Annotated in this window: 51 protein-coding genes, 3 tRNA genes, 1 pseudogene and 1 other annotated feature (2 of these 56 cut by a window edge); of the genes and pseudogenes, 18 read left to right on the top strand and 37 right to left on the bottom strand. The window is 55.9% G+C overall.

Going from position 1 to position 57,671, the window contains the following annotated elements; genetic code table 11:
* From thrA to yjjY, 4 genes and pseudogenes are all read right to left on the bottom strand, one after another.
* Positions 1-2,172 carry the 5' portion of a bifunctional aspartate kinase/homoserine dehydrogenase I gene (thrA, locus tag ACUW6V_RS13020; protein WP_454038453.1) on the bottom strand. Its footprint begins 291 nt before the window's first position, so the window shows 2,172 of its 2,463 coding nt (coding positions 1-2,172); its start codon is at positions 2,170-2,172; its stop codon lies off the left edge, out of view.
* Positions 2,173-2,197: 25 nt separating this feature from the next.
* Positions 2,198-2,315 (bottom strand) — a sequence feature (Thr leader region).
* Entirely contained in the window at positions 2,254-2,322 is a 69-nt protein-coding gene (gene thrL / locus ACUW6V_RS13015; RefSeq protein WP_071601047.1) for a thr operon leader peptide, read from the bottom strand. (Overlaps the previous feature by 62 nt.)
* A 211-nt stretch (positions 2,323-2,533) precedes the next feature.
* Positions 2,534-3,220 (bottom strand): tRNA/rRNA methyltransferase, encoded by a 687-nt coding sequence (locus tag ACUW6V_RS13010; protein WP_088277048.1) that lies wholly within the window; start codon positions 3,218-3,220, stop codon positions 2,534-2,536.
* A gap of 394 nt (positions 3,221-3,614) precedes the next feature.
* Positions 3,615-3,756, bottom strand: a pseudogene (gene yjjY, locus ACUW6V_RS13005) (YjjY family protein).
* 97 nt (positions 3,757-3,853) lie between these two features.
* Between yjjY and arcA the strand changes: the two are divergent.
* Positions 3,854-4,570, top strand: coding sequence for a two-component system response regulator ArcA (gene arcA / locus ACUW6V_RS13000; protein WP_007675752.1), 717 nt, complete (start codon positions 3,854-3,856; stop codon positions 4,568-4,570).
* Positions 4,571-4,628: 58 nt separating this feature from the next.
* Here the strand turns inward: arcA and creD are convergent, their stop codons facing one another.
* The 4 genes from creD to creA all read right to left on the bottom strand — a co-directional run bounded on the left by creD (position 4,629) and on the right by creA (position 8,681).
* On the bottom strand, positions 4,629-5,987 hold the full coding sequence (creD, locus tag ACUW6V_RS12995; RefSeq protein ID WP_454038452.1) for a cell envelope integrity protein CreD: 1,359 nt from the start codon (positions 5,985-5,987) through the stop codon (positions 4,629-4,631).
* A 79-nt stretch (positions 5,988-6,066) separates the two neighbouring features.
* Entirely contained in the window at positions 6,067-7,491 is a 1,425-nt protein-coding gene (gene creC / locus ACUW6V_RS12990; RefSeq protein WP_014729638.1) for a two-component system sensor histidine kinase CreC, read from the bottom strand.
* Positions 7,491-8,183 carry a two-component system response regulator CreB gene (gene creB / locus ACUW6V_RS12985; RefSeq protein WP_012125818.1) on the bottom strand — a complete coding sequence of 231 codons (693 nt, stop codon included), beginning with the start codon at positions 8,181-8,183 and terminating at the stop codon, positions 7,491-7,493. The genes creC and creB overlap by 1 nt, the downstream gene beginning before the upstream one ends.
* A gap of 18 nt (positions 8,184-8,201) precedes the next feature.
* Positions 8,202-8,681, bottom strand: coding sequence for a protein CreA (gene creA, locus ACUW6V_RS12980; RefSeq protein ID WP_007889171.1), 480 nt, complete (start codon positions 8,679-8,681; stop codon positions 8,202-8,204).
* 210 nt (positions 8,682-8,891) lie between these two features.
* Here creA and robA point away from each other — a divergent pair, with 210 nt between their 5' ends.
* Positions 8,892-9,761: an MDR efflux pump AcrAB transcriptional activator RobA gene (gene robA / locus ACUW6V_RS12975; RefSeq protein ID WP_004386284.1), complete on the top strand. Its 870-nt coding sequence runs from the start codon at positions 8,892-8,894 to the stop codon at positions 9,759-9,761.
* Here the strand turns inward: robA and gpmB are convergent.
* Positions 9,758-10,405 (bottom strand): 2,3-diphosphoglycerate-dependent phosphoglycerate mutase GpmB, encoded by a 648-nt coding sequence (gene gpmB, locus ACUW6V_RS12970; protein WP_004386285.1) that lies wholly within the window; start codon positions 10,403-10,405, stop codon positions 9,758-9,760. The two genes, robA and gpmB, sit on opposite strands and share 4 nt — an antisense overlap.
* A 56-nt stretch (positions 10,406-10,461) precedes the next feature.
* Between gpmB and yjjX the strand changes: the two genes are divergently transcribed.
* Positions 10,462-10,980, top strand: coding sequence for an inosine/xanthosine triphosphatase (gene yjjX / locus ACUW6V_RS12965; RefSeq protein ID WP_104658502.1), 519 nt, complete (start codon positions 10,462-10,464; stop codon positions 10,978-10,980).
* On the opposite strand, the gene trpR is transcribed toward yjjX, so the two are convergent.
* Together trpR and sltY are read right to left on the bottom strand one after the other, a co-directional pair.
* Positions 10,971-11,300 (bottom strand): trp operon repressor, encoded by a 330-nt coding sequence (trpR, locus tag ACUW6V_RS12960; protein WP_004386287.1) that lies wholly within the window; start codon positions 11,298-11,300, stop codon positions 10,971-10,973. The two genes, yjjX and trpR, sit on opposite strands and share 10 nt — an antisense overlap.
* 54 nt (positions 11,301-11,354) lie before the next feature.
* A complete protein-coding gene (gene sltY, locus ACUW6V_RS12955; protein WP_142969474.1) occupies positions 11,355-13,289 on the bottom strand; it encodes a murein transglycosylase in 1,935 nt (644 codons plus the stop codon).
* 234 nt (positions 13,290-13,523) lie between these two features.
* Here sltY and ettA point away from each other — a divergent pair, with 234 nt between their 5' ends.
* The 5 genes from ettA (at position 13,524) to ACUW6V_RS12930 (ending at position 21,767) form a co-directional block, all read left to right on the top strand.
* Entirely contained in the window at positions 13,524-15,191 is a 1,668-nt protein-coding gene (gene ettA, locus ACUW6V_RS12950) for an energy-dependent translational throttle protein EttA (RefSeq protein WP_004386289.1), read from the top strand.
* A 491-nt stretch (positions 15,192-15,682) separates the two neighbouring features.
* A complete protein-coding gene (locus ACUW6V_RS12945) occupies positions 15,683-16,831 on the top strand; it encodes a capsule biosynthesis protein (RefSeq protein WP_319704446.1) in 1,149 nt (382 codons plus the stop codon).
* A gap of 28 nt (positions 16,832-16,859) precedes the next feature.
* Positions 16,860-18,524, top strand: a complete 1,665-nt coding sequence (locus tag ACUW6V_RS12940; protein WP_007889189.1) for a polysaccharide biosynthesis/export family protein — start codon at positions 16,860-16,862, stop codon at positions 18,522-18,524.
* A 4-nt stretch (positions 18,525-18,528) separates the two neighbouring features.
* Entirely contained in the window at positions 18,529-20,565 is a 2,037-nt protein-coding gene (locus ACUW6V_RS12935) for a capsular polysaccharide biosynthesis protein (protein WP_454038451.1), read from the top strand.
* Positions 20,566-20,570: 5 nt separating this feature from the next.
* Positions 20,571-21,767: a capsule biosynthesis protein gene (locus tag ACUW6V_RS12930; RefSeq protein WP_454038450.1), complete on the top strand. Its 1,197-nt coding sequence runs from the start codon at positions 20,571-20,573 to the stop codon at positions 21,765-21,767.
* Here ACUW6V_RS12930 and ACUW6V_RS12925 read toward each other — a convergent pair.
* The 6 genes from ACUW6V_RS12925 to ACUW6V_RS12900 all read right to left on the bottom strand — a co-directional run bounded on the left by ACUW6V_RS12925 (position 21,762) and on the right by ACUW6V_RS12900 (position 30,634).
* Positions 21,762-22,991 carry an alpha/beta hydrolase gene (locus ACUW6V_RS12925; RefSeq protein ID WP_104671421.1) on the bottom strand — a complete coding sequence of 410 codons (1,230 nt, stop codon included), beginning with the start codon at positions 22,989-22,991 and terminating at the stop codon, positions 21,762-21,764. The genes ACUW6V_RS12930 and ACUW6V_RS12925 overlap by 6 nt on opposite strands.
* A gap of 65 nt (positions 22,992-23,056) precedes the next feature.
* Positions 23,057-26,839, bottom strand: coding sequence for a CDP-glycerol glycerophosphotransferase family protein (locus ACUW6V_RS12920; protein ID WP_454038449.1), 3,783 nt, complete (start codon positions 26,837-26,839; stop codon positions 23,057-23,059).
* On the bottom strand, positions 26,832-27,944 hold the full coding sequence (locus ACUW6V_RS12915; protein WP_012125828.1) for a Stealth CR1 domain-containing protein: 1,113 nt from the start codon (positions 27,942-27,944) through the stop codon (positions 26,832-26,834). Before ACUW6V_RS12915 ends, ACUW6V_RS12920 begins: the two co-directional genes overlap by 8 nt.
* A gap of 2 nt (positions 27,945-27,946) precedes the next feature.
* Complete coding sequence (locus ACUW6V_RS12910; protein WP_012125829.1) at positions 27,947-28,612, bottom strand: ABC transporter ATP-binding protein; 666 nt, start codon at positions 28,610-28,612, stop codon at positions 27,947-27,949.
* Entirely contained in the window at positions 28,609-29,385 is a 777-nt protein-coding gene (locus ACUW6V_RS12905) for an ABC transporter permease (RefSeq protein WP_012125830.1), read from the bottom strand. The genes ACUW6V_RS12910 and ACUW6V_RS12905 overlap by 4 nt, the downstream gene beginning before the upstream one ends.
* Before the next feature lie 331 nt (positions 29,386-29,716).
* Positions 29,717-30,634 carry a LysR family transcriptional regulator gene (locus tag ACUW6V_RS12900; protein WP_088277022.1) on the bottom strand — a complete coding sequence of 306 codons (918 nt, stop codon included), beginning with the start codon at positions 30,632-30,634 and terminating at the stop codon, positions 29,717-29,719.
* 115 nt (positions 30,635-30,749) lie between these two features.
* Between ACUW6V_RS12900 and ACUW6V_RS12895 the strand changes: the two genes are divergently transcribed.
* The gene (locus tag ACUW6V_RS12895; RefSeq protein ID WP_454038448.1) at positions 30,750-31,751 is read left to right on the top strand and encodes a zinc-binding alcohol dehydrogenase family protein; all 1,002 of its coding nucleotides are present in this window, start codon (positions 30,750-30,752) and stop codon (positions 31,749-31,751) included.
* A gap of 120 nt (positions 31,752-31,871) precedes the next feature.
* Here ACUW6V_RS12895 and nadR read toward each other — a convergent pair whose 3' ends face one another.
* From nadR to serB, 3 genes are all read right to left on the bottom strand, one after another.
* Positions 31,872-33,104 (bottom strand): multifunctional transcriptional regulator/nicotinamide-nucleotide adenylyltransferase/ribosylnicotinamide kinase NadR, encoded by a 1,233-nt coding sequence (nadR, locus tag ACUW6V_RS12890; protein ID WP_004385876.1) that lies wholly within the window; start codon positions 33,102-33,104, stop codon positions 31,872-31,874.
* Positions 33,105-33,196: 92 nt separating this feature from the next.
* Positions 33,197-34,579 carry a DNA repair protein RadA gene (radA, locus tag ACUW6V_RS12885; protein ID WP_004385877.1) on the bottom strand — a complete coding sequence of 461 codons (1,383 nt, stop codon included), beginning with the start codon at positions 34,577-34,579 and terminating at the stop codon, positions 33,197-33,199.
* Between the two features lie 11 nt (positions 34,580-34,590).
* Positions 34,591-35,562 (bottom strand): phosphoserine phosphatase, encoded by a 972-nt coding sequence (gene serB, locus ACUW6V_RS12880; RefSeq protein WP_325775545.1) that lies wholly within the window; start codon positions 35,560-35,562, stop codon positions 34,591-34,593.
* A gap of 106 nt (positions 35,563-35,668) precedes the next feature.
* Between serB and ACUW6V_RS12875 the strand changes: the two genes are divergently transcribed.
* Both ACUW6V_RS12875 and lplA read left to right on the top strand, forming a co-directional pair.
* A complete protein-coding gene (locus ACUW6V_RS12875; protein ID WP_004385879.1) occupies positions 35,669-36,331 on the top strand; it encodes a YtjB family periplasmic protein in 663 nt (220 codons plus the stop codon).
* A gap of 48 nt (positions 36,332-36,379) precedes the next feature.
* A complete protein-coding gene (gene lplA, locus ACUW6V_RS12870; RefSeq protein WP_012125836.1) occupies positions 36,380-37,396 on the top strand; it encodes a lipoate--protein ligase LplA in 1,017 nt (338 codons plus the stop codon).
* A 238-nt stretch (positions 37,397-37,634) separates the two neighbouring features.
* On the opposite strand, the gene deoD is transcribed toward lplA, so the two are convergent.
* From deoD to ACUW6V_RS12805, 13 genes are all read right to left on the bottom strand, one after another.
* Positions 37,635-38,354 (bottom strand): purine-nucleoside phosphorylase, encoded by a 720-nt coding sequence (gene deoD / locus ACUW6V_RS12865; RefSeq protein WP_004386471.1) that lies wholly within the window; start codon positions 38,352-38,354, stop codon positions 37,635-37,637.
* A gap of 73 nt (positions 38,355-38,427) precedes the next feature.
* Positions 38,428-39,651: a phosphopentomutase gene (gene deoB / locus ACUW6V_RS12860; protein WP_454038447.1), complete on the bottom strand. Its 1,224-nt coding sequence runs from the start codon at positions 39,649-39,651 to the stop codon at positions 38,428-38,430.
* A gap of 52 nt (positions 39,652-39,703) precedes the next feature.
* Positions 39,704-41,026, bottom strand: coding sequence for a thymidine phosphorylase (gene deoA, locus ACUW6V_RS12855; protein ID WP_454038446.1), 1,323 nt, complete (start codon positions 41,024-41,026; stop codon positions 39,704-39,706).
* Between the two features lie 103 nt (positions 41,027-41,129).
* Entirely contained in the window at positions 41,130-41,909 is a 780-nt protein-coding gene (deoC, locus tag ACUW6V_RS12850) for a deoxyribose-phosphate aldolase (protein ID WP_007767250.1), read from the bottom strand.
* A gap of 337 nt (positions 41,910-42,246) precedes the next feature.
* Positions 42,247-43,524, bottom strand: a complete 1,278-nt coding sequence (locus ACUW6V_RS12845) for a NupC/NupG family nucleoside CNT transporter (protein WP_007847044.1) — start codon at positions 43,522-43,524, stop codon at positions 42,247-42,249.
* A gap of 123 nt (positions 43,525-43,647) precedes the next feature.
* A complete protein-coding gene (locus tag ACUW6V_RS12840) occupies positions 43,648-44,433 on the bottom strand; it encodes a metal-dependent hydrolase (RefSeq protein ID WP_004386474.1) in 786 nt (261 codons plus the stop codon).
* Positions 44,430-45,563: a patatin-like phospholipase family protein gene (locus tag ACUW6V_RS12835; protein ID WP_012125839.1), complete on the bottom strand. Its 1,134-nt coding sequence runs from the start codon at positions 45,561-45,563 to the stop codon at positions 44,430-44,432. Before ACUW6V_RS12835 ends, ACUW6V_RS12840 begins: the two co-directional genes overlap by 4 nt.
* Before the next feature lie 115 nt (positions 45,564-45,678).
* Positions 45,679-45,840 carry a DUF1328 domain-containing protein gene (locus ACUW6V_RS12830; RefSeq protein WP_002437547.1) on the bottom strand — a complete coding sequence of 54 codons (162 nt, stop codon included), beginning with the start codon at positions 45,838-45,840 and terminating at the stop codon, positions 45,679-45,681.
* A 127-nt stretch (positions 45,841-45,967) separates the two neighbouring features.
* Positions 45,968-46,582 (bottom strand): molecular chaperone OsmY, encoded by a 615-nt coding sequence (gene osmY / locus ACUW6V_RS12825; protein ID WP_004386476.1) that lies wholly within the window; start codon positions 46,580-46,582, stop codon positions 45,968-45,970.
* Between the two features lie 407 nt (positions 46,583-46,989).
* Positions 46,990-48,579, bottom strand: coding sequence for a peptide chain release factor 3 (prfC, locus tag ACUW6V_RS12820; RefSeq protein ID WP_004386477.1), 1,590 nt, complete (start codon positions 48,577-48,579; stop codon positions 46,990-46,992).
* Between the two features lie 91 nt (positions 48,580-48,670).
* Positions 48,671-49,348 (bottom strand): pyrimidine 5'-nucleotidase, encoded by a 678-nt coding sequence (gene yjjG / locus ACUW6V_RS12815; protein WP_007866037.1) that lies wholly within the window; start codon positions 49,346-49,348, stop codon positions 48,671-48,673.
* A gap of 20 nt (positions 49,349-49,368) precedes the next feature.
* On the bottom strand, positions 49,369-49,806 hold the full coding sequence (gene rimI, locus ACUW6V_RS12810; protein WP_454038445.1) for a ribosomal protein S18-alanine N-acetyltransferase: 438 nt from the start codon (positions 49,804-49,806) through the stop codon (positions 49,369-49,371).
* On the bottom strand, positions 49,781-50,191 hold the full coding sequence (locus tag ACUW6V_RS12805; RefSeq protein WP_007866050.1) for a DNA polymerase III subunit psi: 411 nt from the start codon (positions 50,189-50,191) through the stop codon (positions 49,781-49,783). The genes rimI and ACUW6V_RS12805 overlap by 26 nt, the downstream gene beginning before the upstream one ends.
* Before the next feature lie 105 nt (positions 50,192-50,296).
* On the opposite strand from ACUW6V_RS12805, the gene rsmC reads away from it, so the two are divergent.
* The 4 genes from rsmC to ACUW6V_RS12785 all read left to right on the top strand — a co-directional run bounded on the left by rsmC (position 50,297) and on the right by ACUW6V_RS12785 (position 51,775).
* The gene (rsmC, locus tag ACUW6V_RS12800) at positions 50,297-51,325 is read left to right on the top strand and encodes a 16S rRNA (guanine(1207)-N(2))-methyltransferase RsmC (RefSeq protein ID WP_007866053.1); all 1,029 of its coding nucleotides are present in this window, start codon (positions 50,297-50,299) and stop codon (positions 51,323-51,325) included.
* Between the two features lie 130 nt (positions 51,326-51,455).
* Positions 51,456-51,541, top strand: a tRNA-Leu gene (locus tag ACUW6V_RS12795).
* Between the two features lie 32 nt (positions 51,542-51,573).
* Positions 51,574-51,659: transfer RNA gene (locus tag ACUW6V_RS12790), tRNA-Leu, on the top strand.
* Positions 51,660-51,689: 30 nt separating this feature from the next.
* Positions 51,690-51,775, top strand: a tRNA-Leu gene (locus ACUW6V_RS12785).
* A gap of 79 nt (positions 51,776-51,854) precedes the next feature.
* Here ACUW6V_RS12785 and ACUW6V_RS12780 read toward each other — a convergent pair.
* Positions 51,855-52,136: a DUF1435 domain-containing protein gene (locus ACUW6V_RS12780; RefSeq protein WP_454038444.1), complete on the bottom strand. Its 282-nt coding sequence runs from the start codon at positions 52,134-52,136 to the stop codon at positions 51,855-51,857.
* Positions 52,137-52,332: 196 nt separating this feature from the next.
* On the opposite strand from ACUW6V_RS12780, the gene ACUW6V_RS12775 reads away from it, so the two are divergent.
* Both ACUW6V_RS12775 and fhuF read left to right on the top strand, forming a co-directional pair.
* Positions 52,333-53,400, top strand: coding sequence for a diguanylate cyclase (locus ACUW6V_RS12775; protein WP_105571545.1), 1,068 nt, complete (start codon positions 52,333-52,335; stop codon positions 53,398-53,400).
* 114 nt (positions 53,401-53,514) lie between these two features.
* Positions 53,515-54,303 carry a siderophore-iron reductase FhuF gene (gene fhuF / locus ACUW6V_RS12770; protein ID WP_454038443.1) on the top strand — a complete coding sequence of 263 codons (789 nt, stop codon included), beginning with the start codon at positions 53,515-53,517 and terminating at the stop codon, positions 54,301-54,303.
* 29 nt (positions 54,304-54,332) lie between these two features.
* On the opposite strand, the gene ACUW6V_RS12765 is transcribed toward fhuF, so the two are convergent.
* On the bottom strand, positions 54,333-55,679 hold the full coding sequence (locus ACUW6V_RS12765; RefSeq protein ID WP_007866062.1) for a PTS sugar transporter subunit IIC: 1,347 nt from the start codon (positions 55,677-55,679) through the stop codon (positions 54,333-54,335).
* Between the two features lie 395 nt (positions 55,680-56,074).
* Between ACUW6V_RS12765 and ACUW6V_RS12760 the strand changes: the two genes are divergently transcribed.
* Positions 56,075-56,533 (top strand): YbaK/EbsC family protein, encoded by a 459-nt coding sequence (locus ACUW6V_RS12760; RefSeq protein WP_007866066.1) that lies wholly within the window; start codon positions 56,075-56,077, stop codon positions 56,531-56,533.
* A 36-nt stretch (positions 56,534-56,569) separates the two neighbouring features.
* On the opposite strand, the gene bglJ is transcribed toward ACUW6V_RS12760, so the two are convergent.
* Together bglJ and ACUW6V_RS12750 are read right to left on the bottom strand one after the other, a co-directional pair.
* Positions 56,570-57,223, bottom strand: a complete 654-nt coding sequence (gene bglJ, locus ACUW6V_RS12755) for a DNA-binding transcriptional activator BglJ (RefSeq protein WP_004386486.1) — start codon at positions 57,221-57,223, stop codon at positions 56,570-56,572.
* Positions 57,187-57,671, bottom strand: the 3' portion of a protein-coding gene (locus ACUW6V_RS12750) for a LuxR C-terminal-related transcriptional regulator (RefSeq protein ID WP_454038442.1). The gene runs 232 nt beyond the window's last position; 485 of the gene's 717 nt are visible here — the last part of the coding sequence; its start codon lies beyond the right edge, outside the window; its stop codon occupies positions 57,187-57,189. Before ACUW6V_RS12750 ends, bglJ begins: the two co-directional genes overlap by 37 nt.

Below are 57,671 nucleotides of genomic sequence, written 5' to 3'. Positions count from 1 at the left end.
TTGCGGCAGGCGCTCCATAAAGCTTTCGGTATCGCCGCTGTCGTCAAAGCTTTCCGGCAGTACCGGCTCAATAACGATATCGCTAAGCTCAAGATGGCGGCCTGTTTCACGCGCCAGGATCAGCAGTTTACGCGCCACATCCATGCCGGAGAGATCGTCGCGCGGATCCGGCTCGGTATAGCCCATTTTGCGCGCGGTGGTGGTTGCTTCAGAGAGGCTCATGCCCTCATCCAGCTTACCGAAGATAAAAGAGAGCGAACCGGAGAGAATGCCCGCGAAGCGTTGCAGCTCATCGCCCGCATTCAACAGGTTTTGCAGGTTTTCGATAACCGGCAGCCCCGCGCCAACGTTGGTGTCGTAGAGGAATTTACGGCGCGACGCGGCGGCGGCGTGGCGCAACTGGTGGTAGTACGCCATCGACGAGGTGTTGGCCTTTTTGTTCGGCGTCACCACGTGGAAGCCTTCGCGCAGGAAGTCGGCGTATTGATCCGCCACCGCCTGGTTGGAGGTACAGTCGACAATCACCGGGTTCAGCAGGTGATACTCTTTCACGAGACGGATCAGGCGCCCAAGGTTAAACGGCTCGTTGGCCTCCTCCAGCGCCGCGCGCCAGTTCTCAAGATCGAGACCGTGAACGTTGGTCAGCAAGGCGCGAGAATTCGCAACACCGCAAACGCGCAGATCGATATGCTTCTGCTTGAGCCACGCCTGCTGGCGCTTAAGCTGCTCCAGCAGCGCGCCGCCAACGCCGCCAACGCCGATGACAAACACTTCGATTACCTGATCGGTGTTAAAGAGCATCTGATGCGTGACGCGCACGCCGGTCGTCGCGTCGTCATTACTCACCACCACAGAGATAGAGCGTTCAGACGAGCCCTGCGCAATCGCCACGATGTTAATGTTGGCGCGGGCGAGCGCCGCGAAGAATTTGGCGGAGATGCCGCGCAGCGTGCGCATGCCGTCGCCCACCACCGAGATAATCGCCAGGCGCTCCATGATGGAGAGCGGCTCCAGCAGCCCTTCTTTCAGCTCCAGATAGAATTCCTCTTCCATTGCCCGCTGCGCGCGGGCGCAGTCGCTTTGCGGCACGCAGAAGCTGATGCTGTACTCGGATGACGACTGGGTGATCAGCACCACCGAGATCCCGGCGCGGGACATGGTCGCGAACACGCGCGCCGCCATCCCCACCATGCCTTTCATGCCGGGGCCGGAGACGTTAAACATCGCCATATTGTTCAGGTTGCTGATGCCTTTCACCGGCAGGCCGTCTTCATCGCTGGACGCGCCAATCAGCGTGCCTGGCGCCTGCGGGTTACCGGTATTTTTAATCAGACAAGGGATCTGGAACTGGGCGATGGGGGTGATAGTGCGGGGGTGAAGAACTTTAGCGCCGAAGTAGGAGAGCTCCATGGCCTCCTGATACGACATCGACTTCAGGAGCCTGGCGTCCGGCACCTGGCGCGGGTCACAGGTATAAACGCCGTCGACGTCGGTCCAGATCTCACAACAGTCGGCGCGCAGACACGCCGCCAGCACCGCGGCGGAGTAATCAGAGCCGTTGCGCCCGAGCACGACCAGCTCTCCTTTGTCGTTCCCGGCGGTAAAACCGGCCATCAGGATCATGTGATCCGCCGGAATTTTGCTGGCCGCGATGCGGCGGGTGGATTCGGTGATATCGACCGTGGATTCAAGGTAATGGCCGACCGCCAGCAGTTTCTCCACCGGATCGATGACCGTCACTTTATGGCCGCGCGCCTCAAGCAGCGCCGACATAATAGCGATCGAAAGCTTTTCGCCGCGGCAGATCAGCGCCGCGTTGATGCTGTCCGGGCACTGGCCGAGCAGGCTGATGCCGTGCAGCACATGTTTAATTTGGGCAAATTCCTGATCCACCAGCGCTTTCATCTGCGCATACGGGAATTCAGGCTGGGCGTCGCTGAGGCCTTTCAGGAGTTCGGCAAAAATACGTTCGGCATCGCTGATATTCGGCAGGGCATCCTGGCCACTGATGGTTTTTTCAATCATCGCCACCAGATGGTTGGTGATTTTTGCGGGGGCAGAAAGAACGGTCGCTACCTGCCCCTGCCTGGCATTGCTCTCCAGAATGTCGGCGACACGCATAAAGCGTTCTGCGTTCGCGACCGATGTACCGCCGAATTTCAACACTCGCATTGTTGTTACCCCTTGATTTTATGCCGAAAAAAAAGCCCGCACTGTTCAGGTGCGGGCTTTTTTCAGTTTTTCCTGTACGCGTCAGCCCGCCCCGTTACCTGTGGTAATGGTGGTGGTAGTAATAATGGTAGTCAGGCTGATGCGAATCATGGATGTTGTGTGCTCTGTACTTTTCTGTTTTCTGTCCTGTATCTCTATTGGTTAAAGTAATCGTCAGGTTAAGTCAACGAATATTTCATTTACGCACCGGCCGAAACTTTCCCCACGGATACCGATAAAAGCCGCACTCACGGCCCGAAAAACCGGCAAACGCCCTGCCTCTTTAGCATTTAATGCTATTCAATGGAGACATGTCAGCATTTCAGCCCACCACTTTTTTTTCGATATCATGCAGCAAACGATGCAGCATTGCGGTGTCGCGCTGCTCAAGCAGCCCGAGACGCTGCTGTAACCAGTCGGCCATTTTGAGGTCGTCTGCCACCCCGAGCGTCGCCAGCAAGGCATCAATACGCAGACGTAACGCTTTCAGCTGTTGCTCATCGGCGGCGGGTGCGACGGCAGGCGCGTTTTGCATCAGTGACGTTAACTGATAGCAGTACACCATCACCGCCTGCCCCAGATTCAGCGACGGATAATCCGCCACCATCGGTACGCCGGTCAGCACATCGGCCAGCGCCAGTTCGTCGTTGGTCAGCCCCGAATCCTCACGGCCAAACACCAGCGCCGTGACCGGCAGCCAGGCCGCTTTCTCTTCAAGCAGCGGCAATAACTGTTGCGGCGTCGCGTAATAATGAAATTTGGCGCGGCTACGCGCCGTGGTGGCGACAGTGAAATCCACATCTTCCAGCGCGGCGGCGAGCGTGTCGTAATGCCTTGTATTATCGAGAATATCGCCCGCGCCGTGGGCAACGCGACGGGCAGCCGGGTCAAGATGAGCTTCACTGGCGACGATCCGCAGTTCGGTAAATCCCATGGTTTTCATCGCGCGCGCGGCGGCACCGACGTTTTCAGGTCTGGCGGGAGACACAAGAATAATGGGCAAACGCATAAGGCTTTTAGTGATCCTGTTGTGGAGGTAAATATCAGCGCGCTAATTAATACGCGTCGCGAATTTACATTTTATATACAATTACAGCATGAAAGTGACGGTAAAAACGATAAATAATAGTTATGAATAATTCCGAAAATCGCGGCTTAATTATGCTTTAAAAGCTGTCTTATGCGGCTGTTTAGCATCAAAAAAAGCCATATAAATTCCGCTTGCTTATCGGATTCACCTTGTTTATTAATTAGGATATGAAATTATCCGTATTGTTATTCAAATGTAACCAAAGTTAGTTCTTCGCTGCGACGATCTCATCAAACTGTTAACGTGCTACAATTGAACTTGATATATGTCAACGAAGAGTAGTTTTATTGGGTGTTGGTATCGTATCATCCTGTTATGTTGCTGTTAAAATGGTTAGGATGACTGCCGTTTTTGACACCGTCGGGTCCAGAGGGAAAAGTACCCACGACCGAGCTAATGATGTTGTTGACGTTGATGGAAAGTGCATCAAGAACGCAATTACGTACTTTAGTCATGTTACGCCGGGCATGTTAATTTATGGCATGCAGAAGGCAGGTCAGGGACTTTTGTACTTCCTGTTTCGATTTAGTTGGCAATTTTTAGGTAGCAAACATGCAGACCCCGCACATTCTTATCGTTGAAGACGAGTTGGTTACACGCAACACGTTAAAAAGTATTTTCGAAGCAGAAGGCTATGATGTCTCTGAAGCCACCGATGGCGCCGAGATGCATCAGATCCTGTCTGATAATGATATCAACCTGGTTATCATGGATATCAACCTGCCGGGTAAAAACGGTCTGCTGCTGGCGCGTGAACTGCGCGAGCAGGCGAACGTCGCGCTGATGTTCCTGACCGGCCGTGATAACGAGGTGGATAAAATCTTAGGCCTTGAAATTGGTGCCGACGATTATATCACCAAGCCGTTTAACCCCCGCGAGCTGACTATTCGCGCCCGCAATCTGCTCTCCCGCACCATGAATCTCGGTACGGTGAGCGAAGAGCGCCGCAGCGTGGAAAGCTACAAGTTCAACGGCTGGGAGCTTGATATCAACAGCCGTTCGCTGATTAGCCCTAACGGTGAGCAGTACAAACTGCCGCGCAGCGAATTCCGCGCGATGCTGCATTTCTGCGAAAACCCGGGCAAGATCCAGACCCGTGCGGAACTGCTGAAGAAAATGACCGGTCGCGAGCTCAAGCCGCATGACCGTACCGTTGATGTGACCATCCGTCGCATTCGTAAACATTTCGAGTCCACGCCGGACACCCCGGAAATCATCGCCACCATTCATGGCGAAGGTTACCGTTTCTGCGGCGATCTGCAGGAATAAGGCGTTTCGGCGCCACGCAAAAAGGGCGGAATTTCCGCCCTTTTTTATTGCCCGCGTTTTACTTCCAGAGCCGGAACTGCTCCTCCTGCGGTGCAGGCGTCAGGCGCTGATAGCGTGGTTTCGCGGGCGTCAGCGCATACCAGTCGATATGGCGCGTCAGCAGCATCACCGCCGTCAGCGCGACGAACAGCAACCCGCTGCCGAGCAACAGCGCGAAATCCTGCGAGCGCAGCAGTTGCCAGAGCACGCCGTCGAGCGCCAGCAGACCACCGGCGAACATCAGGCTGCGCCGCCACCCTTTCAGTACCGCCTGAAGATAGAGCGCGTTCAGCCCCGCTCCTGCAAGGCTTGCGGTAAGCCAGGCCAGGTTAAAGCCGATATGCTCTGAAAATGCCAGCAGCAGCAGATAAAACATCACCAGTGAAAGCCCCACCAGCAGATACTGCACCGGGTGCATCGTAATACCGCTGAGCGTTTCGCAGACGAAAAACGCCATATAGGTGAGCGCTATCAGCAGCACGGCGTATTTCACCGCCCGGTCGGTTAGCTGGTACTGATCCACCGGCGTTGCCACCGTCACGCTAAATGCAGGCAAGTTGCGAAGCGTCACGCTCTGCGCGTCATGAAATTCACTGTCGATATTGTTGGCATACCAGCTGCTGCGCCATTTCGCCGCAAAACCGCTGGCGGAAATCTCCCGCGTCGCCGGCAGGAAATTGCCATAAAAACCCGGATGCGGCCAGTTGCTGATAAGCGACAGCTCGCTGTTGCGGCCCAGCGGCACGACGGAAAACGCGCCGGTGCCGTTTAGCTCCAGCGAAAAACTGACCGTGAGCGTCGGGGCATTCAAAAGTGCCGCAGGTACGATGGCATGCAACCCCTGGCCGCCCTCTTCAAGGCCAGAACCAGGCTCCACCGCCAGCGCCTGTCCGTTGATTTTCAGTTCGCCCACGTTACCGATGCCGCGCGCATCGCCCACCGCCATTACCAGCCGCGCGTCGCCCAGCTGATACTGCGCACCGGGGTTCAGCCCCTGTTCAGGCAGCGTAAAGCGCGCTTCCAGCGCGACATCGCTGTGCCAGATTTGCCCTTCGTAAATGCCGATATGCCGCGGCTCAACCGCCTGCTTTCCCGTGACCACCAGCGACTCCGGCAGCCAGTAGCGAATAAAACTGCGCGTTTTAGTGACCTCTTTGCCCGCTTCCGTCACGGTGGTGATTTCGGTTACCGGAATGGCGATAAGCGGCCCGACCAGCTTCTGCGGCCCGCTGGTGCTCTGCTCAAGCGAGCGGGACACATCGTCGCGATAGTCGGCGCGCTCGCCGATAACCACGCTCAGAATACGCAGTGGAATTAACAGCAGCGCCATACAGCCCAGCAGCGCCAGCCCTTTTAGCATTAGTGGTGATTTCAACATAAGCCTCTCCTCTTCGATGCTGCCAAAGATAGAGGGCTTATGTGGGGTGGAAATGAAGTTATGTGAAGCGTCGGTGAAGTCAGGCGGGCGGTAACGTCAGCCGCGCCTCAACGCCGCCTTCAGGGCGATTAACGAGCGCTATCTCGCCCTGGTGAAGCCGCGCAACTTCCTGCACGAAAGCAAGGCCGAGCCCGCTGCTCTTCTGCCCGCTCGCGCGCGGCAGCGAATAGAAACGCTCGAAGATACGCGCCAGCGCGTAATCCGGAATACCGCTGCCGGTATCCGTTACGCGCACGATAACGCGCTCGCCCTCCTGCCACGCGCCAAGCGTTATTTCACCACCAGGCGGGGTGAAGTCGAGCGCATTGACAAGAAGATTGCCGATGGCCTGGTGCAGCAGCGCCTCGTCGCCCGCCACGCGCAGGCTACCGGGAGCGGGGTCGATAGTGAGCCGCACCGATTTTTGCAAAAGCGTCGAGGCATGCAGCTCCGCGAGCGTGGCGAAAAGCGATGCCAGCAATACCGGCTCAGGCACGATCTCCAGCCGGTTTTCCAGCTTCGCCTGCTGCAACAGCTTCTCCACCAGCGCCTGCATACGCGCGTTTTGCTCAAGAATATTGTCGCAAAAGCGCTGCGCCACCGCCGGCGGCGGCGATTCACGCAGGATCTCCGCCGCACCGCGAATACCCGCAAGTGGGCTTTTCAGCTCGTGCGTCAGCGCGTGGACATACTGCTCGATATAGTTTTTGCCCTCCAGCCGTACGCGCATGTTTTCCAAGGCCTGGGCGAGACGCCGCAACTCGCTGCTGCCGGGGTCAGGCAGCGGCAGCGGCGCGGCTTCGGTGACCGAATCGGCGTAACGCACCAGTGTGCCGATGGAGCGGTTGATCCACAGCACCATCACGATGCCGGTCAGCAGCGCGATACCGAGCAGCGCCACGCCCGCCATCATGATCCGGTGTTCGCTGCGCCTGATCACCGGCGCAAGCGCGATATTCGGCTTGCCCACGCTCAGTACGCCGATGATGCGCCCGGCGTCGCGTACGGGCGCGGCGACATACATTACGGTGCTGTCAGGGTCGTCCGGATGCAGCGGCGAACTGCGCGCGCCATACTTGCCGCGAAGCGTCAGCCAGACATCGTTCCAGCGCGAATAGTCCTGCCCGACTGCCGCGCCGCTGGAGTCAAACACCACGCGCCCCTGCGCGTCGGTCAGGTACACGCGGTATTCATTGCGCTCTTTTTTAATGCCGCTGATGTTGGCGTTGACCGGGTAATGATTTAACCGCTCAAAGGCCTGCGCCAGCTGCCCGTCGCGCGGATGGCCCGCCAGCAGATCGTCACGGGCGATTTCCGCCAGCAGCGTGGCGGTGTCATTAAGCGAGCCTTCCGTCGCCCGCCGCACGCCGGGTTTGATCTCCTGCACGAAAATCGTGAGAACAAACCAGGCCGCCACGGCGACAATTAGAAAGTAGCCCAGCAGCAGCCGCATGCCGATACGCATCAGTTTACCGCCAGGCTGTAGCCCAGCCCCCGATGCGTATTGACAGGCGACACGTCAGGATTGACCGCGCGCAGCTTGGCGCGCAGCGTTTTAATATGGGTATCGACGGTGCGATCGAAACTGTCGTTCGCATCTCCCCAGACGATATCCATCAGTTGCTGGCGCGAATAGACGCGCCCCGGTGCCAGCAGCAGCGTTTTCAGCAGCAGGTATTCATAGCGGGTGAGCGACAGCGGCTGACCACACCAGGCGATGTGCGCGGCCTCGTCATTGAGCTCGAAACGCCCCACCCGCACGACGGTCTGCGCGCCGCGCTGCTGCTTTTGCAGACGCCGCAGGATGGTACGCACACGGGCGCAAACTTCCCGAGGCGAAAACGGCTTGGCGACATAATCATCCGCGCCGATTTCCAGGCCAATAAGCTTATCGACCTCTTCGCTGCGCGCGGTCAGAAACAGCACCGGCAGCGCAGGATGCGCCGCCAGAAGCTGACGACATAACTCAAAGCCGCTGATATCCGGCAGGCCCACATCCAGCACGACGAGATCGGGCAGCGTCTGGCGCGCGGCATCCAGCGCGGGCAGCCCGCGCTCAAACGTCCGCACCGTAAACCCTTCAAGCTGCATCACATATGACAGCGCTTCGCTGATGCTGGTCTCATCCTCCACCAGCCAGACGGTTGTCTGATTCATCCTGAATAGTCCTGTGAATTACCGGGCCTGACCCCACGGCATAATCGGTACGGCGCTCAGCGCGTTTTTCGGCGAGCCTTCGACAACTTTATCGGAATAGGTCAGATAGGCGAGCGTGTTGCGTTTCGCGTCGTAAAAACGCACCACCTGCAGTTTTTTAAAGACCAGCGATGTGCGCTTCTGGAACACCACATCGCCCTGCGCTTTCCCGGCTTTGATTTTATCGCTCAGTTCAATGGGCCCGACCTGCTGGCAGGAAATCGCCGCATCGGACGTGTCTTCCGCAAGCCCCAGTCCGCCCTTGATACCGCCGGTTTTGGCGCGGCTCAGGTAGCAGGTCACATTTTTGACATCCGGATCGTCAAACGCTTCCACCACGATTTTGTGATCCGGCCCCAGCCATTTAAACACGGTATCAACCGATCCAATTTCTTCCGCACGTAAACCGCCGGTTAAAGCCATAAACAATGTCGGAATTAATAACAGCTTGTATTTCATATTGTTACCATTCATTAAAGGTTACGTTTAGTGATTATTCACCGTTAAAACAAAAAACCTTACAGATCACATTGTTACTCAAAAATCCTGTTTTGCAGCAGTCCGCTCCGCTTTAACCGCAAAAGAAAACACTGAATGCCAGAAGAACAAAAAATGCTACTATTCGCTACCCACTTTTTCAGGCACTGCGTTTAAGGATGAGGATTAAATATGGATCAGTCTGGGATCATTCGGGATCTGCTCGCCTGGCTGGAAAGCCATCTTGATCACCCCTTGTCTCTGGACAATGTGGCGGCTAAAGCCGGGTATTCCAAGTGGCATTTGCAACGGATGTTCAAAGAGGTGACGGGCCATGCCATCGGGGCTTATATTCGCGCGCGCCGCTTGTCCAAATCCGCCGTTGCGCTGCGTCTCACCGCGCGCCCGATTCTCGACATCGCGCTGCAATACCGTTTCGATTCGCAACAGACGTTTACTCGCGCGTTTAAAAAGCAGTTCTCGCTGACGCCTGCGCTCTATCGCCGCTCGGCGGACTGGAGCGCGCAGGGTATGCGCCCGCCGCTGCGCCTTGAGCCGTTCACGCCACCGCCGCATCAGTTTGTCACGCTCGCGCCGATGCACCTCACCGGCCTCACCCAGAGCTATACCTGCTCGCTTGAGCAAATCTCGGTGTTCCGCCAGCAGATGCGTGTCCAGTTCTGGCGCGAATTTCTCGCGAACTGTCCGACCATTCCACCGGTCTTTTACGGCCTGAATGAATCACGCCCGAGCGTTGAAAAAGATGACGAGCAGGAAGTCTTTTACACCACCGCGCTGCCGGAGCCGCTGGCGGAAGGCTGCGTGGAGCACGCCCATCCGGTGACGCTTGAAGGCGGCGATTATGTGCAGTTTACCTATGAAGGACCAGGCACCGGCGTTCAGGAGTTTATCCTGACCGTCTACGGCACCTGTATGCCCGCACTGGGGCTGACGCGCCGCCGTGGTCAGGATATCGAGCGCTATTTGCTTACGGAGGCGTCCGGTGCCCAGGAGGGTGACATCAACCTGCGCTGTGAGTACCTGATCCCCATCCGCCGTTAACGCTGTAGCTCATCCAGCGCAGGCGCATCGAGATGCGACACATCGCCTGCGGTTTCCACCACCCAGCCGGACGCCAGCCACGGGCTCTGCTGATAATCGACACGAGAGATTGAGCAGTTGCGCAGGCGCAGTCGGCGCTCCGCATACGCGGGCAGACCGAGAATGGTGCTGACGAGGCAGCCAAGCGCCATACCGTGGCTCACCAGTAACGGGCGGCTTCCCGGCGGCAGATCGAGGCAGGCGTTCAGCGCGCCGTGCATACGCTCGCTCACTTCCTGCATCGATTCCCCTTGCGGAATACGACCATCCGGCGTGCCGTTCACCAGCTGGCGACGCCAGCCTTCTTCTTCTTCGCTGAGCGTGTCGAGATGACGGCGCTCAAGGATGCCCATATCCAGCTCACGCAGGCGCGGATCGAGTATCACGTCGCAGCCGCAGCCCTGCGCGATAATCTCAGCGGTGCGCTGCGTGCGTCCCAGATCGCTGGTGATAATGTGCGTGATGCCAAGCGCTTTGGCGCGCTGCGCCACCTGCATGGCCTGGCGTTCCCCTTTTTCCGTCAATGGGCTGTCCGATTGCCCCTGGATACGTCGCTCGGCGTTCCACTGCGTTTCACCGTGGCGAACCAGATATACCTGTAACATGCTTTTTATCCGTTATACTGCTGCGACTTTAAACGTCTGTGAGTGTGAATTGAATTATGTACCATGTTGTCTGCGCCACGACGAATCCAGCCAAAATTCAGGCGATTCTGCGTGCATTTAGCGAGATTTTCGGCGAAGCAGCATCCTGCCATATTGACGCCGTCTCCGTCGATAGCGGCGTGCCGGAACAGCCGCTCGGCAGTGAAGAAACGCGCACCGGCGCACGCCAGCGCGTCATTAATGCCCGCGCGCTGCGCCCGCAAGCCGATTACTGGGTGGCGATTGAAGCCGGTATTGATGACGACAGCACGTTTAGCTGGGTGGTGATTGAAAGCGCAGACCAGCGTGGCGAAGCGCGCTCGGCGACGCTGCCGCTGCCTGCGGCGATCCTTAATGAAGTGCGCGCCGGAAAAGCGCTTGGGCCGGTGATGTCCGCCTGGACAGGTATTGATGAAATCGGGCGTAAAGAAGGGGCTATCGGCATTTTCACCGCCGGTAAGCTGACGCGCAGCAGCGTCTACCATCAGGCGGTGATCCTGGCCTTAAGCCCCTTTCATAACGCGATTTACCGCTGAGCCTGTAACAGCTCCTGTTCAAGCCACTGGCGCAGCTCCGGCGGCGCCGCTTTCAGGCTGTTAGAGCCGCGGGTGATCGTCGCGATCCCCGCGCCCAGTTCGCTTTTCAGCTCGCGCTGGCTCATCTCGCCGCGCAGCAGCTCTTCAATGATCCGCACACGCGTGCCGAGCGCGGCGCGTTCGTCCGGCGTCAGCAGCAGCGTCAGCAGCGGAAGATGCAGGTCTTTGTCGAAAGATTGTTTCAGGAGCGCCACAAAGCGCAGCCACTCCTGATTACTCTGTTCGGCCTGGGCCGCGGAATAGGTTGAATGTTGAGTCATCAGATGCCGCCATACTCGTTCACTAGTACGACAGAATAGCACAACGCCGCCGAATCAGTAACGGCGGCTCCACTCCGCATCGCTCATCAACACCGGCTTACCGCCCATGAAGTAACGGTAATAGGCATCATAAGCCAGCACGTTTTTCACATAACCGCGCGTCTCGGAGAACGGAATACTTTCGACAAACGCGACCGCATCGATACGCCCGGCGCTGTTGCCAAGCCAGGTGCGCACGCGCCCCGGCCCGGCGTTATAGGCGGCGGAGGCGAAAATACGGTTGTTGTCGAACATCCCGTAGACGTACTGCAAATAGCTGGTGCCTATCTGGATGTTGGTTTCCGGGTCGAGCAGCTGCGCGCTATTGCTGTAGCCTGGCAGATTAAACATCTTCACCGTGTGGGTAGCGGTGCCCGGCATTAATTGCATCAGGCCGGACGCACCTACCGGCGAGCGCACTTTCGGGTTCCAGGCGCTCTCCTGACGGGCGATCGCCATCGCGTAGCTCTGCGGAACGGCTTTGTCGCTCACGTAGCGGGCGAAGAGATCTTTATAAGCCAGCGGGAAACGCTCTTCGAGCTGATCCCAGAGCTTACCGGCGATCGTCGCCTGCACGCTCAGATCCCACCAGTTACGATCAAACGCGTAACGCGCCAGCGCCGCCTGCTCCTGCTTGCTGCGGCTGGTGACGAGATTCGCCCATTCGCTGCGCGCGGTGTTATCAAGGCCCCAGTACATCAGCTCGCGCACGCGCGCCATCTCCGGGCCTTCAAACAGCGCGGCGTTTACCGCTGGCGCTTTATCGACACGCAGCGGGTAATCTTCGCCAAGCCGCTGCGCCGCTGCCATCGGGTAGAAACCGCGCTGCTGCATCAGTGAATGCAGAATGGTTTTGGCCTCGTCGTCGCGCCCGCGCTCCATCAGGAGATCGGCCTGCCAGTAGCGCCATTCATCTTTTTCTTTCGCCTCCATCGGCAGGCGCGCAAGCCAGGTGTTTAACCCGCTGCGATCGCCGGTGCCAAGCGCCATACGCACCCGACGCTCAATGAGCGATGTGGATTCTGAACGCATGATCGCGTCGTCGCGCCAGCGGGCCTGCTCTGCGGTGACATCGCTGCCCATGAGACGCCACGCTACGATATCGCGCAGCTCCTGCGCCTGGGCGTCGTTCAGTTGCTGCGCCTGGATGAGCGACGGGATCATCAGCCGCGCGTTTTCCACATCCTGACGGGCGACGCTTGCAAACGCCACCGCGGCCATCTGGCGCGTGAAATCGGTCGCGCCGACGCTGCGCACAAAAGTCATCACGCTGTTGGGATCGTTCGCCAGGCTCACCAGCGCGCTGCTGATGGTCTGATAATCCGGCGGCAGCTGGCTTGCGAGCGAGCTGACAAGCGACGTGTTGCCCTCTTTCATCGCAAGGCGAATGCGCTCAAGGTAAGCCAGCGGATCCTGCGCGCCGGACGTGCGCCACGCCTGGAAGAGGCGCTCGCACGCCGCAGGCAGGTTTTTGCCGGTCTGCCAGAGATCTTTCGCGCCCTGCCAGGCGCCCTGCGCGTCGCCGGTGTTCCACTTCGCGTAATAGTAGTTGCACTGCGCCTCGGTGCTGCCAGGCGGTTGCGGGCTGAACGCCAGCAGGCCGCGCCAGTCTTCGCGGCGCGCCAGTTCGTTGACAAACCGGGACGTCAGCGTGCGCGCCGGCGGCAGCGTCGGGTTCGCCTGAATAAACTGCTGCACCGCGATAGTCGGCTCGTTCATGAGATCGTCAGTGAGCTGGCGATACTGCAAATAGGGATAGAGCGGATAGGTTTGCAGGGTGGGCATCAGTTGCTCCACCACGTCCATCTGCCGGTTATCCCACGCTTGTTTGATCTGCGCATAGCGGCTGCGCTGCTCGTCGAGCGAATCGGCGCGTGCGGCCTGGCCGAGCGTCAGCAGGCAGACGCCCGCCGCCAGCCACCGCCAGACGACCTGTCTGGATGTTCCCACAATCCTTCCTCATGTTAATTGACTGACCGGCAGCCTCATGCCGCCTGAAATTCTCAGATACTTCATGCTAACCAGGCGAAGGCCGTTGCGCCATGTCGCGAACATTTTTTTACCATTCGCGCATTAATGCCTCTTACGCCGCATTCACGGCGTTGCTGGCTGGGATTAAGCGTTGAAAACAGCTAAACTCCGCAGCTGAGAAACCCTTAATCATGATAAGAGGCGAAGTCCAACGTGGCTCAATTCGTATACACCATGCATCGCGTCGGCAAAGTTGTTCCGCCGAAGCGACACATTCTGAAGAATATCTCTCTGAGCTTTTTCCCTGGCGCCAAAATCGGTGTGCTGGGCCTGAACGGCGCCGGTAAATCCACCCTGCTGCGCATCATGGCGGGCATCGATAAAGATATCGAAGGTGAAGCCCGTCCGCAGCCTGGCATCAAAATCGGCTACCTGCCGCAGGAGCCGCAGCTCAACCCTGAACATACCGTGCGCGAATCGATCGAAGAAGCGGTCGCGGAAGTCGTTAACGCGCTCAAGCGCCTGGATGAAGTGTACGCGCTGTACGCCGATCCGGATGCCGATTTCGATAAGCTCGCCGCCGAGCAGGGCAAACTGGAAGAGATTATCCAGGCCCATGACGGTCACAACCTGAACGTGCAGCTGGAACGCGCGGCTGACGCCCTGCGTCTGCCGGACTGGGATGCGAAAGTCGCGAATCTCTCCGGTGGTGAACGCCGCCGCGTGGCGCTCTGCCGCCTGCTGCTCGAAAAACCGGACATGCTGCTGCTCGACGAACCGACCAACCACCTGGACGCCGAATCCGTCGCCTGGCTGGAGCGCTTCCTGCACGACTTCGAAGGCACCGTTGTGGCGATTACTCACGACCGTTACTTCCTCGATAATGTGGCAGGCTGGATCCTCGAACTGGACCGCGGCGAAGGTATTCCGTGGGAAGGCAACTACTCTTCCTGGCTTGAGCAGAAAGATCAGCGTCTGGCGCAGGAAGCCTCTCAGGAAGCCGCGCGTCGTAAATCTATCGAGAAAGAGCTGGAGTGGGTGCGTCAGGGCGCGAAAGGTCGTCAGTCCAAGGGCAAAGCCCGTCTGGCGCGCTTTGAAGAACTTAACAACACCGAATACCAGAAGCGTAACGAAACCAACGAACTCTTTATTCCGCCGGGACCGCGTCTGGGCGATAAAGTGGTGGAAGTCAGCCATCTGCGTAAATCCTACGGCGACCGCGTGCTGATTGACGATCTGAGCTTCTCCGTGCCGAAAGGCGCGATTGTCGGCATCATCGGTCCGAACGGCGCGGGTAAATCCACCCTGTTCCGTATGATGTCTGGCCAGGAACAGCCGGACAGCGGCACCATTACGCTTGGTGAAACCGTGAAACTCGCGTCTGTTGACCAGTTCCGTGACGCCATGGACAACAGCAAAACCGTCTGGGAAGAAGTCTCCGGCGGGCTGGATATCATGAAGATCGGCAACACCGAAATGCCGAGCCGCGCGTACGTTGGCCGCTTTAACTTTAAAGGCGTGGACCAGGGCAAACGCGTGGGCGAGCTGTCCGGTGGTGAGCGCGGTCGTCTGCATCTGGCGAAACTGTTGCAGGTGGGCGGCAACATGCTGCTGCTCGATGAACCGACCAACGACCTGGATATCGAAACCCTGCGCGCGCTGGAAAACGCCCTGCTGGAGTTCCCGGGCTGCGCGATGGTTATCTCGCACGACCGCTGGTTCCTGGACCGTATCGCCACACACATTCTGGATTATCAGGATGAAGGTAAAGTGGAATTCTTCGAAGGTAACTTCACCGAGTACGAAGAGTATAAGAAACGCACGCTGGGCGCCGAAGCGCTGGAGCCGAAGCGTATCAAATACAAACGTATCGCCAAGTAATTCCCGCAAAGGCCTTCTTAATGAAGGCCGTTTTATTAGTGATTCCCCTCAGATAAATACCTGCCCTCTACTCCGATTTATTCCTGACCAATTGTCCATTCACCCTTGTTATGGTAATTAATAAATCATATCCCTCCATTTTCATATGATCTTTCATGAACGAGGGTTTTTTATTATTAGCGCTATGATTTTCATGGAATGGAAATGTCACGGAATCGTTGTCAGGGTAAGCGGGCCGCCGCCTGCACGTCGTTAACGTCATCTCTCCTCGCTTTTCATCATTTTCAGCGTCAATACATAAAAACAACAGACAGTTTGTAGATTTACTACCGGCACGCGCCGTAGCCTCTCGCTATGCTTGGTTGCTTTCTTTATACCGGCAACGATGGCTCGGGCATATTGACGTTATTAAACGCGCAGGCAGCCGTTAAAACATTTTTTATATAAATATATATCCGTCATTTATTCATTATATTAATGGTCATCACACAGTGCTCACGAAAATAAAAAATTTTTCAGCATGGATGCGGCGTCAGGATTTTTCCCGCCTGCTTATTTTGTTTCAGCGCCACAGCGCGAAAATCGTCATTGGCGCGCCATTTCTGTTGCTGGTGATTTATCTGCTTATTTTCAGCCAGCCGCGTTATGTGAGCGAATCACAGGTCGCCATCAAACGCGCCAGTGATATCGAAAACGGCAGCCTGAATATTGGCCTGCTGATGGGTGCCTCTAACCCTACTTCTGCCGAAGATGCGCTGTACCTGAAAGAGTATCTGCACTCGCCGGATCTCTTAGCCGTACTCGATAAACAGCTCAATTTTAAACAGGCCTTTGGCGACAGCGGACTGGATCTCTTCTATCACCTTTATGCCAGCGCGAGCGCCGAAGAATTTCTGGATTACTACCGTCACCGCATCACCATCAATTACGACAACAAAAACGGCCTGCTGACCATCCAGACTCAGGGCTTCACGCCCGAATTCGCCCTGCGTTTCAACCAGGCGGTGCTCAAAGAGTCCGAGCGGTTTATCAACGAGCTTTCGCATCATATTGCGCGCGACCAGCAATCCTTCGCCGAAAGCGAGCTCGACAAAGCGCGCAAGCGCCTCGACGCCAGCAAAAGCGCGCTGCTCGCCTTTCAGAACCGCAACCAGATGCTCGATCCACAAGCTTCCGCCGTCGCCGCGAGCTCAGCGGTCAACAACCTGACCGAGCAAAAGATTCGCCTCGAAACAGAGCTGCGTACTCTGCTGACGTATCTGCGTGAAGATGCGCCGCAGGTCATCACGACGAAAAACACGCTGGCCTCCATTAACGCGCAAATTGAGAAAGAGAAAAACAACATTACCGCACCGGAAGGCGACCGCCTCAACCGTGTGGCGGCGGATTTCGAAGAGCTGAAATCGCGCGTGACGTTTGATACAGACCTGTACCAGCTCGCGCTCACGGCCATTGAAAAAACGCGCGTGGAATCGGCCCGTAAGCTGAAAAGCCTGGCGGTGATCAGTTCTCCCCAGCTTGCCGAGGAAGCCCGCTACCCCGAGACGCTCTACCTGTTAGCCAGTTGCCTGCTGATCTGCTGCCTGCTGTTCGGCACGCTCAGACTGCTGCTGGCCATTATTGACGATCACCGTGCTTAACCTTGCCGCTTTCACACCCGAGAGAGTTATGAAAAACGTTTCATCCGCCTCACTGATCTTTTTCTGTTTATCGGCCTGCGCCAGCGCGCTTGATCTCACCGCCGACCCGGCGCTGACCGGCGCGGCGCCCATTCTGTCATCGTCGTCATCGGCTCCGGTCAGCGCAGATGGCTTTGATAACACGCCGCCGCCCGCGCCCGCCACGGTCATGAGCCGCATGTTCGGCGCACAGCTTTTTACCGCCCAAAACGCGGAAGGCGGGGCTGGCATCGCCTTCAACCCCAATTATGTGATTGGTCTTGGCGACACCATTCAGGTGCGTCTGTGGGGCGCTTTCACGTATGACGGCACATTAACCGTCGACCCGAAAGGCAACATCTTTCTGCCTAACGTCGGCCCGCTTAAAGTTGCAGGTGTGACGAATAGCCAGCTCAACGCACTGGTTATCTCGCGAGTGAAAGAGGTGTACCAGGCGAATGTGAATGTCTACGCCTCGCTGGTTCAGGCGCAGCCGGTGAAAGTGTTTGTCACGGGCTATGTCCGCACGCCGGGGTTATATGGCGGCGTGGCGTCCGACTCGCTGCTTTCGTATCTCAGCAAAGCGGGCGGCGTGGACAGCGAGCGCGGCAGTTATGTCGATATCACCGTCAAACGCGGCCAGAAAACGCGCTCGCATGTGAACCTGTATGATTTTCTGCTCAACGGCAGCCTCAGCCTGTCGCAGTTCGCCGATGGCGACACCATTATCGTCGGTCCACGCCAGCACACCTTTGGCGTCGAAGGCGATGTCTTTAACAGCTACGACTTTGAATTTACCGATGAGCGTATTCCGGTTTCCGAAGCGCTGCGCTGGGCGCGGCCTAAACCGGGGGCCACGCATGTGACGCTGATGCGCCAGCAAGGCGCGATGAAGCAGAGCGAATATTTCCCGATTAGCGAAACCGCAGGCCGCATGTTGCAGGATGGCGATCGCATGGTGGTCAGTTCTGATCGCTATACCGGCACCATCCAGGTACGCGTGGAAGGCGCACACTCCGGCGAACATGCGATGGTATTGCCTTACGGTGCCACGCTGCGCCAGGTGATGGCGAAACTGCGCCCGAACACGATGTCGCAGTTAAACGCCATCAAACTCTATCGCCGCTCGGTCGCGCTGCGTCAGAAAGAGATGCTGGATCTGTCGCTGCAAAAGCTGGAGCAGGCTTCGCTCTCAGCGCAGTCCTCCACACAGGAGGAATCGCGCCTGCGTATGCAGGAGGCGCAACTGGTCAGCCGCTTCGTGGCGAAAGCCCGCACTGTGGTGCCGCAGGGCGAAGTGGTACTGAATGAGAACAACCTTGATTCCGTGCTGCTGGAAGATGGCGACGTTATCACCATCCCGGAGAAAACGTCGCTCGTCATGGTGCATGGCGAAGTGCTGTTCCCCAACGCCGTCACCTGGGAGAAAGGGCTGGAGCCTGAGGATTACATCGCCAAATGCGGCGGTATGACGCAAAAAGCCAGCGGTGCGAAAGTTATCGTGATTCGCCAGAACGGCGAGGCGCTCAATGCCGAAGATGTCGATGACATGCAGCCGGGCGATGAGCTGATGGTGCTGCCGAAGTATGAGTCGAAGAATATTGAAGTGACGCGCGGCATTTCGACCATCATGTACCAGCTGGCTGTCGCCGCGAAAGTCATCCTGACGCTGTAATCCCATGAAAAATAGCGTCACCGGCATTTTCTCGAAAGGCATCTGGCGTATTGCGGGCTTACATCACCTGCTGCCGATGCCTTGTCGAAAACTCGCGCTGCGTCGGGCTATCCCGGACGATGTTACCGCTATCGCCGTCTGGGGGAACCGCCCCAGCGCAGCGGCGGCCGTTGCCCGCGCCCGCAAAGCCGGGCTTGCGGTGATTCGCCTTGAAGACGGGTTTATCCGCTCTTGCGGCCCGGCGGCGCACGGCTATCCGCCGCTCTCGCTGGTTATCGATTACGACGGCATTTACTACGACGCCAGCCAGCCGAGCACGCTGGAGAACCTGATTCAGGACACTGCGGGCAACGCGGCGCTGCGCGAAGCGGCGCAGGAGGCGATGCGCCTTATCGTGGAAGGCGATCTGGCGAAGTATAACCACGCGCCGCCGTTTGACGGCTCGCCCGATGCCCGCGCGGTGCTGGTGGTGGATCAGACGGCAGGCGATATGTCTGTCACCTTCGGCAATGCCAGCGCGGCATCTTTTCGGCTGATGCTGGAGAGCGCCCTTGCTGAAAACCCGGATGCCGAAATCTGGGTAAAAACGCATCCTGATGTCGTGCACGGCAGCAAGCGTGGCTATTTGCGCGATATCCGCGCGAATACGCGCCTGCGGCTGATAACCGAAGACGCCAGCCCGCAGTCGCTGCTGCGGTGCGTATCTCGGGTTTATACCGTGACGTCTCACTTCGGTTTTGAAGCGCTGATGGCGGGCAAGCCGGTGGTCTGCTTCGGGCAGCCGTGGTATGCCGGATGGGGGCTGACGGACGACAGGCATCCGGCGGCGGCCACGCTTGCTGCACGGCGCGGCAATGCCTCGCTGCTCACGCTTTTCAGCGCCGCCTATTTGCGTTACGCACGCTACCTTAACCCGCAAACCAATCAGCCCGGCACGCTGTTTGATGTGCTGACGTGGCTGGCGCTGCAGCGGCGTCATCATCTGGCGCTGCGCGGCACGTTATGGGTACCAGGGCTGACGCTCTGGAAGCGCAGCGTCGTAAAACCTTTTCTTTCAACACCCTATAACCGACTACGCTTTACGCGCCGCGCGCCGCAGGCTGATGCCTGCGTGGTGTGGGGAACCGCGGGTGAAGCGCGCTGGCAATCAACGGCACAGGCGCGTGGCATGCCCGTGTGGCGAATGGAAGATGCGTTTTTGCGCTCGGTGGGGCTCGGCTCCGATCTGTTCGCCCCGCTCTCGCTGGTGCTCGATAAACGCGGTCTCTATTACGACGCCACGCGCGCAAGCGATCTGGAAATAGCCCTGAACCGGGTGCATCTGACGCCAGCCGAAGAAGCGCGCGCCGCAGCACTGCGTCGACAGATTATCGAAAGCCGGGTCAGTAAATACAACGCGGGCGGCGCGTGGCGGCTGCCTGCATCGGCATGGGGACGGCGTATTCTGCTGGTGCCAGGGCAGGTCAGCGACGATGCCTCGCTTGTCGGCGGCACGCAAGGCATCCGCACGATTGCCGCGCTCCTGCGCATGGTGCGCGCCAGAAATCCCCAGGCGTATATCGTCTTCAAGCCGCACCCGGACGTGGCCTGCGGCAACCGCCAGGGCGAACCCAGCGCGCGAGACGCGCTGCGCTGGGCGGATTGTCTCGCCACGCAGGCGGATATCGTCGATGTGCTCGAACAGGTAGACGAAGTGCATACGTTGACGTCGCTTGCCGGTTTTGAGGCGCTGCTGCGCGGCAAGGCCGTCTTCTGCTACGGTATGCCGTTTTACGCCGGCTGGGGCCTGACACACGACGAATATCCTTGCCCGCGCCGCACCCGGCGGCTCACGCTTAACGCGCTTATCCACACCACGCTCATCGATTACCCCTTCTACCTCCACCCAACGCGCAAAACGCCGATCGCTGCGGAGGAAGCGGTTGCCCTGCTCAGCGCGTCGCCCCGACGCAACGTCACGCCCCACCGCCGCCGTAAAACACTCACCCGGCTCGCCAATAAAGCCCGCAATCTCTTTCACGCGCTTTTTTATTCCCGGTGACCCAGATGAACCACAGCGCGCTTGATACCCTGCTTTCCGGCCAGAAATATTTGCTGCTGCAAGGGCCGATGGGGCCGTTTTTTCGAGACCTGGGAAACTGGCTTGAGACCAAAGGGCGCGAGGCGAAACAGGTGGTGTTTAACGGAGGCGACTGGTTTTACCGCCGCAAAGGGAAAAGCCTGTCTTATCAGGGCACGCCGGAGGGGTTTGGCGCGTGGTTAACGGCAACGCGAAGCGCATGGCCGTTTGATACGCTGGTGTGCTTTGGCGACTGTCGGCCTCTGCATCAGGCCGCGCGCCGCTGGGCGCAAGCGCAGGGGATACGTTTTCTGGTCTTTGAAGAGGGTTATTTGCGCCCGTGTTTTATCACGCTTGAAGAGAATGGCGTGAACGGGTTTTCCAGCCTGCCGCGGGAGGCTGGGTTTTATCGTGCCCTGCCTTTTCTGCCGGTTCCGGAAGTGCGGCGTATCACACCCTCGCTACTGCGGCGTATCGCTCATGCCGCCTGGTATTATCTGATGGGCTGCTACTATCAGCGCGCATTTCCACGCTACCAGCACCACAAAAGTTTTTCGCCCTGGTATGAAGGCGGCTGCTGGGTACGCGCCGCGATACGCAAAATCTGGTATCGCAATACAGAGCGGGGCATTCGACGTTCGCTGTCTACAGACTATCACGGACACTATTTTCTTGCGGTGCTTCAGGTGTTTAACGACAGCCAGCTTCAGCACCACAGCGATTATGGCGATATGCGGGATTTCATTAAGGAGACGGTCAGCTCATTCGCGCGTGGTGCGCCGCCCTCACGCATGTTGGTCATCAAACACCATCCGATGGACAGAGGGCACCGGCAGTATCGTTCACTGATTAAAACCCTCAGCAAACGCTATGGCGTCAGTGGGCGCATTGTTTATGTCCATGACTTGCCGCTACCAGAGCTACTGAGCAATGCAGCGGGCGTCGTGACGATTAACAGTACAGCGGGAATTTCAGCGCTGATTCATAACAAACCGCTGAAAGTAATGGGAAGAGCGCTCTATGATATCGAAGGGTTAACGTTCCAGGGGCGTCTTGACGACTTCTGGCAAGCGTCCTTTCGCCCCGACCACACCCTGTTTTCAACCTTTCGCTATTATCTGATGCAAAAAACCCAGCTTAATACCGTTTTTTACAGCCGTGAAAACCCGTTCTCCGGGTTATAGACCTGCTTTGCGGGTGACATAAACATTTCCTTCATGACTAAATACTTCCAGCGCTTCACTGACGGCGAGCACGGTGTTTGCTTGCGAGGGCTCAGTTTCGAGCGCTTTACGCGCCCAGCTTTGCTGGCACGTTATATCCAGAAAGATCTGATAAGTGCCTGTGGGTAACGCCTCAAGCGAGAGCCCTTCATAGCGCAATGTGCAGAACCACCCTTTGTCATAATTCACAAAACCGTCTTCATAAAGCTGACGGCTCAGAATCGAACGATGCGCCTTCGCAATACGAAAGACGTCTTCAAAACCATCGGTTTTGAAAACCATATCAACCTGAATATCCTGATACTCAGCGCAGCTCACGCCTTTTAATACCGCTATGCCTTCCGGGAAGAATACCGATCCTTTGACAGCGATTTTCTTCAATACTGCAAATGGCTGTGGCTTGACCGGACGCGGCAAAAGGCTGTTATCCGCGCTGAGCTCACATTCGCCATAGCGTGGAACCGCACCCTGTGAAAGCGAATAAAAAATCCCAAGCAAAAGTGGCACATGGTAAGAAGTAACCTGATTATGCTCTCTGATGAGCATAGATTGCGCCATAAAAAGATTAAAATTTTGGTATTTCCTGAATTCAGAAATATAGGGCTTTACTTCACTTTCGTACTGTATATCGGCCTCAGAAGTTAACAGATAAATATTTTTATCAAGCGCAGTGTCGCGGGATAATAACTGAGGCAACAAAGCATCAAGTTTTAGTGCGAAAGCGTCGCTGTCGTCACCCGACATATGAGTAAATACGCCAGGCCAGTTTTTTCTGGCGTAACTGCCAATATGAAACTGCGGCACCGTCGAAACAATATTTTTAAACTGATATTTAAGTCCATACCACAGCGCGGCGCTGCCGCCTTTAGAAAATCCGGCCAGCGTACATTGCGTCTTTTCAAGCCCATAGCGAGCGAGCATGGTTTCAATAAAAGTAATTACGGCCTGTTCAACACAGAAATCGTTGTTATGGCAGAGGTAATACGTACAGGCATTATGAAAATCATCTTTTATCCACACCACATGCGCAGGGCAATCCTGGAGGGCGTTGGCAAAATCCCATGTGAACATCCCGGCACCGCCAAACCCGCTAAAAATGAAAATCATATGCTGAGTGTCATACTTTCTTTTTTTATAGCGATACTTTATCTGCACGCCATTAATTATTTCTATTTGCTCTGACATATTTACTCCATAAAAACAGGCGCGAGTGATGGTCGCGCCTGTTTTTAACTTATTGACGTTTCGGGTTACGCATCGGATTTAACAGAAAACTCACGCAGCAACCGGAGGTTCTGTAATTTCTCCGCCGCATTGGCAGGCATATTCTGCGGATAATGACGTAACAGATTCAGCCAGCAATCGTAAGCATCGTCCCAGTCCTCACAAAGCTGGGCGAGTTCACACCGCAGCATCCACGCTTTCTGGTTGTAACGGCTAAGTTTATTGCGAACGACAGAGAGCGCCTTACTAAAGCGTCCGGCCTCTCTCAGCGCTTCTGCATAGATAAGACAGAACTCATCATCCGGTTTATTTTGTGCCTCAAAGAGTGCGATCGCCTCACCGGCTTTTTTCAGTTCCAGACACGTCTGCGCATAGATTTTCAGGAACCGCACATCATTTCTCAGCGCATCACTCAGAGTACCGTATAGCGTATACAGCTCTTTATATTTATCGGTACGCAGCAGCGCGACACAGTAGTAATAAAGATGCTCATCAGGCAAATGATCGACATCCGCAGTGGCTTTATTAAGCTGGGTGAGAATTTTCTCCCAGTTCTGACGCAGGAAAGCGAGACGAGCGATTTTCAGACGACACTGCGGATCATTTTCAATATATTTTTCATATTTCACCAGGCACTGATGGGCGTCATTCAGTTTATTCAGCTGCTGATAGCAATAAGAAAGCGTAATCAGAAGCTTATTCTCAAGACTTTCTGATGAAGTCACATCAACGTCCTGCTCTTTTACATAAGCAATCCCATCAGCCCATTTTTGCTTCGCCAGAAGTAAACAGAACCGGGCATAGCTAAAACCAGCCGCAGGCCGTGCTTTCTTGCACAAAGCCTCCAGCACAGATACCTGCCCACTGCGATACAGGCAATAACAGTAGCGCGCGTTATCGATAGTCGCCTCGCCCGCCTCTTGCCAGTGAGCGGCTGCCTGCTGCCAGTGGTGCTCCGCCATTTCTACCAGCGCCAGTCCTGCAGAAAGCGCCGTATGACGCTGTTCAGTATGACGCGCATACCAGTGGTGTATAGCGTTGCGCGCTGCGACGGTTTTCCCCTGTTTACGCAGTGCTTCAGCAAGCCCGGCGCAACCGTGCGCCTCTTCATCCTGAGTGAGTGCCAGCATCAGGTACGCCTGCCAGCGTTTTTCGGCAAGTCCCCAGCGGCGAGCATCCGCAGCCTGCTGTGCGTACTGCTGATGGATATCTTTATCTGCAAATCCTTCCGGCAGCGGCGCATCCAGCGAAGCGATTGCCTGATACGTGCGCTCACAGTTAAGGCCATCGCGGAACGGGAAGGTATCATTAATACGCTTGAGAATCTTCGCAGACGGCACCGCATCATTTTTCAACAGCGTATTTAACTCTTTAAACAGCTCTTTTTCGGTTTCTACCACCGGGCCAAAACCATGCTTACGGTAATCGAAATAGCCTTTAGTATAAACATGTCCTGCAAAAAACTCTCTAGCATCAAACTGATAGTAAATTATTTGTTTATTTTGCACTGCCATTTCAAAAGCTACTGAAGAATAATCAGTAATCATTAGCGCGGCGCGAGAGAATACTTCCTGAATACTCCCAGTGACATGAGTAAGAACTTCAATATATTCTGGAACATCAAAGTTATTTAAATAAGGCAATATATTGAAGTGGGGGAAAAAGGCCACACGGTAATTATATTGCTTAGCACATTTCTCCAGTAAAGGAGAATGTAAAACGCTTTTCCACCGGGTGGCAAATTCACTGTGCATAAACAGAGGATTTATTTCCCTCTCATCACCATTACCTAAAACCTTCCCAACAATAGTTTGCCGCCAGGTAGGCATGATAACAATTAATCTTTCTGCAACATTATTGCTTTTTATTAATCTGTCATGCCGTGGAAAACCTGTCAGAAAAACATCTTTTTTTGAATAAAAATATTTTGTTAAATTGTCGCTAATAGAGTGATACTCTGCAGGCGAAGAAGTTATAAAACAATTTATTTCATCTTTGGTATTTAACCACGCCGACAGATCATCCTTTGTTACTCCATGCTGTAAAAAAACAAAATGTCTTCCTGCAAGCATTTTAGGGCCAAGGAAATTCGTAATATAATAATTAGCATGTGAGCTAATCACTTTACTACATGACCCCAAAGCCAGCTTATGCTCATGAGAACCAAATTCAATCAAATTGAATCCTTCTTTCTGAAGGCGTTCCCAATCATGGGATTCTTTCTTTAACGCAAAATATATATTCTTTTCTGGATAATGCTCGTGAACATAACGATAAAGATGTTCAGCATTATCGTCAGCCTGCGTATCTCGGTCTATAAAAATCCATGCATCTTGATATTCTCTTTTCTTTTCATATTTTGGCATCAAGGCAAGGAAGTGCTTTTTGATATCAGTAGCTTTTAAACCTTCTTTATATTGCTTACCGCCAAGAGAGAGACGAGTCGGCAGGTGTGAAACAGAAATATCGATTTGCTGTGCATCGCCAAGCGCTACCCACAGACGTCGCTCAAGAATCAGCGTCTCATCCATAAAATCATGACGGATCGTTTTGGCATATGCTGGAATAATGTCTCTATCATCCAGTGATATCTGCTCTAGGCTCAACGTGCTGGTAAAATATCGCAGTTGAACCATGTGCTTGTAGGGATCGTATTTTTCAACATAAACAATCTGGGCATCTGGTTGTAGCCCTTTAAAGAATGAAAGCATGGCGACTTTCTGAAAAAACCACGCCCCCGCCAGCTCAAAATTCATAATCGTATTTTTATCAAGGAAAACGAATATTTCCTTAAGCTTACTGATAAATTCGCGCTTTTCATCTGTCGACAAGAACGCGCTACGCTCGCCGTGATTAGTGAGCCATTTTAAATACCAGACGATTTCATAAATCACCGTCCTTTGAATATTTACAGGGACTGAGCCTTCTGTTTCATGATAGCTTTTCAATACATCCAGATAACCATACTCCGGTACGTTGAGAAACCGTTCTTTTTTAGTCCATGACGTATCCAGCGTCGAAGAACCATCCTCACGCTTACGATAATAATATTTTGAGTGCTGTAAAAAAGCAGCATGACCGAATTTATCGCCTTTTAAGTATCGGGCAACAAAATGCGCATCTTCAAAATTAGGTTTAACCCTGGCGTCAAAGAAGACTTGTTTTGCAAAAATTATATCTGCTCGAAAAAAGGCAGTGCTGGCTGACAGCTGGATTTCCTTTTCCATACTGCCAAGCGGCACAAGTTGATTCCCTTTTTTAAATTTGAAACCAAGAGGATGTGCATCCTTATACTGATTCTTGGCTTCATAAAACATAATAGTATTACAACCCACCATTTTAATATCTTTATCCTGATTTTGATAAAGAAAGTTATCAAGGTTGTAAAAATAATCTGCATCAACAAAATCATCGGGATCGATAAAAGTGACCCATTCGGTAGCGACTTGCTGTAACCCATTATTACGCGCAGCTGATTGCCCCGCATTCTCTTGATAAATGTAGGTAATGTTCTTTGGATACTTCCTCTGCCATCTTTTGATGATCTCGGCGGACGTATCCGTTGAACCATCATCGATAAGAATGAGCTGTATATTTTTTTTGAAGTTTATCCGTTGCGTCACGAAACTTTTAAAATAATCATCCAGAAAAGCACTCACGTTATACACGGCAGAAACCACGGTATAATTATAGTGCCCATCTTCTTTTTTTAGATGAAGCTTTCTGAGTTTACGCGCCTGATTGGCAGCCATATCGCTGAAGAAAAGTTTTGGGTCCCTTACCAGCTTACGGAGTTTATTATTAAACATTTTTGTACATTCCATTTTCAAAATATGTTTCGAGCATTGCAATCAGTTGTTCCTGATAATCATTGACACTATGGTTACGTGAAGAAAAATCGTTGGCGCAAAAAGAGTGCGGAGAACCCCCCTGCCTGCGTGCGTTAATTAGCGCACGATAATGCGTTTTGGCGGCAGGAGAGCGCACGTTAAAGTAATAACAAATATCCCTGGCAGGCACAGCAACGCCTCTGGCATAGGCAAACCAGGGCACCAGAAAGGTGGGTAAATTCAAATCATGATCGCTTCTGAATTTACAGGGTAAGAAAGCGCTAATCTGTTTACTGTATCGCTGCCGGGCTTCAGTAAAAATACTTTTGCGCAGAGGCACATAAGTATGTGCCAGCGGACTATCCGGTGCAAAATCGATATCCTCAGACAGTAAATTCCTGGCGTTTAATGACGCAGAAAGTGCAGCGGTATGTCTCCCCCGCTGCGCCATTGCCGTCAGGCTTTTACCGGCAATGAAGAGCGAAGCCAGACCATTCCCTTTAAAAAAGTGGCTTGCCGGAAGGGGGCGCGCGGCAAAGACATCATCATTAAAGTAGATAAAGTGTTCGGCAAGATCGGGGATGGCGTCTAAATGCGCTTCGATGACGTGCGAGTTAAATGTCGGCAAATAGCGCGCCGGAATAATCTCATCATGTGAAATGATTTTCACTTTTGCGATCTTTTCGGCCCACGGTAGCGGATGCCCGTCGACAACAATAAATATCCGGCGAACCCAGGGCATGAACATCAGTACGCTCTGTACCGAATAAAAAATTTCGTTGTGGTTATCGAAGCGCGCAGGGTCATGATCAATGCCAGCCTCTGCTTGTAGATGATGCTTCCGATACTGCTCGAATTTACTGCGCCACTGGCCGTCGCCGTTATCCACCCAGGTAAAAACCACATCTACCGGGAAAGTCACATTATTCATGCTCTCCAGCGCCAGATCATGCTTAATTAATACGCTCTCCTCGCTCAGTGGGCAGTTTATTTCATTGAGAAAAAGAGGATATTTATTAAGAAGATAGTCCCGTAAAAACAGACCTGGCGACGTCAGTAGCTTCCTGATTTTTCTGTATTGCATGCTTACAGATTCTCCTGAGCTTTATAAGCATCAATGGCATCATCAACACTTTCGTAAAAATGCACATGATTTTCCCGACCTATAAACAACGCCGCATCGCAATACTGTTTGAGTGAGTGGAGATTGTGCGACACCATTAAAAAGCACGACTCTTGATGGCGAGCTTCAAACAGCGTTTCGCATTTTTTACGAAAACTTGCGTCGCCAACAGCGGTGACTTCGTCCACCAGGTAGTAGTCGAATTTGAACGCCATGCTCAGCCCAAACCCGAGACGCGCTTTCATGCCAGAGGAATAGGCCTTCACCGGCATGTCAAAATACTTTCCAAGCTCGGCGAATTCCTCAACGAACGCGACTTTTTGGCGGACTTCTTCTTTAGGCGCGTAAAGCCGCGCCACAAATTTCACATTTTCACGCCCGGTCAGGCTGCCCTGAAACCCCCCAGCCAGCCCGACCGGCCAGGAGATCGTGGCGCTGGAGATGATTCGCCCGCTGTCCGGGTTATCCGTCCCGCCAATCATGCGCAGCAGCGTCGATTTCCCCGCCCCGTTACGCCCTATCAGCGCCACGCTCTTGCCGGACGGCAGCGTCAGAGAGAGATCCTTAAAGACATAATGCCGCCCTGCGGGTGTGCGGTACGATTTGGTGAGATTTTCGATAGCAATCATGACGTCAGCATCGCCTCTTCCTGATGACGATAAAGCGCGAGGCCTGTGAAGAGCACTACCAGCGTGCTGACTGCGAGATACGTCAGGCTGGCTCCGTCGCTTTCATAACTTGCCGCCAGCGATTCGCGGGTCAGTTCCACCACATGCACCAGCGGGTTCCACGCGACCCAGCTTTGATATTCCTGAGGAATAGTATTGAGCGAATACATCACGCAGGAGATGAAATAAAGCGGGCGGGTCAGCAGGGGCAGAAACTTTTCCGACTCCGGAAACGCACTACTGGTCACCATAAAAATCAGCCCGACACCGAAGGAAAACACCACCAGACAACCCCAGACGCCAAACAGAACTAACAAATGAGAGCAGGTAAACGCCTCGCCTGTCATGGCCAGCAGCGCGAGCAGCACCAGATAAACGGCAATATAAATTCCGGCTTCCAGTAACGTTCTCGCAATTATTGTGTCAATAGGCTTTACCGGACGGTAATTAAAAAGCCCCTGGTTCGCCTCGATGGCATTAATAGAACGACTCGTAATATGGCTAAAAATAAAATACGGAATAATGCCGCTTAATAAAAAGACAGGAAATGAGATATCCGGCAGCGTTCGCTCCATCACAAAATCCAGAACAAACAGCAGGATGGCAAGATGAAGTAGTGGCTCAAGCAGCGCCCAGCAGTAGCCCAGTCGAAACTTGCCGAAACGCGTTTTAATTTCCCTTAAAAATAACGCCAGTACAGTGGCGCGCTGGACATCCAGCCCATGCCTTTTCATAAACAGTTCCTGGTTATATTATTGTGAACAGGCTACCGCTATGGGACATTCCCATAACAGCTTGTTGTAAAATACACATCCGTTGCCAGAAAAATAACGGCAACACGCGCGTAACCGCTCGCGTGATTATCATTATAAACAATCAAAATTCGTGTTTTATTAGCCGTAATTATCATTACGACAACAGAAGGGCGTTACAATAATTCAGGCGCGTAAAATATCACAATCCATCATCTCCATAAATAACTTATTCTGGCTTTCTTTTTTTGGAAATATTAAGATTTCATACTTTTTATTTATCCGTTTTTAACTGTCAATTTTAAAAAGATAGTCATTTTGAGACGAAAGCCGATAAATTATCGTAAAACTGCGTCACACCTTCGTACTCCAGTGCAAAGTTGATATAGCTGACCAGCGCCGGTGCGTTGAGCTTGCGGCCCGGATACACCAGATACAGATCGTTCCCGGTGACGGTCCACGCCGGCAGGACATTGACCAGCGCGCCTTGTGCGAGCGAATCATCAAGCAGAAAGGCGGGCAGCAGCGTGATCCCGGCACCTGCCAGCGCGCTTTCACGGGCATAAAGGAGATTATCGGTCTGGTGCATCTGATTCAGATGGCAGCGGTAAAGCTCGCGGTCGCGCTGGAGCAGCCACTCCGACCAGGCGCGATGAACAATCACGCGGTGATCCACCAGCTGTGACGGGTGCGTCAGTGCCGGGTGCTGCGCCAGATAATTAGGCGAAGCGAGCAGATAGCGCGGGCAGTGGCCTATCTTGCGGCCAATCAGCGAGGAATCCTGCGGTTTGCCGGTACGCAGCGCCACGTCAAACCCTTCCATCACCAGATCCCGCACGTCGTCGGAGATAAACACCTCCAGCGTGATCTCCGGGTATTTCGCGAGAAACTCGGCGTTCATGCGCGCCAGCAGCGTTGCGCCGATCCCGGCAGGGCTGGTGATGCGCAGCCGACCGCTGGGGTTATCGCGCAGGCGCTGGATGGCGAGATCGGCGCGTTCACTGGCATCCAGCATTTCACGGCAGTGCACCAGATAATGTTCGCCCGCAAAGGTCAGACTTAGCTTGCGCGTGGTGCGATTAAGCAGCCGCAACCCGACATGCGCCTCAAGCTGGCTAATGCGCTGGCTGACGCTGGACTTCGGCAGCCCCGCTTTTTGCGCTGCCGCCGTGAAGCTGCCCGTCTCCGCCACCAGCGCGAAAAGCGCCATATCCTGCAGTTGCTTAAACATGATTGTTCATCTCTCACGAACACGCCGTTCTGGATTGTCCATCTTATCACCCTCTTTCAGGCTGCATAGACTACAGTCAACACATCCTCCTCTGAATACACGAAAGGAACCTGATATGTCTGTTAAAGCGATTGCTGTGAATCCGAACGCCCCGGAAAGCTTTATTGAAATCACCCAGCCGATGCCGCAGCCCGGCGAGTACGACCTGCTGGTGGAGGTCAAAGCCGTGTCCATCAACCCGGTGGATACCAAAGTACACGCCAGCCTCAAAAAGAATGGATTGCAGGAGCCGCGCGTGCTGGGCTGGGACGCCAGCGGCGTGGTGACGGCAGTGGGCAGCAAAGTCAGCGGCTTTAAACCGGGCGAAGAAGTCTATTACGCTGGCGATATTACCCGCGCTGGCAGCAACGCCAGCCATCAGTTGATCGATTCCCGCATTGTGGGCCATAAGCCGCGCACGCTCTCCTGGGCGGCGGCGGCGGCCATTCCGCTGACGGCGCTGACCGCGTGGGAAGGCTTATTCGAGCGTCTGGCGATTCAGGACGCCGGTGAAGACAAAACCCTGCTGATTATCGGCGGCGCAGGCGGCGTGGGCTCGCTTGCCATTCCGTTCGCGCGTCTGCACAGCAAGGTCAAAATTATCGCCACCGCCTCGCGTGAAGATTCCGCGCAGTGGTGCCGCGATCGCGGCGCGGATCTGGTGGTGAATTATCACGACCTGCCGGGTGAGCTGGCGAAACACGGGATTAAATTTGTCGATTATATTTTCATTCTGAATGATACCGACGGCCACTGGGCAGCGGTGAGCCAGCTTATCGCGCCGCAGGGGCATATTTGCAGCATCGTGGAGAATGAGCACCCGCTGGATCAGGATGCGCTGAAATCGAAATCCGCCGCGCTGCACTGGGAGTTTATGTATACCCGCAGCATGTATCAGACCGCCGATATGGCGCGTCAGGGCGAGATCCTCAATGAAGTGGCGAAGCTTGTGGATTCGGGCGAAGTGGAGAGCGCGTTGAGCGAAACGTTCCACGGCCTGAGCGTTGAGAGCATCAGCAAGGCGCACGAGAAGGTGCTGGAAGGCCATATGCGCGGCAAGGTGGTGGTAGAGTTTTAATGTCGGTGGGCCACGGCGGGTGCACGTTGTTTACCCGCCCTACAACAGAATATGTGCATGTAGGGTGGGTAAGCGCAGCGCACCCACCATCAGGCCATTAAACTTTTCAACAACCGCTCGCTACGCCTGCTCGCCCATCAGCTGCTTCACTAACTCCACGCAGCGCAGAAAACGGGAGTCGTAATCCGGCTCCTCGACATGCACATACTCGATGTTGTTCTCTTCAAGCATCGACACCAGCAGCGACTGAAACTCTTTGCGATCCACCGAGCTGCCGAGGCTTCGCAACCCGTCCGCCACCCACGGCGTATTGTTTTCCAGCAGGATCACGAGATCGAAGCGGTATTCATCCACCAGCGCCTGCACAAACGGGTGCTCACGCCCTTCATACTTTTTGCAAAACGCCTGCGTGGTCACGAAATCGGTGTCGATAAACGCCACTTTATTAGCGTATTTCACCGCGAAATCAATATATTGCGCGTGACCGAGCGCGATTTTGTCGTAATCGGAATATTGCAGCGCCATCTCGTCGCCGCCGAGATGCGAAAACACATAATCGCGGCCATATTCCCAGGCGCTGGTTGTGTTGAAAATATTGGCGAGCTTATTCACCAGCATTGATTTCCCGCTCGACTCGCCGCCCAGAATCGCCACCGTGCGTACAAAGAACGGCTTCACTTCGGTAGGGATGTACTCCCAGTAGCGGAACGGATTAGCGCGGATCTGCGCGCCGCTGATATTCATAAAGGTGCGTTTCGGGTCGATAATCACGGTCTCGATGCCGAGATGTTCGCGGTACTGCGGCGCGTCGGCCTCCTCGGAGGTATAGATGGAATCCGGCTCGATCCCCTTCTCCTCCATAAACGCTTTAATGCCTTCGCTCCAGACGTCCCAGCCGTGCGGATACGGCTCCATGCCTTCTTCATTAAAGGCGTGAATGCGGATGTTTTTCTGGTATTTAAAGGTCTGCAACAGCCAGCGCAGACGGTCGCTGATGGTCGGCTGCTGCGACATCGCGCTCTCTTCAAACAGCGTGCGGTCGCGCTTTTCGTCATAGCCCATGATGATGTGCAGCTCATCGACCTGGCTACAGGCGCGCTGGATCAGATAGATATGGCCGGTATGCAGCGGGTAAAACTTGCCGAAGACGACGCCGACGCGCTTCTGGCGGCGTGGAAACTCCAGCCCCAGAAAACGGTGCAGCGCTTCAAGCTTTTGCGCGCTCGGGCTTTTGATTTTGGCGTTGAGAAGCTGGCTTAAATAACCCTTGGTCATGCCGCTGGCATCCGCCACCTGCTGCAACGTGCAGCCTTTCTGACGAATCGCGGTTTTGAGATAGTCGAATGATGACACAAGAGCCTCCTGCTGAATGAGCGTGCCGGACAGATAAAAGATAAAGGGCGGGTCAGCCGTGCGCTACCCGCCAGAAAACAGGGATTTACTGATTATAGGTCGTCAAAAACGGCCAGCGCATCCGCCAGCTTTTTCACGCCGAAAATTTGCATGCCTTCCGGTACCTTTTTCGGCACGTTGGCGGCAGGAACAATAGCGCGGCGAAAACCGTGTTTCGCCGCCTCGGAAATACGCTCCTGGCCGCTCGGCACCGGGCGAATTTCACCCGCGAGGCCCACTTCGCCAAAGACCACCAGATCCTGCGGCAGCGGCCGGTCGCGCAGGCTTGACACCATTGCCAGCAGCAGCGCCAGGTCGGCGCTCGTCTCAGTCACTTTTACCCCGCCAACGACGTTGACGAAGACGTCCTGATCCGCCATTTGCAGGCCGCCGTGACGGTGCAGCACGGCGAGGAGGATTGCGAGACGGTTCTGCTCAAGGCCCACCGCCACGCGCCGCGGGTTCGCCATCATCGAATGGTCTACCAGCGCCTGGATCTCTACCAGCAGCGGGCGCGTTCCTTCCCAGACGACCATGACCGAGCTGCCGGAGGTGACTTCATCGCCACGGCTTAAAAAGATGGCCGACGGGTTGCTGACTTCACGCAGCCCCTGTTCCGTCATGGCGAAAACGCCGAGCTCATTGACCGCGCCGAAACGGTTTTTATGGCTGCGCAGCGTGCGAAAACGGGAATCGGCGTCGCCGTCCAGCAGGACGGAACAGTCGATACAGTGCTCCAGCACTTTCGGGCCTGCCAGCGAGCCGTCTTTGGTCACGTGGCCCACCATGACAATCGCCACGCCGCGCGTTTTCGCAAAGCGCGTCAGGTAAGCGGCGGTTTCGCGCACCTGCGCGACGCTGCCCGGCGACGACTGCACGTCAGCCATGTGCATCACCTGAATGGAGTCGATCACCATCAGTTTCGGCTGCTCTTCTTCCGCAATCAGGCAGATCTGCTCAATACTGGTTTCCGAGAGCATGTTGAGATTGGTGGTCGGCAGGCCGAGACGATGCGCGCGCATCGCCACCTGTTGCAGCGACTCTTCGCCGGTGACGTAGAGCGTTTTCATCTGCTCGGCGAGCTTGCAGAGCGTTTGCAGCAGCAGCGTTGATTTCCCGGCGCCGGGGTTGCCGCCAATCAGAATAGCGCTGCCCGGCACGACGCCGCCGCCAAGCACCCGGTCAAACTCTTTAAAACCGGTGGAGAAGCGCGGCAACGCCTCCAGGCTGATGTCGGAAAGCTTCTGCACTTTCGACACGCCTGCGCTGCCCGCGTAGCCGGAGAGACGTTCATTGCGCGCCGCTTGCGGCGAGGCGGCGAGGCGCACTTCCGTGATGGTATTCCAGGCATGACAGGCGCTGCACTGCCCCTGCCAGCGCGGATAATCCGCACCACACTCGTTACAGACAAATGCGCGTTTTGGAGCTTTCGCCACCTTTTACCTCTTTATTTCTGGTTAAGGCTGCCCGAAAGGATACAGAAAACCCCCATCAGGTCAGCGTGACGGATAGTGATCTCCGTCTTTTCATTCACTTTCGGTTTAGCGTGATAGGCGATACCCAGCCCCGCCGTCTGGATCATCGGCAGGTCGTTGGCGCCATCGCCAATCGCGACGGTCTGGCCCGTCGGGATCTCATATTTTTCAGCAAGGCGTTGCAGGGTCTGCGCCTTAAACTGGGCGTCGACGATCTGGCCGGTCACTTCACCGGTAAAGACGCCGTTTTCCACCGCCAGTTCATTGGCAACCACATCGTCCAGATGCAGTTTGTCCTGCAAATATTGCGCGAAGAAGGTGAAACCGCCGGAGGCGATCGCCACTTTCCAGCCCAGCGCATGCAGCTTCAGCACCAGCGAGGTGAGGCCTGGCATTAACGGGAGCGCGTCGCGCACCTGATGCAGGATATCGGCGCTCGCGCCCTTCAGCGTGCCGACGCGCGCTTTCAGGCTGGCCGCGAAATCCAGCTCGCCGCGCATGGCGCGCTCGGTGACGTCCGCCACTTCATCGCCAGTACCGGCAAGCTTTGCGATTTCATCAATGCATTCAATCTGAATCGCGGTGGAATCCATATCCATTACCAGCAGGCCAGGCGTTTTCAGGTGCGGAATTTTGCCAAGCGGCGCGACATCTAAACCGGAATCATGCGCCAGGCGCGTCGCGCGCGGCGTCAGTGAGCCCGCCAGGCGGATCACCTGATAATCTTCCACGCACCACGCATTGACGATGACCATCGCCGCGCCGAGCTTGTGCTGATATTGGGTCAGGCTTTGCTTATTTAAACCCCGTCCGTACAGGAGCCAGCCGCTGCGGCCAGCGTGATAATCCAGCGGCATCACTTCATCACCGCTTAAAGAAAGGGGCAATCCAGGCCAGAGGGAGACCTCGTTTGGCAGGTCGCACCAGGTAAGACTGTTCGGCATTCAGGCTCCTGTAAATAGTATCGGGGCGGGACAAAACAACGCATGAGGCTACCTTGTCTGCGGCGCTTCTGGCAACATTAAGCTTCAAAATTTAAGCAGGTACTTTATGGCCCGGGCAAAACTCAAATTTCGGCTGCATCGCGCAGTGATTGTACTTATCTGTCTGGCGCTGCTGGTGGCGCTGATGCAGGGCGCGTCCTGGTTTAGCCAGAGCCATCAGCAGTCGCGCAATATCCAGATGGAAGAGCTCGCCCGCACACTGGCCCGCCAGGTCAGCTACAGCCTCGCGCCGCTGATCAAGGGCGAAAACCCGGATGAGAAACGCGTCGCGGCCATGCTGAATCAACTGACCGACGAGAGCCGCATTCTGGATGCCAGCGTCTATGACCAGCAGGGCGAACTGATCGCCCGAGCGGGCGAGAGCGTCAACGTGCGCGACCGGCTGGCGCTCGACGGCAAAAAAGCGGGCAGTTACTTCAACCAGCAAATCGTTCAGCCGGTGCAGGATAAGAGCGGCCCGGTGGGATACCTGCGGCTCACGCTCGACACCCACAGCCTGCCGACCGAGGCGCGTCAGGTGGATAACACCACCAATATTCTGCGTCTGATGATGTTACTGGCGCTCGCTATCGGCATCGTGCTGACCCGCACGCTGCTTCAGGGCAAACGCACGCGCTGGCAACAGTCGCCGTTTTTGCTCACCGCCAGCAGATCGGTGCCGGAAGAAGAGAGCGAGCCTGAAACGCCCGCAGACGACAAACGCGCCTGACGCCGCATGATATAATGGGCGTTCTTCAATGCTTTAGGGAAAACGCCTGTGTCCTCTTTACGCCTGCTTATTTCCGATTCTTACGATCCCTGGTTTAACCTGGCGGTGGAAGAGTGCATCTTCCGCCAGATGCCTGCCACCCAGCGCGTGCTGTTTCTCTGGCGCAACGCCGACACCGTCGTGATTGGCCGGGCGCAGAACCCGTGGAAAGAGTGCAATACGCGCCGGATGGAGGAAGATAACGTTCGTCTGGCGCGGCGCAGCAGCGGCGGCGGTGCGGTGTTCCACGATCTCGGCAATACCTGTTTTACCTTTATGGCGGGCAAACCGGAGTATGACAAAAGCGTCTCGACCGCGATTGTGATTAACGCGCTGGCGCAGCTTGGCATTCCGGCATCGGCCTCCGGGCGCAACGATCTGGTGGTGGAAACCGCCGAAGGGCCGCGCAAAATTTCCGGCTCCGCCTACCGCGAGACGATGGATCGCGGTTTTCACCACGGCACGCTCTTGCTGAACGCCGATTTAAGCCGGCTTTCGAATTACCTGAACCCGGATAAGAAAAAGCTCCAGGCGAAAGGGATCACCTCCGTGCGCGGGCGCGTCGCCAATATTCACGATCTCAAACCGGGCGTGACGCATGCGCAGATCTGCGAGGCCGTGACGGAGGCGTTTTTCGCGTATTACGGCGAGAGGGTGGCCGCCGAGGTGATTTCCCCCGACGCGTTCCCGGATCTGCCCGGCTTTGCCGAAACGTTCGCGCGCCAGAGCAGCTGGGAGTGGAATTTCGGCCAGGCGCCTGCCTTTACGCATCAACTCGATGAGCGGTTTGTCTGGGGCGGCGTGGAGCTGCATTTCGACGTGGAAAAGGGGCATATCACCCGCACACAGCTTTTTACCGACAGCCTGAACCCCGCGCCGCTGGAGGCGCTGGCGAGCCGGTTGCAAGGCTGCGTGTATCAGGCCAGCGCATTGCAGGGAGTTTGTGAGGCGTTAGTGAGTGAGTTTCCCGCCCAGGCCGCGGAATTGCGCGAAGTGGGCGCGTGGATGGCGCAGGCGGTGCGTTAACCATTGTGCGTTAAAAACCACTGGTGGGTGCGCTTTGCTTACCCACCCTACGAAACAACTAAACCCTGCGCCGATGGTGGGTGCGCTTCGCTTACCCACCCTACCAAACATAGCCTTTTCGTGCGTAGGGCGGGTAAGCGCAGCGCACCCGCCGCGCCGGGGCGTTCAACTGCCCGAATTCGCCCACTAAAAAAGGGCGCCGCAGCGCCCTTTTCTTTCACTTTAAACACGCGAAAACTTATTCTTTATCGCCCAGCAGCACGGATTCCAGCGCAATCTTGATCATGTCGTTAAACGTGGTCTGACGCTCTGCCGCGGTGGTCTGCTCGTGGGTACGGATATGGTCGGACACGGTGCAGATGGTCAGCGCTTTCGCACCGAATTCTGCCGCCACACCGTAGATGCCTGCCGCTTCCATTTCCACGCCCAGGATGCCGTATTTCTCCATCACGTCGAACATTGACGGGTCCGGCGTATAGAACAGGTCAGCGGAGAAAATGTTACCTACGCGCGCTTCCACACCCAGCGCTTTCGCCGCATCTACCGCGTTACGTACCATGTCGAAATCCGCGATTGCCGCGAAATCGTGATCTTTAAAACGCAGGCGGTTCACTTTGGAATCGGTGCACGCGCCCATGCCGATAACCACATCGCGCAGCTTAACGTCTGCACGCACCGCGCCGCAGGAGCCCACGCGGATGATTTTTTTCACGCCGAAATCGGTGATCAGCTCTTTGGTGTAAATAGAGCAGGACGGGATACCCATGCCGTGGCCCATGACGGAAATCTTACGGCCTTTGTAAGTCCCGGTGAAACCCAGCATGCCGCGCACGTTGTTCACTTCGCGCACGTCTTCCAGGAAGGTTTCTGCAATGTGTTTCGCACGCAGCGGGTCGCCCGGCATCAGCACAACGTCCGCGAAATCGCCCATCTCAGCGTTAATATGTGGGGTTGCCATCTCTGTTTCCTTTTTAGTTTTTTATGTTGCCGGGCGGCGGCGGCACACCCGGCCTGCAACTGACTATCGTCAGTTAAAATAAAGCTTTGCCGTATTCCATGTCAGACAGGCCAAAGTATTTGGCGACGGTCTGGCCGATATCAGCAAAGGTATCGCGGTGGCCAAGCGAGCCCGGTTTCACTTTCGGGCCGTAGACCAGCACCGGAATGTGCTCACGGGTGTGATCGGTGCCTTTCCAGGTCGGGTCACAGCCGTGGTCAGCGGTAAAGATGATAATGTCATCTTCGCCGACCAGCTCCAGCAGCTCCGGCAGACGGCGGTCAAACAGCTCAAGCCCGGCCGCGTAGCCCGCGACATCGCGGCGATGGCCCCAGGAGGAGTCAAAGTCCACGAAGTTGGTGAAGACGATGGTGTTGTCGCCCGCTTCTTTCATCTCTTTGATGGTGGCGTCAAACAGCGCGTCAAGGCCGGTGGCTTTCACTTTTTTAGTGATGCCCATGTTGGCGTAGATATCTGCGATTTTACCGACAGACACCACGTGACCGCCCTTCTCGTCCACCAGCTTTTTCAGCACGACCGGCGACGGCGGCTCAACGGCCAGGTCGTGACGGTTGCCGGTACGCTGGAAGTTGCCCGCTTTGTCGCCGACAAACGGACGCGCGATAACGCGGCCAATGTTGTAGCCGCCTTCGGTCAGCTCTTCACGCGCGATTTCGCACAGCTCATAGAGGCGGTCCAGGCCGAACGTCTCTTCATGGCAGGCAATCTGGAAGACGGAGTCAGCGGAGGTGTAGAAAATCGGCTTGCCGGTTTTCATATGCTCTTCGCCCAGCTCGTCCAGAATCACCGTGCCCGAGGAGTGGCAGTTACCGAGATAGCCCGGCAGATTCGCGCGCTCCACCAGTTTGTCGAGCAGTTCCTGCGGGAAGCTGTTTTTCTCGTCGGTGAAATAGCCCCAGTCGAACAGCACCGGCACACCGGCGATTTCCCAGTGGCCTGACGGCGTGTCTTTACCGGAGGAAAGCTCATGCGCCCAGGCGTACGCGCCGGTGATTTCCGTGTTGCCGTCCATACCGGCAGGAATAAAGCCAGTGGCGCCTTCATGCGCTTTTGCAAGGCCCAGCTTCGTCAGATTCGGCAGATGCAGCGGGCCTTTACGGCCGATGTCTGCTTCACCTTTGGCGCAGGCCTCGGCAATGTGGCCAAGTGTGTCAGAACCCGCGTCGCCAAAGCGTTCCGCGTCTTCTGTCGCGCCAATACCAAAGGAGTCCAGCACCATAATAAATGCACGTTTCATATTTTCTCCGTACCTATTGCGCTGTAAAAAAGTGATCAGATCAGTATGCCACTTATTCACTGATTCTGCGATAGACAACCGGTGACGTTTTCGCCGCCGTATCGTCAACGTTGATGGCCGCTTTAACGGCCGCCGCCGCTTCCTGCCAGCTCGCTTCGCTCTTCGCGTGGATGATGGCCAGCGGACGCTCGCCGTCAACCTGTTCGCCGAGGCGCGCCATATCGGTCAGGCCGACGCTGTAATCAATGCTGTCGGACGCCTGACGGCGACCGCCGCCCATAGCCACAACCGCCATACCGAGCGCGCGGGTATCCATTTGCGTGACAAAGCCGGAACGGTCGGCATAAACCGCTTTGCTGAGCGTGGCCGCGGGCAGGTAGCGCTCGTAGTTGTCGACAAAATCCGCCGGGCCGCTTTGCGCGGCCACCATACGCCCGAAAATCTCCGCCGCCTGGCCGCTGTCCAGCACCTGTTGCAGCTTCGCGCGCGCTTCTGTCTCGTCTTTCGCAAGCCCGCCGGAGAGCAGCATCTCGACGCACAGCGCCATCGTCACTTCCAGCAGACGCGGGTTGCGGTAATCGCCGGTCAGGAACCGCACCGCTTCACGCACTTCCACCGCGTTACCGGCGCTGGATGCCAGCACTTCGTTCATATCGGTCAGCAGCGCGGTCGTGCGCACACCCGCACCGTTCGCCACGCCAACGATCGCCTGCGCCAGCTCTTCAGAGAGCGCATAAGTCGGCATGAACGCCCCGCTGCCCACTTTCACGTCCATCACCAGCGCGTCCAGCCCTTCGGCGAGTTTTTTCGCGAGGATCGAGGCAGTGATCAGCGGAATAGAATCGACGGTCGCGGTGATATCACGCGTGGCATAGAAGCGTTTATCCGCCGGTGCCAGCGAGTTGGTCTGGCCAATTATCGCCACGCCGACGTTTTTAATAATGTCGCGAAAGCGATTGTCATCCGGGAAAATATCAAACCCCGGGATCGCTTCCAGTTTATCGAGGGTGCCGCCGGTGTGGCCCAGCCCGCGCCCGGAAATCATCGGAATGTAACCGCCGCACGCCGCCACCATCGGACCCAGCATCAGCGAGGTCACGTCGCCCACGCCGCCGGTGGAGTGTTTATCCACGACCGGGCCGTTGAGGTTCAGGCTTTTCCAGTCCAGCACGGTGCCGGAATCGCGCATCGCCATCGTCAGCGAGACTCGCTCCGGCATGGTCATGTCGTGAAAGAAAATCGTCATCGCCAGCGCGGCGATCTGGCCTTCGGACACAGTGTTATCGCGAATGCCGTTAATAAAAAAGCGGATCTCTTCGTCGCTGAGCGCATGGCCGTCGCGCTTTTTACGAATAATTTCTTGAGCGAGGAACACGGTACCCCCCGTGAATAAGGAAGAACGATGGCGGGTCACGCGAAGCTCCCGCCCGGTGATTCAGTCGGCCTGATGGGCGAAGCGCCATCAGGCACAACGTGACTTAGTAGCTGCTGGCGCTTTTGCCGTCGCCGTGGCCGAGCGCCTGAAGCAGGCTCGCCAGCAGGCTGGACGCGCCAAAGCGGTAGTGACGGGCATCGGCCCAGTCGGCACCCAGCAGCTCATCAGCGACCGCCAGATATTTGGCCGCATCTTCCGCCGTGCGCACGCCGCCAGCCGGTTTAAAGCCTACGGTTTTCGCCACGCCCATATCGCGGATCACTTCCAGCATGATGCGGGCGCTTTCCGGCGTCGCGTTCACCGGCACTTTACCGGTTGAGGTTTTGATGAAATCGGCACCCGCTTTGATGGAGATTTCAGACGCCTTGCGGATCAGGGCTTCTTCTTTCAGCTCGCCGGTTTCGATAATCACTTTCAGCAGTACATTCGCCGCCGCGCAGGCGTCTTTACAGGCTTTCACCAGATCAAAGCCCACCTGCTCGTTGCCCGCCATCAGCGCGCGATACGGGAAAACCACGTCCACTTCGTCTGCGCCATAGGCGATCGCCGCACGGGTTTCCGCCAGCGCGATATCTATATCGTCGTTGCCATGCGGGAAGTTGGTGACGGTGGCGATACGGATATCCGGCGTCCCCTGCTCGTTCAGCGTCTTACGGGCGATCGGGATAAAGCGCGGGTAAATACAGACCGCGGCGGTGTTGCCCACCGGGGTTTTGGCCTGATGACATAAGGCGATCACTTTTTCATTGGTGTCGTCGTCATTCAGGGTGGTGAGGTCCATCAGTTGCAGCGCACGCAGGCTGCTTTTGGTTAAATCGGTCATAACTTTCTCCAACTAAAAAATGCATCTCGGGTGAGAAACTCAACACGTTGGAGCGGTCGTGGTTCCGTGAAGAAGAGCGGCGTCATCCGCCGTCACGCTGAGATCCGTCTCACCGCACATCATTGCCATCAATGTTAAAATTCTAACACCGACAGGCAGGATGTTTTTGTGCCTTGTTTCACAAATTGCAAAGTCATCATTGCATACTTTGCGCCATTATATGTGATTAACACAACATTATGACAGTCGGAATCGTGCGCCGGAAATAAAAAAGGCTGGCGCGACGCCAGCCTGAATATCACCGAAAATGTGAAAATAATAACATTCTCACATCCTGCTACAGCGCGAGAAACAGTCCGGCAATCGTCGCGCTCATCAGGTTAGAGAGCGTACCGGCCGCTACGGCCTTAAGCCCGAGCTGCGCGACTTCGTGGCGGCGGTTGGGTGCCATGCTGCCCAGCCCGCCAATCAGGATGGCGATAGAGGAAAGGTTAGCAAATCCGCACAGCGCGAAAGAGATAATCGCTTTGGTGTGATCAGAGAGCACCTGCAAGCCCGCCGCCGCGACTAACGCGTCCTCTTTCAGGTATTCGCCGAAATTCATATATGCCACGAATTCGTTAATGATGAGCTTCTGGCCGATAAACGAGCCCGCGACCATCGCCTCATCCCACGGCACGCCAATCAGCCACGCCACCGGCGAGAACAGCCAGCCGAGGATCAGCTGCAGCGACAATTCCGGGTGATTAAACCAGCCGCCGATACCCGAGAGCATGCCGTTCAGCAGGGCGATAAGCGCCACAAACGCCAGCAGCATCGCGCCGACGTTAAGCGCCAGCTGCATCCCGGCGGACGCACCGGAGGCGGCGGCGTCCAGCACGTTCGACGGACTGTCGGGATCGCGCTGCGTGGTATCGAGCTGCGGCGCGTCGTGCGGGGTTTCCGTCTCCGGAATAATGATTTTGGCGAACAGCAGACCGCCAGGGGCTGCCATAAAGGATGCGGCAATCAGGTATTCCAGCGGTACGCCCATCTGGGCATAGCCCGCCAGTACTGAGCCTGCCACCGACGCCAGGCCGCCGCACATCACGGCAAAGAGTTCAGAGCGGGTCATCGTGGCGATATACGGGCGCACCACGAGCGGCGCTTCGGTCTGGCCGACAAAAATATTGGCGGTCGCCGAGAGCGATTCGGTACGGGAGGTTTTCAGCACTTTACGCAACGCGCCGCCCAGCAGGCGGATCACCAGTTGCATGATGCCGAGATAATAGAGCACCGCGATAAGCGAGGAGAAAAAGACGATAACCGGCAGAACGCGCAGCGCGAAGATAAACCCGCCGCCGCCGAACACCTCAAACATTTTGTCGGACACCAGCCCGCCAAAAAGGAACGAGATGCCGTCATTGCCGTAAGCGATGACATTCGCCACGCCTTCAGACATCGCCAGCAGCACTTTGCGCCCGGCGGGCACGTAGAGCACCAGCGCGCCGATAGCAACCTGAATCAGCCATGCACCCACGACGGTGCGAAGATTAATCGCCTTTCTGTTACTGGAGAGTGCGACCGCGATGAGAAGCAGCGCCAGCATTCCCACCAGGCCCATCAATATTTGCATACAGTATCCCTGAGATATGAGTGAATTATGTTGTCCCGCGCAGGCAGGCGGCGCGATTTAACGACAGGGAATCTGTTGAAATCCAGACGCTTTACGCTTTTTTAAACAAGCGTGGACAGTGGGTCACATTTTGAGGCGCGGAAACAGCGCGCGGGTGTTTTCAAAGAGGGTATGAGCGATAACGTCCGGCGGCTCGGGGCGCAGTTCGCAGAGAACGTCAAACACGCCGTTAACGCGCTCGGGCCGGTTTGGTTGCCCCTGCCAGCCGTTCAGCGGCATATCGGGCGCGTCAGTTTCCAGCAGCAGCGCAGACAGCGGCAGCTTCGCGATGACGTCGCGCGTCTTTTGCGCGCGCGGGTAGGTAATCGTACCGCCGACGCCGATGCGGTAGCCGAGATCCACAAAGCGTTGCGCCTGTTGCAGGCTGCCCGCGAAGCCGTGCACCACGCCGGTACAGGGCAGCGCGTGGCGCTTAAGATGCATCGCGAGCTTATCGTGCGTGCGGCGCGAGTGCAGGATCACCGGCAGATCATAGCGTTTCGCGAGCCGCAACTGGGCGTCGAGTATCGCTTCCTGGCGCTCAAACAGCGGGTTTTCCATATAGAGATCGAGCCCGATCTCGCCTATCGCCACCAGTTTGTCCGCCTGCTGTTGCAGATGATGCTCCAGCAGCGCGAGGCTCGCGTCGTTATGGTTGCCGATGACAATCGGATGCAAACCGATGGCCGCCCACAGCGCCGGATAGCGCGCGGCAAGCTCCAGTACCGTCGCGAAGCGCGCAGCTTCCACCGCAGGCACAATGATGTGCTCAACGCCTGCCGACGCCGCCTGCGCCAGGCTTTCAGCCTCGGTACCGGTAAACGGCGGGAAATCGAAATGGCAGTGGGTGTCGATAAAGCGCCGCGTCATGCCAGATCCTCATCGCTGAACGTCGCGTCGTTCGCCTGCTCGGTTTTGACCAGCGGCGCGTCCAGCGCGTCGTTAGCGACGGTCGCCGGCGGCACCACGATGGTGGTTTCCGGTACGACAGGCGCCAGCACCTCAGCCGCCGCGGCAACCGCGGCCGGTTCAGCCACCGGCAGCACAGGGCGCGTACCGTAACGGCGCAGCGGCGGTTTGTTCACCAGCAGTTTGCCGACGGTGGCCAGGAAATAGCGCCCGCACAGACGGCCCAGTTTGTAATCTTCCATCAGCGCCGGAAGCCGGCTGCCAAGCGCCATGCTGGTCAGCGCGCGGGGCGGAGAGATTTCAAAAACGCGCAGTTTGCCAGGCGGGTTTTCGATAAATTCCTGAATCTCGCGGTAGGTTTTTTCGTGGTGCTGCACCAGATTGAGCAGCGGCTGCAGGCTGCTGTCGGTCAACCAGCGCTCCATACGCTTAAACCACTGCGGCGTGTAGTACATCTGCGACGGTACTGTGCGGATAACGACAAGCGTCGTGGCACCGAGGCGCGCCGCCTCGCGCACCGGGATCGCATCGCTCACGCCGCCGTCAAAATAGTTTACGCCGTCGATATCGACGCCAGGCCGGTAAAAACCCGGAATAGCACTAGAGGCGCGAACAATCTCCAGCCAGTTGCTCTCCTGCGGCGCGAAATAGCCAGGCGAGTAGTCATCACGGCGGCAGGCGCACATATAAAACGCTTTGCCGTTGTCAAAGAGCCGCATCGCGTTGCCCATATTGAGCGGCATACGCGCAGACGTGGCCTCGGTCAGCCAGTCGAGGTCGATAAGATTACCGCCGCGCACAAAGCGCACCGGGTCAAAGAAATCGCGAGAGGTGGTAAAGCGGGTAATGACGCGCCGGGCGTAACCGGGCTGGTTACAGACGTAGGCTGAGAGGTTTTGCGCCCCGGCAGAGGTGCCGAGAAAGAAGTCGAACGGGTTGAATTGCGCGCGCATGAATTCGTCCAGCACGCCGGCAGTAAAGATCCCGCGCTGACCGCCACCTTCACAGACGATAGCCAGCTTACCGGGACGAAACGGTTTTACCGCCAGCGGCGCTATGCTGCCCGGCGTTACGGGAATACGTTGTCCCACCCTGCTTTCCTGTTGTTATCCGTCGCGCGCCGCGCGAACGTTTTTCGGTGCCATAAACCAGCAAAGCCAGTCACAGGGACTGGCTTTGCCGTCTGTCAGTTATCTTTTTATCACACTATGGGCGTCGACGGCCCATAAAAAGGCTAACCAGGAACAGAATAATACCCACAACAAATACGATTTTCGCTGCGCCTGCTGCGGTACCTGCCAGGCCACCAAAGCCCAGAGCGGCCGCAATCAACGCGATAACCAGAAAGATAATGCCCCAACGAAACATAAGACTCTCCTTTACCATAGTTAATCTTTATACCGCTTCTTAATGAACGCAGCGTCCACTGGCGGTGTCATCCAGCTGATAGTGCTTACCTTCCCTCCCGGCGCAAACCGGGAGAGGGGCTTGCCTGTTACGACTTCACTTTTAGATCGTTTTTGACGCTTTTCACGCCATCAACTGCTTTTGCGATGCTTTCAGCGCGCTGAGACTGTTTTTCAGACTCGACGTGACCGGAAAGCTGCACCACACCGTCGGTGGTTTCGACTTTCACATTACGCGAAGGAACGATGTCATCCGCCAGCAGTTTCGCTTTGATTTCGCTGGTGGTGGCCGCGTCACCCGCATAACCTTTCACCGACTTGTCTTTACCGTCGCGTACGTGCAGCTTGTCGCTGACAGAAGTAACGCCTTCAACGCCTTTGGCGATTTTCACCGCTTCCTCGGCCTGAGCCTGGCTTTCAACAAAGCCGCTCAGCGTTACAACGCTTTTCTCGGTTTTAACAGAGATGTCGGTGCTCTTAATCTGTTCGTCATCTACCAGCGCCGCTTTAACTTTAGCGGTGATGGCGCTATCGTCCATGAAGTTACCGACTTTATTCATAGAGCTATCGATTTTTTGCCCTGCGCTATCCGCGGTAGATTTGGTGCTTTCAACGGCGGAGTTCTCTGCGAATGCAGAAGAGGACGCCATGACAGAACCCAATACAACAGCCAGCAGAGTTTTTGAAATCTTAGTCTTGTTCATCGATTCGTTCCTGTAGTTTGCTCAGAATTTGAGCCGCAAGCCGCCACGTCAGCGGCTTTCCTAACAGCAGGCATAAGCACCGCTGATGAGTTATTCGCGCCGCGCCGGCAAGGCATCGTCAGATGGGTCAGTCAGACAGCCGTCGCGTTGCGAAAACTCAGTTATTAATATGGCAATAATAACGTTTATGATGATGAATCACCGGATGAGAAGCGCTTAGCGGCATTTCATCCCGACGACGTTGTCATCACATTGTTAAATATAGATCAGCTTCGCAAAAACGCCTGGGCATCGGCGGGAAAAATCGCCAAAACAGCTGAGAAAGCAGGAATTTAAGAACATTCCGCATGGCGGAAAAAAGGCGGGGAAACGAGGCAGGACGCGGCTTTGCCGCGTCCTGAAGGGGATTAGTGCTCGCGCGTTTTACGGAAGGTGACGTCCGGGTAACGCTCCTGCGTGAGGTTAAGGTTGACCATGGTCGGGGCGATATACGTCAGGTTGTCGCCGCCATCCAGCGCCAGTTGAACCTCGTTTTTACGCTTGAACTCTTCGAATTTCTTCGCGTCGTCACACTCCACCCAGCGGGCTGTCGCCACGTTGACCGATTCGTAAATCGCCTCAACGCTGTATTCGCTCTTAAGGCGCGACATGACGACATCAAACTGCAGCACACCCACCGCCCCCACGATCAGATCGTTGTTGGAGAGCGGACGGAACACCTGCACTGCGCCCTCTTCTGAGAGCTGAACCAGCCCTTTCAGCAGCTGTTTCTGCTTGAGCGGGTCTTTCAGGCGGATACGGCGGAACAGTTCCGGGGCGAAGTTCGGGATACCGGTGAACTTCATGCTTTCACCCTGCGTGAAGGTGTCGCCGATCTGAATCGTGCCGTGGTTGTGCAGACCGATGATATCGCCCGGATACGCCTCTTCGACATGCGAACGGTCGCCCGCCATAAAGGTCAGCGCGTCGGAGATAACCACATCTTTACCGGTACGCACCTGGCGCAGCTTCATGCCTTTTTCATATTTACCGGACACCACGCGCATAAATGCCACGCGGTCGCGGTGTTTCGGGTCCATGTTGGCCTGAATTTTAAACACGAAACCGGAGAACTTCTCTTCGCTCGCTTCCACCACGCGGCCGTCGGTCTGGCGCGGCATCGGCGCAGGCGCCCACTCCACCAGGCCATCCAGCATGTGATCGACGCCGAAGTTACCAAGCGCGGTCCCGAAGAACACCGGCGTGATTTCACCGCTCAGGAACAGCTCGCGGTCAAACTCATGCGAAGCGCCTTTCACCAGCTCCAGCTCGTCGCGCAACTGCGCGGCCAGCTCGTCGCCCACGGCCTGATCCAGCTCCGGGTTGTCCAGCCCTTTAACGATGCGGACTTCCTGAATGGTATGGCCCTGACCGGTCTGGTACAGGTAGGTTTCGTCATTATAAAGGTGGTAAACGCCTTTAAAGAGTTTGCCGCAGCCAATCGGCCAGGTGATCGGCGCACAGGCGATTTTCAGCTCGTTTTCCACTTCATCCAGCAGCTCCATCGGATCGCGGATGTCACGGTCGAGTTTGTTCATAAAGGTCAGGATCGGCGTGTCGCGCAGACGGGTAACTTCCATCAGCTTACGGGTGCGATCCTCAACGCCTTTCGCGGCGTCGATAACCATCAGGCAGCAGTCCACCGCCGTCAGCGTGCGGTAGGTATCTTCCGAGAAGTCTTCGTGGCCGGGGGTATCCAGCAGATTAACGAGACAGTCATGGTAAGGGAACTGCATCACGGAGGTGGTAATAGAGATCCCGCGCTGCTTTTCCATCTCCATCCAGTCAGATTTCGCATGCTGGCTGGAGCCACGCCCTTTTACCGTACCGGCGACCTGAATCGCCTGTCCGAACAGCAGCACCTTTTCAGTGATCGTCGTTTTACCGGCGTCCGGGTGCGAGATAATGGCAAAAGTGCGGCGCTTGGCCACCTCTTGCAAATAAGGAGACAACGTCATAATCAATCTTCTGTGTAAGCGCGCGGCCAGGCACCACGCGGCGAGTGAGCGAAAAATGCGGCTATTTTACCCATCTGCCAGGGTCAGACAATCATTGTTTACACAGCAGCTGCTCCAGTTCGCTTAACGAGGTGACCTGCCAGGTCGGGGCGATATCTTCCGGCAGCGTGCGGCCGTGGTGGTTGAGCCAGCAGGTCGCGAGCCCGGCGTTGATGCCGCCCAGAATATCGGATTCCGCCGTGTCGCCCACCATCAGCACGCGGGAGCGATCGGGGTTGCCCATTTTCTCCAGCGCATAGTCGAAGATTTCCGGGGCGGGTTTCGCCACGCCGACCTGTTCGGAGATAACCAGTAAATCAAAATAGTCGCGAAAACCGGTGCGCTCAAGACGGATCTGCTGTAGCGCCGTAAAGCCGTTGGTAATGATGCCCAGTTTGACTTTGCCCTTAAGCGACGCCAGCAGCGACGCGGCACCCGGCAGCGGCGCGCAGATCTCCGCCATCGCGTTCAAAAAGGCGCTGTTCAGATCGCCTGCCGGCACGCTCAGACGGTCGGCCCAGCCCTGAAAACGCTGGTGTTGCAACTGTAACGCGCTGATAGCGCCGTTCTGGTAATCGACCCACAGCGGTTTATTCACGGCCTGATATTCGTGAAAATCCTGCTCGGTGAACGTCACGCTGTAGTCCAGGAACATGCGCTGCAGGCCGCCAAAGGCGTCGAAAGTAAACAGCGTTTCGTCAGCGTCAAAAAGAATCCAGTCCCACTTCATTACGTCACCTTTCTTGATTATCAGCCCAACGGTAGCGCCATGATAATGGCGTCTTCGCGCCCGTCGGACGTCGGGTAATAGTTGCGGCGAATCGTCGCCTCGTTAAAGCCCAGGCTTTCATAGAGGGCGCGCGCCGCGTGGTTGGAGGCGCGCACTTCGAGCCACAGCGTCAGCACGTCGCGCGCCTCAAGCGCCTCGATAAGATGTTCCAGCAGCGCACGGCCCAGGCCGCGGCGCTGAAACGTCGGGTCGACCGCGATATTAAACAGCGTGGCTTCATCCAGCACGACCTGGGTAATCGCGAAGGCGGCCATTTTGCCGTCGACATCCAGACGCAGATTCAGATAGCGCTCGCCCTGGTTGCTGGCGAACGTTTTTTCGCTCCAGGGAAACGCATGGGCCCGCTGTTCAATCGCGAAAGCCGCCGGCAGATCAGCGCTCTGCAGTAAGGAAATCATCTTCGTGCTCGCAAATTTGTTGCCAGAGATCGGCGCGCGCCGGGCCGCTGCGCTGTAACGTTTCCAGCCCCGGCGTCACCAGCCGGGCACCGGGCAGCTCAGGCGGCGCATCCACGCCCAGACACCAGCTGTTGCAGTGGGCGTCATGCAGCATCGCCACGCGATCGGGGGTTAACTGCATCACCTGGTCGGCATCAAGCGCCAGCGCGCGCAGCACATCTTTTATAAAGGGCTGCGTGAGCGGCGGCGGCTCGGCGGCCACCATGACCAGGCGAATATGAGAAGGCAGCACAATGGCGATTTCCCCCAGCAGCGCGGCGGGGCGACGCAATACCCACTGGGTAATGCCCAGTTGCTGTAATCGCCAGTCTCGTCGGGATGTCATAGGAATGCCTGAATCAGTGCCGAAGGGCCGCAAATATAGCAAATCCGTCGAACATGCGCCAACAAACCACTATAATCGCCCCTCAAGTTTCCGAAGGAGTGTTTCATGTCTGGTTTTTCCCCGGCAAGCGAAGTTCTGCTGCGCCACAGTGATGATTTTACCGAAAGCCGCGTTCTGTTTGCCGGCGATATGCAGGATGACCTGCCGGCGCGTTTTGACACCGCGCAAAGCCGCGCGCATACGCAGCAGTTCCACCACTGGCAGGTGCTGAGCAAGCCGATGGGCGATAACGCGCGCTATGGTCTGGTGGCCGACGCCGAAATCGTGGCGGACAGCGATACCCTGATCTACTACTGGCCGAAAAACAAACCGGAAGCCCAGTTCCAGCTGATGAACCTGCTGTCGCTGCTGCCGGTCGGTACCGATGTTTTCGTGGTCGGCGAAAACCGCAGCGGCGTGCGCAGCGCCGAGGCGATGCTGGAAGCGTACTGCCCGCTTAATAAAGTCGACAGCGCGCGCCGCTGCGGGCTGTATCACGGTCGCCTTGAAAAACAGCCGGAATTCAATGCCGACGGCTGGTGGGGCGAATACCAGGTCGACGATCTGACCATCAAAACCCTGCCGGGCGTCTTCAGCCGCGACGGGCTGGATGTCGGCAGCGATCTGCTGCTCTCTACCCTCTCGCCGCATACCAAAGGCAAAGTGCTGGACGTGGGTTGCGGCGCGGGCGTGCTGGCCGCAGTGCTGGCAAGCCATTCGCCGAAAGTGCGTCTGACCCTGTGCGACGTGAGCGCGCCAGCGGTGGAAGCGAGCCGCGCGACGCTCGCCGCGAACGGCTTTGAAGGTGAAGTGGTTGCAAGCAACGTCTTTTCAGAAATCAAAGGCCGCTTCGATATGATTATCTCCAACCCGCCGTTTCACGATGGCATGGAGACCAGTTTTGAAGCTGCGCAAACGCTGATTCGCAGCGCTGTGCGCCACCTGAATATCGGCGGCGAGCTGCGTATTGTGGCGAATGCGTTTCTGCCGTATCCCAACGTGCTGGACGAAACCTTCGGCAACCACGAAGTGCTGGCGCAGACCGGGCGCTTTAAGGTCTATCGCGCGGTAATGGGTCGCAACGCGAAGCGTTAAGCGTATTCACGCGTCGAATGCCGCTTTTTGCATCATTTGGAAAAGCGGCATGCAATTAAGTGTTGACGAAGTCCAGAAAACATCTAGAATGCGCCTCCGTGGTTGCAATACTTCCCGGTATTGCTGGTATGCGAAGGTGGCGGAATTGGTAGACGCGCTAGCTTCAGGTGTTAGTGTCCTTCGGACGTGGGGGTTCAAGTCCCCCCCCTCGCACCAAAGACCACGCAAGAAAGTATCGCTCGCACTGCGCGAAGGTGGCGGAATTGGTAGACGCGCTAGCTTCAGGTGTTAGTGTCCTTCGGACGTGGGGGTTCAAGTCCCCCCCCTCGCACCAATGCGATGGCGATACGATAAAAGAGACAGTGCGAAGGTGGCGGAATTGGTAGACGCGCTAGCTTCAGGTGTTAGTGTCCTTCGGACGTGGGGGTTCAAGTCCCCCCCCTCGCACCACTTCTTTTATCACTTCTGATTTCCTCTGTTTTTCCTCGTCGTGATTCCCTGTTATTTCTCTACGATTTTCCGTACTGCTTTAATTCAGCGCCAGACGCAGATGCGACACGATCAGCATTAATCCGCTGGCGAAAGCGATGCAGGATGGCAGCAACACATAGTGCCGCAGACGCGGATGATACAGCATGCCGATGGTCGCCAGCAGCGCCAGTACAATAATGACCCGCCACGCTTCCCAGCTCAGCTCTTTCCAGGCCAGCATCGCGACCACCGCACCCGGCAAAATGACGGCCCAACCACTTTCCAGTCGCCTGTACAACATCGTTTCGCCTCTCGCATCGATAATGATAAACAATATCATATGATATAAATTCTCATTTGTCAGCGATTATGAGTTTAGCGCTACTTTACTTAAGTTAAGAGCTAATGACATATCAGAATGAAGGTGATAAATTAGCCGCCCTGGTTAAGAAAATTCTTACTCCCTGTTTCGCGGTATAATAAGCCTCTGTTTTATCCGGCTTTTATAAAAATCTGATAGCGCTAAATAAGTCACAATGGATATGACTGCAAATAACTGGCGAGCCCTGACGGAAAAAAAATATCAGCTCTCACTGAAATGCTTTCTGTTTCTTAATCTCTTTTCCGCGCTGTTTAATCTCGTGGATCCGCTCTCTCCTTACCCGCATATTCCCTGGGCGGCAGTGGGCCTGATGGCGCTCTGCGGTGCCCTTCTGCTGCACGCGCGGACGCGCACATTCAGCCTGAAAGCAATTACGCTGACAGCGCTACTGACAGGCGCGTTATGGTCAGTCAATCTCTGGCTGAAAAGCCCGTGGTGCGTGTTTCATGATGGCACGTGCCTGCTTATTTCTTTGCTCGGCGCGCTGTTTATTACGGCGCTGTCATTTATCAATATGCCCGGGCCAGGTATCGCTTTTTGCCTGCCAATAATCTCGACGGTTCTGTGGCTTGATAACGTCCAGCCTCCTGTATTTTATGCTTTTACGCTGACCGTACCGTTAATGGGACTGGTTATTCAGCATTTCATTGGCAGGCACAACGATATTCTCGCGCGGCAAATGATGCAGACGCTGATAGACGAAAAAGCGACGCTCAACGATCTCAGTATGATGGACCCACTTACCGGCCTTTGTAACCGCCGCGGCTTTGAAAACCGCTTCGCTAACCTCTCGCCAGACGCCGGGCAGCGGTTTGTTCTGCTGATGGATATCGACCATTTCAAAGCCTATAACGACCACTACGGCCATATGATGGGCGATCAGGCGCTGACGCGGGTGTCAGCGGCGATCCGCGATGCCGTGCGCTCGCGGGATATCGTTACCCGCTACGGCGGTGAGGAATTTATGGTGCTCCTGACGCAGGCGGATGAAAAGAGCGCACGACTTACCGCCGAGCGCATTCGCCAGCGGGTGTATGATTTGCGCATTCCTCATATTTTCAACGAGAGTGTGGCAACCAACGTCACGCTGAGCATCGGCATCGCGCCGCTGGAAAACGACGACATTGAAGATGCGCTGCGCCGCGCCGATGAAGCGCTTTACGCCGCCAAAAATCAGGGTCGCAATCACATCCTTTATCACGACGCCCTGCGCGCTGCGTGAATACCGTCGGCGCGCTGCGGTGCGCCGATTTTCTGGTCAAACTGCTTGCACTCGTTTCTGCCTATAGTTAGGATTGGCAATCATTATCATTTAGATTTGCTATTCACAGACGCTATGGCTTATCGCTCTCTTCATTCTGTTGATGAATTACTCTGGCGCGCCCCGCTGCCTCGTTCGCCATCGACGCTGGCGTTGCGCCTGCGCGACGCGTTTACGACGCACCGCGCGCATTTTCACGACATTATGAAGCTGGATGAAACGCCGCCCTCTGCAGCGCTCTCCTTTCGCGAATGGACGCAGCCCGCGACGCTCGCCACATTAATGGCGCTCTACTCTGATCATATTTATCGCAATCAGCCGCACGCGGTACGTGAAAATAAGCCGCTGAAATCGCTCTGGGCGCAGTGGTATCTCGGGCTACTCGTGCCGCCGCTGATGCTGGCGCTGTTGACGCAGCCGCAGGCGCTGGATTTGAACGAAGAGAATCTCGCCGTTGAGTTTCACGAAACGGGCCGCGCGGCCTGCTTTTATCTGACCGTTAAAGAAGATGCGCGCGCAACCGCTCTTTCCGCGCGCGAGCGGCTGGAAAAGCTGGTGCTGGAGGTCATAACGCCGGTCGTTGAGGCGCTGGAAACCTCCGGTGATATCAACGGCAAGCTTATCTGGAGTAACACCGGTTATCTTATTAACTGGTGTTTTGGCGAATGGCGCGAGTGGCTCGGCGACGAGACCGTCAGCGCGCTGCGCCAGTGCTGCTTTTTCGAAAAGACACTGCTTAATGGCGACGAAAATCCGCTGTTTCGTACTGTCGTTATGCGCGAAGGGCTACTGGTGCGCCGCACCTGCTGCCAGCGCTACAAGCTGCCTGACGTGCAGCAGTGCGGCGACTGTACGCTGAAATAGTTAACGGCGGGTTTCCCCGCCGTTTTTCATCACGCGGCCTGTTCACCCGCGCCCTGCGCCTCCTTCAGCGCCTCTTCCGCTTCCTGTGCCAGCAACTGCTTCTCGTAGACTTTAAAGAACGGGAAGTAAATGATGGCCGAGACCACCGCGAGCACAATCACCAGCAGCGCGGCGCGGAAATCCCAGCCCAGCGCCCAGGCCGCGCCAATCGGCGCTGGTGCGGTCCACGGCACGACAGAAATCACACGGCCAATTAAATCAAATTTCATCGCCGCCCATGCCAGCACCGCGTTCAGCATTGGGGCCAGCAGGAATGGAATAAAGAAAACCGGGTTCATTACTATCGGCGTGCCGAAAATCACCGGCTCATTGATGTTGAAAATACTGGGCACTACGCTGAGCCGTCCTATCGAGCGCAGATGCGCGGAGCGGCTACGCAGATAACAGAACACCAGCCCCATCGTCGCCCCGGAACCGCCAATTACAATAAAGAAGGTCCAGAACGCTTCCATAAAAATATGCGGCAGCGGCGCGCTCTGCGCCAGTGCCGTCTGGTTGAGCCCGAGGTTAGTCAGCCAGAACATCTGCAGCATACCGGAGACAATCGCCGCGCCGTGAATGCCTGCAAACCACAGCAGATGGGCAATCAGCACCGCTAACAGAATGGCGGGTAGCGAATCGGCCGCCGACACCAGCGGTTTAAAGATAGCCATGATCGCCTGTGGGATCAGAAGGTCGAACTGCGACTGAATTAACAGGCTCAGCGGATACAGCGTCAGCACGACGACCAGTACCGGGATCAACAGATCGAAAGAGTTTTTGATCATCGGCGGCACCTGATCCGGCAGGCGTATGCCGATGTTATGCGCTTTCAGAAAACGCATCATCTCCACGCAGTAAATCGCCACCAGAATCGCCGTAAAAATACCCGTGCCGCCGAGGCTGTCTACCGGTAGCGTCCCTTTGGTTTTCGGCGCAGCCACCAGCATAAATGCCATCAGCGACAGCATCGCACACATGAAAGGATCCAGTTGATGCGACTTCACATAGTGCTTGCCGAGGTTATAGGCGATGGCCGCACAGATATAAACAGACATGATCCCCATCGTCATATCAAACGGCGTGAGGATCTGCCCTTCAAACTGCTTCGCCAGATCCAGCCACGCACGGGCAAAACCCAGTGTGGTGTCGGGTGAAAACGGCGGATAGGCAAACACCAGTAAAAACGAGCCGACAATCATAAACGGCATGGCGGAGATAAACCCGTCGCGGATCGCCATCACGTGGCGCTGCGCGGAAATGCGCGAAGCTATCGGGCTGACATAGTTTTCAACAAAGCGAAATATCACATTAAAGGCAGCATGGTTGGCAGACATGGCGGTCTCCTGTCAGGCAATCAACGTGAATACGCGGCGAGCGGCCGTCGCGCATCATCCCATAATCCATTGAACTGAAAACCGTAACCAGGTGTGTCGCTCTGCTTCCTGCGCAGTGAAATCTTCCGGGCTGCAACAGTGTCTGACTGCCTTGCCAGCGGCGTAACTGAGAAAGAAAGGTTTCATACACGGCTCTTATTATTGGTTACAGAGGGAGGTTACATCACCAGTATTAATCCGCGATGGTCGCTCTGCAACCGGTTACAGTAACCGGTTTCTTTGATTGTGAAGGAGATCCAGAAAACACCGGATGGCCACAGAAAAGCGCTTTTCCGCTAATTTACAAAACCTGGTGCGGTATGCCAGATTAGGACAGCTATTTTCAGGAGAAATAAATGAGTCTGGAATCCGTGCGACAATTTTTTGTCGAAAACGCCCCCGATATTGAAATCATTGAACTTAACCAAAGCACCGCCACCGTCGCGCTGGCCGCCGCTGCCCATCAGGTTGAACCCGGTCAGATAGCCAAAACGCTCTCGCTGAAAGTGAAAGATGAGGTGATTCTGGTGGTCGCCAAAGGCGACGCGCGGCTTGATAACAAGAAGCTAAAAAACACATTCGGTGCGAAAGCGCGAATGCTCAGCAGTGATGAAGTGGTGACCTGGACCGGTCACCCGGTTGGAGGCGTCTGCCCGTTCGGGCTGGAAAACGCGCTGGCAGTCTACTGCGACATCTCACTGCGTCAGTATGACGAAGTGCTGCCTGCAGCAGGCGCGATTCACAGCGCGGTGCGTATTTCGCCCACTCGCCTGGCAGAGCTGACCCAGGCGCAGTGGGTGGATGTGTGTCTGTAAGTGTGCGCGTAACGCGATAACGCCTCTACCGCAGGCTTAAAATAAGCCTGCCCGGTGCAGAAGAATATCCGCCGCATTCAGCAATCCGGCATCGGTATGCACGCCGAGCTTCAGCATGGCGTTAAATTTATGCGCGCGGATGGTTTTGATATTGCGCTCCAGACGGCTGGCAATTTGCGACACCGAATAGCCGTCCGTCAGGTAGCGCAGGATAATCCGCTCGGTCGGGCTCAGCAGTCGCGATCCCTGCGTGGCATACCAGATTTTATTAGGCGATTCGCTCACACGGATGGAGTCGCTCATCGCGGACATCAGTTCATCCGTAAAGCGCGCCAGCGTTTCCGACTTATCAATAATCCCCTGCAGTGGCGTCGGAGAAAGCTGGCTTATCAGTTTTGCCTCATTGACGTTATTTACCATCACAATACGCTTCATACGCGGCCAGGCTTTCGCCATTTCACTGACGAACTGCAGACAGTCGCGCCTGTGCTCGCGCGTACCTTCAAGCGAAAAGATAACGGCGGAAAAATTCCGTTTCGTCAGTGCCTCAATAAACGCGTGATGGTCGGAAAATATTTCCAGGCGGCATGACGTCGAATTATTTCCCTGTAGCAGCGAACGTATTCCCTCGCCGCTCATTACGCATTTTTCGATTAGCGCAATGTTTCGTTTTTCGACTCCGTGTTCCATTCAGCCTGTTCCTTATGTAATGAAAGCAAATTTAATTCCTTTAAACCCTGTAAGCTGCTTATCCATGCATACATTTCAGCATTGCCGCGCAGAGATAAGCGTCGCATGGCACTGTTTTTCTGCGCGCTAATGGTTTTATTACTTTTTTTCAGCATCTGGGCGATTTGATTAATTCCCCAGCCTTTACCGAGCAACCGTAATACCTGTTTTTCCGACGTAGTAAGCATCACGCTGGACGCAGGCTCTTTCTCCTGCGCCTGGCGCGGCGTGACTAACATCTGGCTGACCCTCTCGGCTTTTTCACGGCCAAGTCGTACAGCATTAACGACACCTTCCACCGGTTCCGCCGTTGAAAGCAGCGTGGTTTCCGGGCGCATCAGTAACTGCACCGCCATATTGAATGATGCCGCAGGCACAAGAAAAATCCAGTGTACGCCTGGCGCTTGCG

This window comes from Cronobacter sp. 153480017-3, assembly GCF_053627815.1.
Note: the sequence above shows the minus strand (reverse complement) of the source record. Positions and strands in the feature narration are given on the sequence as shown.

Bases quoted from the DNA above. Each gene is read 5' to 3' on its own strand.
- robA (WP_004386284.1), top strand. From the start codon at position 8,892: ATGGATCAGTCTGGGATCATTCGGGATCTGCTCGCCTGGCTGGAAAGC.
- gpmB (WP_004386285.1), bottom strand. From the start codon at position 10,405: ATGTTACAGGTATATCTGGTTCGCCACGGTGAAACGCAGTGGAACGCC.
- serB (WP_325775545.1), bottom strand. From the start codon at position 35,562: ATGCCGAACAGTCTTACCTGGTGCGACCTGCCAAACGAGGTCTCCCTC.
- deoB (WP_454038447.1), bottom strand. From the start codon at position 39,651: ATGAAACGTGCATTTATTATGGTGCTGGACTCCTTTGGTATTGGCGCG.
- ACUW6V_RS12845 (WP_007847044.1), bottom strand. From the start codon at position 43,524: ATGCAAATATTGATGGGCCTGGTGGGAATGCTGGCGCTGCTTCTCATC.
- yjjG (WP_007866037.1), bottom strand. From the start codon at position 49,348: ATGAAGTGGGACTGGATTCTTTTTGACGCTGACGAAACGCTGTTTACT.
- creD (WP_454038452.1), bottom strand. From the start codon at position 5,987: ATGTTGAAATCACCACTAATGCTAAAAGGGCTGGCGCTGCTGGGCTGT.
- arcA (WP_007675752.1), top strand. From the start codon at position 3,854: ATGCAGACCCCGCACATTCTTATCGTTGAAGACGAGTTGGTTACACGC.
- osmY (WP_004386476.1), bottom strand. From the start codon at position 46,582: ATGAACAAGACTAAGATTTCAAAAACTCTGCTGGCTGTTGTATTGGGT.
- ACUW6V_RS12900 (WP_088277022.1), bottom strand. From the start codon at position 30,634: ATGTTTAAGCAACTGCAGGATATGGCGCTTTTCGCGCTGGTGGCGGAG.
- trpR (WP_004386287.1), bottom strand. From the start codon at position 11,300: ATGACTCAACATTCAACCTATTCCGCGGCCCAGGCCGAACAGAGTAAT.
- ACUW6V_RS12765 (WP_007866062.1), bottom strand. From the start codon at position 55,679: ATGTCTGCCAACCATGCTGCCTTTAATGTGATATTTCGCTTTGTTGAA.
- ACUW6V_RS12925 (WP_104671421.1), bottom strand. From the start codon at position 22,991: ATGTCAGAGCAAATAGAAATAATTAATGGCGTGCAGATAAAGTATCGC.
- ACUW6V_RS12940 (WP_007889189.1), top strand. From the start codon at position 16,860: ATGAAAAACGTTTCATCCGCCTCACTGATCTTTTTCTGTTTATCGGCC.
- ACUW6V_RS13010 (WP_088277048.1), bottom strand. From the start codon at position 3,220: ATGCGTTTGCCCATTATTCTTGTGTCTCCCGCCAGACCTGAAAACGTC.
- creB (WP_012125818.1), bottom strand. From the start codon at position 8,183: ATGAATCAGACAACCGTCTGGCTGGTGGAGGATGAGACCAGCATCAGC.
- ACUW6V_RS12930 (WP_454038450.1), top strand. From the start codon at position 20,571: ATGAACCACAGCGCGCTTGATACCCTGCTTTCCGGCCAGAAATATTTG.
- ACUW6V_RS12875 (WP_004385879.1), top strand. From the start codon at position 35,669: ATGGCCCGGGCAAAACTCAAATTTCGGCTGCATCGCGCAGTGATTGTA.
- ACUW6V_RS12905 (WP_012125830.1), bottom strand. From the start codon at position 29,385: ATGAAAAGGCATGGGCTGGATGTCCAGCGCGCCACTGTACTGGCGTTA.
- deoC (WP_007767250.1), bottom strand. From the start codon at position 41,909: ATGACCGATTTAACCAAAAGCAGCCTGCGTGCGCTGCAACTGATGGAC.
- ACUW6V_RS12910 (WP_012125829.1), bottom strand. From the start codon at position 28,612: ATGATTGCTATCGAAAATCTCACCAAATCGTACCGCACACCCGCAGGG.
- ACUW6V_RS12760 (WP_007866066.1), top strand. From the start codon at position 56,075: ATGAGTCTGGAATCCGTGCGACAATTTTTTGTCGAAAACGCCCCCGAT.
- ACUW6V_RS12830 (WP_002437547.1), bottom strand. From the start codon at position 45,840: ATGTTTCGTTGGGGCATTATCTTTCTGGTTATCGCGTTGATTGCGGCC.
- ACUW6V_RS12775 (WP_105571545.1), top strand. From the start codon at position 52,333: ATGGATATGACTGCAAATAACTGGCGAGCCCTGACGGAAAAAAAATAT.
- ACUW6V_RS12805 (WP_007866050.1), bottom strand. From the start codon at position 50,191: ATGACATCCCGACGAGACTGGCGATTACAGCAACTGGGCATTACCCAG.
- creC (WP_014729638.1), bottom strand. From the start codon at position 7,491: ATGCGTATCGGCATGCGGCTGCTGCTGGGCTACTTTCTAATTGTCGCC.
- prfC (WP_004386477.1), bottom strand. From the start codon at position 48,579: ATGACGTTGTCTCCTTATTTGCAAGAGGTGGCCAAGCGCCGCACTTTT.
- bglJ (WP_004386486.1), bottom strand. From the start codon at position 57,223: ATGGAACACGGAGTCGAAAAACGAAACATTGCGCTAATCGAAAAATGC.
- creA (WP_007889171.1), bottom strand. From the start codon at position 8,681: ATGAAATACAAGCTGTTATTAATTCCGACATTGTTTATGGCTTTAACC.
- ACUW6V_RS12935 (WP_454038451.1), top strand. From the start codon at position 18,529: ATGAAAAATAGCGTCACCGGCATTTTCTCGAAAGGCATCTGGCGTATT.
- deoD (WP_004386471.1), bottom strand. From the start codon at position 38,354: ATGGCAACCCCACATATTAACGCTGAGATGGGCGATTTCGCGGACGTT.
- ACUW6V_RS12840 (WP_004386474.1), bottom strand. From the start codon at position 44,433: ATGACGCGGCGCTTTATCGACACCCACTGCCATTTCGATTTCCCGCCG.
- rsmC (WP_007866053.1), top strand. From the start codon at position 50,297: ATGTCTGGTTTTTCCCCGGCAAGCGAAGTTCTGCTGCGCCACAGTGAT.
- rimI (WP_454038445.1), bottom strand. From the start codon at position 49,806: ATGATTTCCTTACTGCAGAGCGCTGATCTGCCGGCGGCTTTCGCGATT.
- yjjX (WP_104658502.1), top strand. From the start codon at position 10,462: ATGTACCATGTTGTCTGCGCCACGACGAATCCAGCCAAAATTCAGGCG.
- ACUW6V_RS12895 (WP_454038448.1), top strand. From the start codon at position 30,750: ATGTCTGTTAAAGCGATTGCTGTGAATCCGAACGCCCCGGAAAGCTTT.
- ACUW6V_RS12780 (WP_454038444.1), bottom strand. From the start codon at position 52,136: ATGATATTGTTTATCATTATCGATGCGAGAGGCGAAACGATGTTGTAC.
- ACUW6V_RS12920 (WP_454038449.1), bottom strand. From the start codon at position 26,839: ATGTTTAATAATAAACTCCGTAAGCTGGTAAGGGACCCAAAACTTTTC.
- fhuF (WP_454038443.1), top strand. From the start codon at position 53,515: ATGGCTTATCGCTCTCTTCATTCTGTTGATGAATTACTCTGGCGCGCC.
- ACUW6V_RS12915 (WP_012125828.1), bottom strand. From the start codon at position 27,944: ATGCAATACAGAAAAATCAGGAAGCTACTGACGTCGCCAGGTCTGTTT.